Origin of the sequence: Parapedobacter sp. ISTM3, assembly GCF_016533505.1 — a bacterium.
GTDB lineage: Bacteria > Bacteroidota > Bacteroidia > Sphingobacteriales > Sphingobacteriaceae > Parapedobacter > Parapedobacter luteus.
The window spans coordinates 57672-115342 of the sequence record NZ_JAENGN010000008.1; the positions used below are offsets into that span (position 1 = coordinate 57672).

Annotated in this window: 61 protein-coding genes and 1 pseudogene (2 of these 62 cut by a window edge); 45 read left to right on the forward strand and 17 right to left on the reverse strand. The window is 49.9% G+C overall.

Features of this window, described 5'->3' with window-relative positions; genetic code table 11:
• Both lptB and recJ read right to left on the reverse strand, forming a co-directional pair.
• Positions 1-462: the 5' portion of an LPS export ABC transporter ATP-binding protein gene (gene lptB, locus JHJ32_RS12350; RefSeq protein ID WP_079717659.1), read on the reverse strand. 273 nt of this gene lie to the left of the window's left edge; 462 of the gene's 735 nt are visible here — the first part of the coding sequence; it begins with the start codon at positions 460-462; its stop codon lies beyond the left edge, outside the window.
• A 59-nt stretch (positions 463-521) separates the two neighbouring features.
• A complete protein-coding gene (gene recJ, locus JHJ32_RS12355) occupies positions 522-2222 on the reverse strand; it encodes a single-stranded-DNA-specific exonuclease RecJ (protein WP_079717658.1) in 1701 nt (566 codons plus the stop codon).
• 204 nt (positions 2223-2426) lie between these two features.
• On the opposite strand from recJ, the gene JHJ32_RS12360 reads away from it, so the two are divergent.
• The gene (locus JHJ32_RS12360; RefSeq protein ID WP_200121164.1) at positions 2427-3206 is read left to right on the forward strand and encodes an MBL fold metallo-hydrolase; all 780 of its coding nucleotides are present in this window, start codon (positions 2427-2429) and stop codon (positions 3204-3206) included.
• A 16-nt stretch (positions 3207-3222) separates the two neighbouring features.
• Positions 3223-4275, forward strand: coding sequence for a low specificity L-threonine aldolase (locus JHJ32_RS12365; RefSeq protein WP_079717656.1), 1053 nt, complete (start codon positions 3223-3225; stop codon positions 4273-4275).
• On the opposite strand, the gene JHJ32_RS12370 is transcribed toward JHJ32_RS12365, so the two are convergent.
• The 3 genes from JHJ32_RS12370 to JHJ32_RS12380 are packed head-to-tail and all read right to left on the reverse strand — an operon-like array spanning position 4263 to position 8539.
• Positions 4263-5558 (reverse strand): phenylacetate--CoA ligase family protein, encoded by a 1296-nt coding sequence (locus JHJ32_RS12370; protein ID WP_079717655.1) that lies wholly within the window; start codon positions 5556-5558, stop codon positions 4263-4265. The genes JHJ32_RS12365 and JHJ32_RS12370 overlap by 13 nt on opposite strands.
• A complete protein-coding gene (locus JHJ32_RS12375) occupies positions 5559-7259 on the reverse strand; it encodes a C45 family peptidase (RefSeq protein WP_200121165.1) in 1701 nt (566 codons plus the stop codon).
• Positions 7260-7315: 56 nt separating this feature from the next.
• Positions 7316-8539, reverse strand: a complete 1224-nt coding sequence (locus JHJ32_RS12380) for an NAD(P)/FAD-dependent oxidoreductase (protein ID WP_079717654.1) — start codon at positions 8537-8539, stop codon at positions 7316-7318.
• A gap of 413 nt (positions 8540-8952) precedes the next feature.
• Here JHJ32_RS12380 and hutH point away from each other — a divergent pair, with 413 nt between their 5' ends.
• From hutH to JHJ32_RS12440, 12 genes are read left to right on the forward strand one after another with little or no spacing between them, the layout of a single operon-like run.
• A complete protein-coding gene (gene hutH / locus JHJ32_RS12385) occupies positions 8953-10485 on the forward strand; it encodes a histidine ammonia-lyase (RefSeq protein ID WP_079717653.1) in 1533 nt (510 codons plus the stop codon).
• 12 nt (positions 10486-10497) lie between these two features.
• The gene (locus JHJ32_RS12390; RefSeq protein ID WP_200121166.1) at positions 10498-11628 is read left to right on the forward strand and encodes a WG repeat-containing protein; all 1131 of its coding nucleotides are present in this window, start codon (positions 10498-10500) and stop codon (positions 11626-11628) included.
• 5 nt (positions 11629-11633) lie between these two features.
• Positions 11634-12374, forward strand: a complete 741-nt coding sequence (fabG, locus tag JHJ32_RS12395) for a 3-oxoacyl-ACP reductase FabG (protein WP_079717651.1) — start codon at positions 11634-11636, stop codon at positions 12372-12374.
• A 13-nt stretch (positions 12375-12387) separates the two neighbouring features.
• On the forward strand, positions 12388-13605 hold the full coding sequence (locus JHJ32_RS12400; RefSeq protein WP_079717693.1) for a beta-ketoacyl synthase: 1218 nt from the start codon (positions 12388-12390) through the stop codon (positions 13603-13605).
• A 15-nt stretch (positions 13606-13620) separates the two neighbouring features.
• Positions 13621-13872 (forward strand): acyl carrier protein, encoded by a 252-nt coding sequence (locus JHJ32_RS12405; protein ID WP_079717650.1) that lies wholly within the window; start codon positions 13621-13623, stop codon positions 13870-13872.
• A gap of 9 nt (positions 13873-13881) precedes the next feature.
• Positions 13882-14748: a lipid A biosynthesis acyltransferase gene (locus tag JHJ32_RS12410; protein WP_079717649.1), complete on the forward strand. Its 867-nt coding sequence runs from the start codon at positions 13882-13884 to the stop codon at positions 14746-14748.
• Positions 14749-14807: 59 nt separating this feature from the next.
• The gene (locus JHJ32_RS12415) at positions 14808-15743 is read left to right on the forward strand and encodes a hypothetical protein (protein WP_200121167.1); all 936 of its coding nucleotides are present in this window, start codon (positions 14808-14810) and stop codon (positions 15741-15743) included.
• Entirely contained in the window at positions 15743-16879 is a 1137-nt protein-coding gene (locus tag JHJ32_RS12420) for a beta-ketoacyl-ACP synthase III (protein WP_200121168.1), read from the forward strand. Before JHJ32_RS12415 ends, JHJ32_RS12420 begins: the two co-directional genes overlap by 1 nt.
• Before the next feature lie 4 nt (positions 16880-16883).
• Positions 16884-17321, forward strand: a complete 438-nt coding sequence (locus JHJ32_RS12425; protein ID WP_079717646.1) for a hypothetical protein — start codon at positions 16884-16886, stop codon at positions 17319-17321.
• Positions 17314-17778, forward strand: a complete 465-nt coding sequence (locus tag JHJ32_RS12430; RefSeq protein ID WP_079717645.1) for a hypothetical protein — start codon at positions 17314-17316, stop codon at positions 17776-17778. Before JHJ32_RS12425 ends, JHJ32_RS12430 begins: the two co-directional genes overlap by 8 nt.
• 3 nt (positions 17779-17781) lie before the next feature.
• The gene (locus JHJ32_RS12435) at positions 17782-18195 is read left to right on the forward strand and encodes a hypothetical protein (RefSeq protein WP_079717644.1); all 414 of its coding nucleotides are present in this window, start codon (positions 17782-17784) and stop codon (positions 18193-18195) included.
• The gene (locus tag JHJ32_RS12440; RefSeq protein ID WP_200121169.1) at positions 18192-19187 is read left to right on the forward strand and encodes a BtrH N-terminal domain-containing protein; all 996 of its coding nucleotides are present in this window, start codon (positions 18192-18194) and stop codon (positions 19185-19187) included. Before JHJ32_RS12435 ends, JHJ32_RS12440 begins: the two co-directional genes overlap by 4 nt.
• 12 nt (positions 19188-19199) lie before the next feature.
• Here the strand turns inward: JHJ32_RS12440 and JHJ32_RS12445 are convergent, their stop codons facing one another.
• The gene (locus JHJ32_RS12445) at positions 19200-21713 is read right to left on the reverse strand and encodes a family 20 glycosylhydrolase (RefSeq protein WP_233632634.1); all 2514 of its coding nucleotides are present in this window, start codon (positions 21711-21713) and stop codon (positions 19200-19202) included.
• A 220-nt stretch (positions 21714-21933) separates the two neighbouring features.
• On the opposite strand from JHJ32_RS12445, the gene JHJ32_RS12450 reads away from it, so the two are divergent.
• From JHJ32_RS12450 to JHJ32_RS12485, 8 genes are read left to right on the forward strand one after another with little or no spacing between them, the layout of a single operon-like run.
• Entirely contained in the window at positions 21934-22686 is a 753-nt protein-coding gene (locus JHJ32_RS12450) for an ABC transporter ATP-binding protein (protein ID WP_079717641.1), read from the forward strand.
• On the forward strand, positions 22679-23968 hold the full coding sequence (locus JHJ32_RS12455) for an ABC transporter permease (RefSeq protein WP_200121170.1): 1290 nt from the start codon (positions 22679-22681) through the stop codon (positions 23966-23968). The genes JHJ32_RS12450 and JHJ32_RS12455 overlap by 8 nt, the downstream gene beginning before the upstream one ends.
• Entirely contained in the window at positions 23968-24384 is a 417-nt protein-coding gene (locus JHJ32_RS12460; protein ID WP_079717639.1) for a thioesterase family protein, read from the forward strand. Before JHJ32_RS12455 ends, JHJ32_RS12460 begins: the two co-directional genes overlap by 1 nt.
• On the forward strand, positions 24384-25550 hold the full coding sequence (locus JHJ32_RS12465) for a beta-ketoacyl synthase (protein ID WP_200121171.1): 1167 nt from the start codon (positions 24384-24386) through the stop codon (positions 25548-25550). Before JHJ32_RS12460 ends, JHJ32_RS12465 begins: the two co-directional genes overlap by 1 nt.
• 2 nt (positions 25551-25552) lie before the next feature.
• Entirely contained in the window at positions 25553-26179 is a 627-nt protein-coding gene (locus JHJ32_RS12470) for a hypothetical protein (RefSeq protein WP_200121172.1), read from the forward strand.
• A complete protein-coding gene (locus tag JHJ32_RS12475) occupies positions 26176-26430 on the forward strand; it encodes a phosphopantetheine-binding protein (protein ID WP_079717636.1) in 255 nt (84 codons plus the stop codon). The genes JHJ32_RS12470 and JHJ32_RS12475 overlap by 4 nt, the downstream gene beginning before the upstream one ends.
• Positions 26427-27641: a beta-ketoacyl synthase gene (locus JHJ32_RS12480; RefSeq protein ID WP_200121173.1), complete on the forward strand. Its 1215-nt coding sequence runs from the start codon at positions 26427-26429 to the stop codon at positions 27639-27641. The genes JHJ32_RS12475 and JHJ32_RS12480 overlap by 4 nt, the downstream gene beginning before the upstream one ends.
• Positions 27634-28701 (forward strand): beta-ketoacyl synthase N-terminal-like domain-containing protein, encoded by a 1068-nt coding sequence (locus tag JHJ32_RS12485; RefSeq protein ID WP_200121174.1) that lies wholly within the window; start codon positions 27634-27636, stop codon positions 28699-28701. Before JHJ32_RS12480 ends, JHJ32_RS12485 begins: the two co-directional genes overlap by 8 nt.
• Positions 28702-28883: 182 nt before the next feature.
• On the opposite strand, the gene JHJ32_RS22865 is transcribed toward JHJ32_RS12485, so the two are convergent.
• On the reverse strand, positions 28884-29126 hold the full coding sequence (locus JHJ32_RS22865; RefSeq protein ID WP_233632635.1) for a hypothetical protein: 243 nt from the start codon (positions 29124-29126) through the stop codon (positions 28884-28886).
• 619 nt (positions 29127-29745) lie between these two features.
• Here JHJ32_RS22865 and JHJ32_RS12495 point away from each other — a divergent pair.
• Positions 29746-30063, forward strand: a complete 318-nt coding sequence (locus JHJ32_RS12495; protein ID WP_200121175.1) for a hypothetical protein — start codon at positions 29746-29748, stop codon at positions 30061-30063.
• Between the two features lie 115 nt (positions 30064-30178).
• A complete protein-coding gene (locus JHJ32_RS12500; RefSeq protein ID WP_079717632.1) occupies positions 30179-30439 on the forward strand; it encodes a hypothetical protein in 261 nt (86 codons plus the stop codon).
• A gap of 1003 nt (positions 30440-31442) precedes the next feature.
• Here the strand turns inward: JHJ32_RS12500 and JHJ32_RS12505 are convergent.
• From JHJ32_RS12505 to JHJ32_RS12515, 5 genes are all read right to left on the reverse strand, one after another.
• A complete protein-coding gene (locus JHJ32_RS12505; RefSeq protein ID WP_079717628.1) occupies positions 31443-31679 on the reverse strand; it encodes a hypothetical protein in 237 nt (78 codons plus the stop codon).
• A 22-nt stretch (positions 31680-31701) separates the two neighbouring features.
• Positions 31702-31926 carry a hypothetical protein gene (locus JHJ32_RS23195; RefSeq protein WP_370584515.1) on the reverse strand — a complete coding sequence of 75 codons (225 nt, stop codon included), beginning with the start codon at positions 31924-31926 and terminating at the stop codon, positions 31702-31704.
• Between the two features lie 18 nt (positions 31927-31944).
• Positions 31945-32505, reverse strand: coding sequence for a PD-(D/E)XK nuclease family transposase (locus JHJ32_RS23200; RefSeq protein WP_370584516.1), 561 nt, complete (start codon positions 32503-32505; stop codon positions 31945-31947).
• A complete protein-coding gene (locus tag JHJ32_RS23205) occupies positions 32502-32654 on the reverse strand; it encodes a PD-(D/E)XK nuclease family transposase (protein ID WP_317615101.1) in 153 nt (50 codons plus the stop codon). The genes JHJ32_RS23200 and JHJ32_RS23205 overlap by 4 nt, the downstream gene beginning before the upstream one ends.
• A gap of 84 nt (positions 32655-32738) precedes the next feature.
• Positions 32739-33065, reverse strand: a complete 327-nt coding sequence (locus JHJ32_RS12515; RefSeq protein WP_200121176.1) for a hypothetical protein — start codon at positions 33063-33065, stop codon at positions 32739-32741.
• Between the two features lie 154 nt (positions 33066-33219).
• On the opposite strand from JHJ32_RS12515, the gene JHJ32_RS12520 reads away from it, so the two are divergent.
• The 5 genes from JHJ32_RS12520 (at position 33220) to JHJ32_RS12540 (ending at position 36296) form a co-directional block, all read left to right on the forward strand.
• Positions 33220-33711 (forward strand): hypothetical protein, encoded by a 492-nt coding sequence (locus JHJ32_RS12520; protein ID WP_139378710.1) that lies wholly within the window; start codon positions 33220-33222, stop codon positions 33709-33711.
• Positions 33712-33747: 36 nt separating this feature from the next.
• Positions 33748-34023, forward strand: a complete 276-nt coding sequence (locus JHJ32_RS12525; protein WP_200121177.1) for a hypothetical protein — start codon at positions 33748-33750, stop codon at positions 34021-34023.
• Positions 34024-34073: 50 nt separating this feature from the next.
• The gene (locus JHJ32_RS12530; RefSeq protein ID WP_200121178.1) at positions 34074-35048 is read left to right on the forward strand and encodes a hypothetical protein; all 975 of its coding nucleotides are present in this window, start codon (positions 34074-34076) and stop codon (positions 35046-35048) included.
• 33 nt (positions 35049-35081) lie between these two features.
• Positions 35082-35552 carry a TlpA disulfide reductase family protein gene (locus JHJ32_RS12535; protein WP_200121179.1) on the forward strand — a complete coding sequence of 157 codons (471 nt, stop codon included), beginning with the start codon at positions 35082-35084 and terminating at the stop codon, positions 35550-35552.
• 159 nt (positions 35553-35711) lie between these two features.
• Complete coding sequence (locus JHJ32_RS12540; protein WP_200121180.1) at positions 35712-36296, forward strand: prolyl oligopeptidase family serine peptidase; 585 nt, start codon at positions 35712-35714, stop codon at positions 36294-36296.
• Between the two features lie 222 nt (positions 36297-36518).
• Here JHJ32_RS12540 and JHJ32_RS12545 read toward each other — a convergent pair whose 3' ends face one another.
• Entirely contained in the window at positions 36519-37601 is a 1083-nt protein-coding gene (locus tag JHJ32_RS12545; RefSeq protein WP_233632636.1) for an erythromycin esterase family protein, read from the reverse strand.
• Between the two features lie 477 nt (positions 37602-38078).
• Here JHJ32_RS12545 and JHJ32_RS12550 point away from each other — a divergent pair, with 477 nt between their 5' ends.
• The 3 genes from JHJ32_RS12550 (at position 38079) to JHJ32_RS12560 (ending at position 40157) form a co-directional block, all read left to right on the forward strand.
• Positions 38079-38321: a hypothetical protein gene (locus JHJ32_RS12550; RefSeq protein ID WP_200121182.1), complete on the forward strand. Its 243-nt coding sequence runs from the start codon at positions 38079-38081 to the stop codon at positions 38319-38321.
• A gap of 163 nt (positions 38322-38484) precedes the next feature.
• Positions 38485-39366 (forward strand): hypothetical protein, encoded by an 882-nt coding sequence (locus JHJ32_RS12555; protein ID WP_200121183.1) that lies wholly within the window; start codon positions 38485-38487, stop codon positions 39364-39366.
• Between the two features lie 185 nt (positions 39367-39551).
• Positions 39552-40157, forward strand: coding sequence for an ASCH domain-containing protein (locus JHJ32_RS12560; RefSeq protein ID WP_200121184.1), 606 nt, complete (start codon positions 39552-39554; stop codon positions 40155-40157).
• Here JHJ32_RS12560 and JHJ32_RS23210 read toward each other — a convergent pair.
• Positions 40114-40329, reverse strand: a pseudogene (locus JHJ32_RS23210) (immunoglobulin-like domain-containing protein); the annotation flags it as partial. The gene JHJ32_RS12560 and the pseudogene JHJ32_RS23210 sit on opposite strands and share 44 nt — an antisense overlap.
• Positions 40330-41273: 944 nt before the next feature.
• On the opposite strand from JHJ32_RS23210, the gene JHJ32_RS12565 reads away from it, so the two are divergent.
• The 11 genes from JHJ32_RS12565 to JHJ32_RS12615 all read left to right on the forward strand — a co-directional run bounded on the left by JHJ32_RS12565 (position 41274) and on the right by JHJ32_RS12615 (position 52854).
• Positions 41274-42038, forward strand: a complete 765-nt coding sequence (locus JHJ32_RS12565) for a YoaK family protein (protein WP_200121185.1) — start codon at positions 41274-41276, stop codon at positions 42036-42038.
• A gap of 106 nt (positions 42039-42144) precedes the next feature.
• Positions 42145-42333, forward strand: coding sequence for a hypothetical protein (locus JHJ32_RS12570; RefSeq protein WP_200121186.1), 189 nt, complete (start codon positions 42145-42147; stop codon positions 42331-42333).
• Positions 42333-43004, forward strand: coding sequence for a CPBP family intramembrane glutamic endopeptidase (locus tag JHJ32_RS12575; RefSeq protein ID WP_200121187.1), 672 nt, complete (start codon positions 42333-42335; stop codon positions 43002-43004). Before JHJ32_RS12570 ends, JHJ32_RS12575 begins: the two co-directional genes overlap by 1 nt.
• A gap of 268 nt (positions 43005-43272) precedes the next feature.
• Complete coding sequence (locus JHJ32_RS12580; protein WP_233632637.1) at positions 43273-44004, forward strand: polysaccharide deacetylase family protein; 732 nt, start codon at positions 43273-43275, stop codon at positions 44002-44004.
• Complete coding sequence (locus JHJ32_RS12585) at positions 43991-44638, forward strand: outer membrane lipoprotein carrier protein LolA (RefSeq protein WP_200121189.1); 648 nt, start codon at positions 43991-43993, stop codon at positions 44636-44638. The genes JHJ32_RS12580 and JHJ32_RS12585 overlap by 14 nt, the downstream gene beginning before the upstream one ends.
• 47 nt (positions 44639-44685) lie before the next feature.
• Positions 44686-45054, forward strand: coding sequence for a 3-hydroxyacyl-ACP dehydratase (locus JHJ32_RS12590; RefSeq protein WP_079717614.1), 369 nt, complete (start codon positions 44686-44688; stop codon positions 45052-45054).
• A gap of 3 nt (positions 45055-45057) precedes the next feature.
• Complete coding sequence (locus JHJ32_RS12595; protein WP_079717613.1) at positions 45058-45525, forward strand: hypothetical protein; 468 nt, start codon at positions 45058-45060, stop codon at positions 45523-45525.
• A 13-nt stretch (positions 45526-45538) separates the two neighbouring features.
• Positions 45539-46714 carry a DUF2062 domain-containing protein gene (locus JHJ32_RS12600; protein ID WP_200121190.1) on the forward strand — a complete coding sequence of 392 codons (1176 nt, stop codon included), beginning with the start codon at positions 45539-45541 and terminating at the stop codon, positions 46712-46714.
• 48 nt (positions 46715-46762) lie between these two features.
• A complete protein-coding gene (locus JHJ32_RS12605) occupies positions 46763-50452 on the forward strand; it encodes a 1-acyl-sn-glycerol-3-phosphate acyltransferase (protein WP_200121191.1) in 3690 nt (1229 codons plus the stop codon).
• On the forward strand, positions 50436-51995 hold the full coding sequence (locus JHJ32_RS12610) for an NAD(P)/FAD-dependent oxidoreductase (protein ID WP_079717610.1): 1560 nt from the start codon (positions 50436-50438) through the stop codon (positions 51993-51995). The genes JHJ32_RS12605 and JHJ32_RS12610 overlap by 17 nt, the downstream gene beginning before the upstream one ends.
• Entirely contained in the window at positions 51982-52854 is an 873-nt protein-coding gene (locus JHJ32_RS12615) for a cupin-like domain-containing protein (protein ID WP_079717609.1), read from the forward strand. Before JHJ32_RS12610 ends, JHJ32_RS12615 begins: the two co-directional genes overlap by 14 nt.
• Before the next feature lie 178 nt (positions 52855-53032).
• Here the strand turns inward: JHJ32_RS12615 and JHJ32_RS12620 are convergent, their stop codons facing one another.
• The 3 genes from JHJ32_RS12620 to JHJ32_RS12630 form a co-directional block, all read right to left on the reverse strand.
• Complete coding sequence (locus tag JHJ32_RS12620; protein ID WP_079717608.1) at positions 53033-53665, reverse strand: response regulator transcription factor; 633 nt, start codon at positions 53663-53665, stop codon at positions 53033-53035.
• 358 nt (positions 53666-54023) lie between these two features.
• Positions 54024-54536, reverse strand: coding sequence for a peptide-methionine (S)-S-oxide reductase MsrA (gene msrA / locus JHJ32_RS12625; protein WP_200121192.1), 513 nt, complete (start codon positions 54534-54536; stop codon positions 54024-54026).
• A 101-nt stretch (positions 54537-54637) separates the two neighbouring features.
• Positions 54638-55663 carry a N(4)-(beta-N-acetylglucosaminyl)-L-asparaginase gene (locus tag JHJ32_RS12630; protein WP_079717606.1) on the reverse strand — a complete coding sequence of 342 codons (1026 nt, stop codon included), beginning with the start codon at positions 55661-55663 and terminating at the stop codon, positions 54638-54640.
• 148 nt (positions 55664-55811) lie between these two features.
• Between JHJ32_RS12630 and JHJ32_RS12635 the strand changes: the two genes are divergently transcribed.
• Together JHJ32_RS12635 and JHJ32_RS12640 are read left to right on the forward strand one after the other, a co-directional pair.
• Positions 55812-57062 (forward strand): C40 family peptidase, encoded by a 1251-nt coding sequence (locus JHJ32_RS12635; RefSeq protein ID WP_200121193.1) that lies wholly within the window; start codon positions 55812-55814, stop codon positions 57060-57062.
• A protein-coding gene (locus tag JHJ32_RS12640) for a dipeptide epimerase (RefSeq protein ID WP_079717604.1) crosses the window boundary here: on the forward strand, positions 57059-57671 show its 5' portion. It continues 455 nt past the right edge of the window; the window shows 613 of its 1068 coding nt (coding positions 1-613); the start codon lies at positions 57059-57061; its stop codon lies off the right edge, out of view. The genes JHJ32_RS12635 and JHJ32_RS12640 overlap by 4 nt, the downstream gene beginning before the upstream one ends.

Genomic DNA, 57671 nt, shown 5'->3' on the forward strand with positions numbered 1-57671 from the left:
TGGATTGGCAGCCAGCGCCCGGGCGATCTCGGTGCGGCGGCGCTCACCACCGGAAAGCAGGTCGCCGCGGTTTTTACGGACCCTATTGAGGCTGAATTCGGCCAGTAGTTCTTCCAGTCGGTCCTTACGCGCCGCTTTGTCTTTATGGTGGATCTCCAACACCGCCATAATGTTGTCTTCTACGGACAGCTTGCGAAATACCGAAGCTTCCTGCGCCAGGTAGCCGATGCCCTTTTGCGCCCTGCGATACATCGGATCTTCGGTAATCTCTTCGCCATCCAGGTATACATGCCCGTCGTTGGGTTTGATAAGCCCCACAATCATGTAAAACGATGTGGTTTTACCCGCTCCGTTTGGACCGAGCAGGCCCACAATCTCCCCCTGAGCAACCTCAAAAGAGACGTCATTGACTACCGTCCGCTGCCGGTATTTCTTAATGAGGTTTTCTGCTTTTAATATCATAGCTCAAATTGCCCTTCCGGCGATGATTTTAAGTCAACGTAAATCTATAATCGTAATAGCTAAATCCGGATGTCTTTCACATTCAATTGGATACTTCGTTTATCGCGCCATACGTTCTCTTCAACCGCATAGCAGACATCAAACGGCCTGCCCGTGTTGATGGCTTCGGCGTATGCACCCAATCCAAATCCGATACAGTCAAACACTGCCGTATTCTTCTGCCTGATGGACATCTTCAAGTGGCTTCCCCCCACCACCATGGCAGGTCCGCAGGCCTGCACTTTTTTACTCACGAAAAGCGGCGCCTCATTCTGCGGGCCAAATGGCTCGAATTGCCGCAAAATACGGAAAAATTTGGCATCAATATCCGATAGCTCCAGGATTGCATCAATGAGCATCTCCCGCTGGAGCATACCGGGCAGGATGCTCGCTGCCACAACTTCCTCAAAACGCTGTTCGAACTGTGCGATATTTTCTGGTTTCATGGTGAGTCCGGCGGCATACTTGTGCCCGCCGAACTGGTCAAGCAAGTCGCTGCAGGCGTTCAGTGCCTCGTAGAGGTCGAATCCCACCACCGAGCGTGCCGAGCCGGACACGTGGCCATTCGTCTGTGTAAGCACTACGGTAGGCCGGTAGTACTTTTCGGTCAAGCGCGTGGCCACGATGCCGATGACCCCTTTGTGCCAATCGGGCCGAAAAACCACGGTAGATTTCCGTTGTTGCAGCACCTCATCGCCATCGATGATGGCAAGCGCCTCCTCCGTGATGCGCAAATCGAAATCCTTCCGCTGCGAATTTTGCTCATCGATGCTGCTACTGTAAACGGCCGCTTCCTGCAGGGACTTACTGATCAGTAGTTTCACCGCGTCTTTGGCGTGATCTATCCGACCGGCGGCGTTGATGCGCGGCCCGATCTGGAAAATAATGTCGTTGACGGTAAAATGGCCGCTCCGATGGGTAGACAGATCAATCAACGATTGCAGCCCGCAACAGGGATTGCTGTTGAGTTTCTGAAGGCCAAAGTAGGTTAGTATCCGGTTTTCACCGGTAATGGGTACGATGTCTGAAGCGATGCCAACCGCAACCAGATCCAGGTACTGGTAACACTGGTTGATGTCCATGTTGTTTTTCTGGATGAAGGCCTGGATAATTTTGAAGCCGATACCGCATCCGGGCAACTCTTTGTAAGGATACGGGCAATCCGAACGTTTGGGATCAAGCACGGCCACCGCCTCGGGAAGAAGTGGCCCGGGAAGATGGTGGTCTCCGATAATAAAGTCGATACCCTTTTCGCGCGCATAAGCGACCTTATCCAAGGCCTTAATGCCACAATCCAACGCAATGATAAGCGTGAAGCCATTTTCGGCCGCGTAATCGATACCCTGAAATGATATCCCATACCCTTCGGCATAGCGATCAGGCAGATAAAACTCCAACCGCGAATGAAATTGCCGGAAAAAGCTGTACACCACGGCCACGGCCGTGGTGCCATCTACATCGTAGTCGCCATAGATAAGTACCTTCTCCTTATTCCCGATGGCCTGCTCGATGCGGGCGATGGCCTTATCCATATCACGCATCAGAAAGGGATCATGCAACAGGGACAGATCCGGACGGAAAAACCGCCGGGCATCTTCAAAATGCGCGACTCCCCGATTGGCCAGCAAATCAGCCAATACCGCACTGATGCCCAACTCCTCGCGGAGTCTCTGCGATGCTGCCCGGTTGCTGCAAGAAGCAATTGCCCACTTTTTCTGCATATGTTTCCTCTATAAAAGCTGTCTCTCCATGGCAAAGGAGCGATCGGTAATTGCGCAGCATTCATGGGCACCAATGAAGGCAGACCGCGGCGAATAAACTGCGCAGCGCTCATAAATGCCTGATGAAGCATGCACGTATGAATAATTTGCAAACAAGGCAAATTTAGCTAAGTTTGTACACTACGAAGGGGTAAAGATAAAAACATGCAAGCACATTCCTTATTCGAAGGTTCATTTTCCGTAGATTCGTCCAAAAAATTCATTCCATTTGACGCAAGCAAAGACAGTAAGAAAGACCGTCCGGGGTCGCTGTTTATCCATGTACATCCATTTTTAATCGAATCGGCAAACGGATTGCTGCTGCTCGATACTGGCATCGGCCACGTCAATGCCGATGGCGGCCTGCAACTCCATGACAACATCCGAAAGGCCGGCTTTGACCCCGGTGACGTACGGTACGTGCTGCTGTCGCACCTCCATAAAGACCATGCAAGCGGAATGGTCATGGAACAGGATGGAACATTCAGGCTGGCCTTTCCCGATGCCGAGTATGTCATACAGGAAGGTGAATGGGAGGATGCTTACAGCGGCAAATCCGATTCGTACCGGACCGAAATCTTTGATGTGCTGCAACGCAGCGGCAATTTGCTGCTCGTTGCGGGCGACGGTGTGCTGAACAACGAAATCAGTTACGAAGTATCGGGCGGCCATACACCCCATCACCAGGTTTTTCATATCCGTACCGGTGGCGAGCATTACTTTTTCGGAGGCGACGAAGCTCCCGAGCCGGAGCAGTTTTTCCGGCAGTTTGCGGCAAAATACGACTATGACGGCCGCAAATCCATGGGGCTGCGCCAGCAATATTGGGAGCAGGGAAGTAAGGAAGGGTGGATTTTTTTGATGTACCACTCCACCAACATTGCCATCGGCCGGCCTCAGCAAAAAGAAAACGGCGGCTACCGGCTGGTGGAGGCCGCCGATTAGCAAACGACAAACAACAATGAACCCATACCGTTACTATTTCAGGGATGACTACAGCGAGGGATGCCATCCCCAGATCTTAAAGGCACTTCAGGAAACCTCCTTATCGCAACAGATCGGCTATGGCCATGACGACTACTCCATCGAGGCGAAAGACCTGATTAAGCAGCTTATCCCCGACCAGGATGCCGACATCCACTTCGTTTCGGGTGGTACGCAGGCCAACCTCATCGTCATTGCGGCGGCGCTGCGCTCATATGAGTCGGTCATATCGGCACAAACCGGGCACATCAATGGCCACGAAGGGGGCGCTATCGAAGCTTCCGGACATCGGGTGGAGGCCATCAGCACGGCCGACGGCAAATTGGACGTGGCGCACCTCTCGCCACTGCTGGCCCAACTCAATGTCGTGGGCAGTACACAGCCCAGAATGGTCTATATTTCCAATACGACGGAATTGGGCACGGTATATAGTAAGGCAGAATTGACGGCGCTGTCTGCGTTTTGCCGTGAACAGGGTTGGTACCTCTACCTCGATGGCGCCCGCCTCCCTGCGGCACTTACTGCGCCGGGCAACGATTTGACCTTGCAGGATGTGGCTGAACTGACAGACGCTTTTTATATCGGCGGCACAAAAAACGGCGCTTTGCTGGGCGAAGCCATCGTCATCACACATCCTGAACTCAAAACAGGGTTTAAGCACTACCTTAAGCAAAAAGGCGCGATGCTTGCCAAGGGAAGGGTACTGGGCCTGCAATTCCGCGAGTTGTTTCGCGACAATCTCATCTTCGACCTCGCCGCTCATGCCAATGCGTGTGCACTTTCCATGGTGCCGGCCATAGAAAAGCTCGGCTATACGTTTCGGGTAATTCCCGCGTCCAACCAGTTGTTTCCGATACTGCCCGATCTCGTCGTCGATGAGCTGGCAAAAAACTACTTATTCCATCGCTGGGAACAGATAGCGAACGGACACACGGTGATACGCCTGGTCACCTCATGGGCTACGCCAAAAACGGTATGCGACCGATTTATCAGTGACTTGGAGCTGCTGACGTCCAATCACCGGCGATAGTCAATAAAGGTGATGCTCTTCCGCGAATTTTCGGGGAACTTGATGCGATTGATTTCTTCGATGGCGACGAACATAATCTTGGGGCTGACGCGCAGCTTGGCGCGGAATCGGTCTTTGATCCGCAGCATAAGTTCGTCCGAGACGGCGGCGGTACCCACCTTCACGGTGATTTCATCTTCGCCAAATTCATCAGACGAGATTTCAATGACGTAATTTTCTACCTCCTCCACGCCGTTAAGCAGGTCAAATAACGCCGGAGGATAGAGCGTCGTACCTTTGTATTTGACCATCTGGTTTTTACGTCCGATGACCGGCCCGAGCCGCATGGTGGTACGGCCGCAGGCGCATGGCTCATGATGCGGCTGCACAATATCGCCGGTCTTGAAGCGGAGCAGCGGCATCCCTGACACGCCCAGCGTGGTAATCACCAGCTCGCCAGGCTCGCCTTCGGGCACGGGCCGGTTATCATCGTCCAGGAATTCCGTGATGATCAATTCCGGATGGTGGTGCCCACCAACGCCGTATTCGCATTCCGTAAAGGCCGTGGCCATTTCGGTAGACGCATACGTGGAAAACAATTGGATATCCCATTTGCTTCGGATGCGTTCCGCAAGCGGGTTGAACGCAAAATCGGAGGTACGTAACGGCTCACCGATGCAAAGTGCCTTTTTGACGCTGCTCCTGTTGACATCGATGCCGTTGGCTTCCGCATATTCAATCAGCTTAAGAAGGAAAGAAGGCACGCAGACGATCACGTCCGGCTGTACACGCCCAATGGTATCCCATTGCAGCTCGGGCACGCCCGACCCCACCCGCACGATACCTATTCCTGCTTTGCGTGCACCGAGGAAGTATGCCAAGCCCGCCATAAAGCGCCGATCGATGGTGGTGGTAAGCTGAATGGTTTCGCCGCGGGCCATGCCCATGCACTGATAGGACAAGCTTTCGTTGTACGCCAGCCGATCAAGGTCGGCATCGGTAAGCGCCAGCAGAACCGGATCACCGGAAGTGCCCGAAGTGGTCACATAGTCGGCAACCTGCGCAGCGGCCACGCAACGGAACAATGGGTTGTGACGATGCAGGTCGTCCTTGGTGGTGACCGGTACCCGTTCCAAATCTTCCAATGTACGAATAGCATCCCACGCGATACCGTGGTCACTGAACAGCCGCTGATAATAACGGGAATGGCGCCGCAGATAGTCCACCGTTTCCCGTAACCGTTCCTCCTGGAACCGTTTAATGGTTTGCCTGTCGGCCTTTTCTATTGCTAATATGGGTATCATCTATCGTTTTAATTTAGGCTGCTTGATGCCTATCGCACGTTCACTTTTTTTAATCCGCTTTTCAATCAACCGCCTGTCGGGTGCGGTGGTCACTTCCTTACTGGCCGCCAGCCGAAAATAACGCAGTGCCTCGGCATACTGCCTTCTCCCGAAATAATACTCACCGACCAGGAAATTGGCCTTCCAGAACTCTGGGTTGAGCCGTAACAACTCGTCCAGCGCCTTGTCAGGCACCGATGCGCCGGCCGCGACGGCGGCCTCCAATTCACCAGCCTGCACCCGGAAAGCCTGATAATCCCGAAATTCGGCTGAACGCACAAAAGGGTCTTCCGGAATGTTCAGGTGATTGGTCGCCCAGGCGGTGTCCTTGGCTGTCGACGATGCCCGCCGGAACACATCGTCCAACTGGTATGCCACAAACTCGCCCAGCTGATAGGGGTTGGCCGACACCCACATCAAGCGATCGGCCGGCTGGAAGATGACACCATGATGGGCAAGCAGTTGGTTAATGGCTTTTTCATTGCCGTTGCCCAGGGCTATCCCCTCCTTTCCTTCGCGGTTGCGCAGTATCGCAGCTGCCGAGGATGGTGTAAGTGGCGGTGCTGTTGCGGCCAGCTCGCGCATGCGGTCAAAACGATACTTCGAATGGCTTTCGGCCAACTGCCGTAGGTTGTTCTTATCCGATTGATAAGGCTCACTTTGGAAATGGTTGGCACAGACCAGCAGGTCTTCGCCATTTTCCAGCTCAAATACGCCAAACTTCTTTGGCGATACCTCAATGAGTACCGCCATCCCGTCGGCAGCGCTCGCTACAAGAATGGATTCGGACACGAAAACCTGCCGCCTGCTGGCAATGCGGATGGCCTCGTCAATGGTGGCTGCGTACTGCAGGATTTCCCTTGTCAGCAACGAAATGGGCGTCTTGGCTTTCAGGGGCATATCCGATTTTCCGGCATTGATGGTCACCGTAAGCCCTTTTTCGTTCATCCCCGAAACCGCCCCCACCATACCGGCCCAGGTAACCATGGCGTGATTGTACCCACTGTCGGGCCGGATAAACGCGACCATCTTTTCCTTGGCAAACTCGTCGCCCGCATAAAAATCAAAGTTGCGGCCAATCAGCAACTTTCCGTCTGCGGTACGCTGCCCCCATGCAGCAAACGAAGTGCATCCTACCAACGCCAGATCTTGCAAGGCATGCCCGATATCATGGGCGCCGTGGAAATACAGTAAGCGCTGGTAAGGCGGCGCGATGAAGTTGAACGTATCCGATGCTGAGCGCGAAAGGCCGTAAATCTCCACCTGGTATTCCTCGGGCACATGGTCGGCCAGTTGCCGGTTGAAGAAGCCAAGGAAACCGCGCAGCAAGCGTTGGCGAAACCGCGACGGCACCAGTTCCTGCACCTGCGAAACAAATGCTGTTTCCTGCTGGTGGAGGAGTTCCCTGGTGAGTAGGCCATTGGTCAGCCCGCGCTCCAAGGCGTTGCCCGACACATAAAGTTCCCATATGCCCTGGCCGTTTCTGCGAAGCTTGCCCTGCCGCATCACATAAAAATCCGGCGAAGATTCTTCGCGGCACCCGACTTCACTGCGGTACGCCGCAACATCAGGCAACTGCTTGACGCCAGCGCATGAAGCCGCCGCCAACGCCAAGCAACATCCAATAACAATACATCGTTGATATGGAATCGGTTTTGCCATCTGGATACTTCTCTTTTGGGCCTTAGGCTGCACGCTTAGTGCATACAGCTCACCGCTTACGGCAACAAATGGGTCACGGCTTTGACCGCTCGGTCGTGTTTCTTCACAAACGGGTTTTCCTTATCCCACACATAGCCGGCCAACACCGAACATACTTTGCGGCGCACGTCTTCATTGACCTCCTTGTGGAAGAAAAATTTCTGCAAATCTCCCGAGTACCAATCTCGTATATACGAACGGAATACATTGACGCCCCACAGCATGTGTTCTTCATACTCATGCTCCCAATCCACCGTTTCGCCGGCTAATTGGCGCGCGGCCAACTTCGCCGCCAATGCCCCCGATTCGGTGGCAAAACAGACTCCCGAGGAAAAGACCGGATCCAGAAACTCGGCGCTGTTGCCGGTAAGGGCAAAACCATCGCCATATAATTTTTTTACGGCCTTGGCGTACGAGACGATCTGCTTAGGTTCGAAAAGAAAGTCCAAGCCCTCAAATCGCCGGCGGTAATGGTCAGATTGCTGGATGATGTGCTGGAAGGTCGCCCTATTATCGGATTGGCGGATGGTCTCAAGATGTTCCTTAGGGCATACCAGCCCCAGCGATGTCCGGCCATCGGAAAAGGGAATAACCCAAAACCACACCCGCTGCTCCAGCACATCAAAGGTGATACGCGTGCTTTCAATACCTTCCGGCCGGCGGACGTCATTGACATGCACGAACGTGGCCGCCATGGGCGCAAAGGAGGACGGGCTATCCAAGTCCAGCAGGCGCGGCAACACGCGCCCGTAGCCGCTGGCATCGATAAGGTACCGGGCATGGATCGCTTTCCGGTTGCCCTGTTCATCATGCACCGTGGTCAACGAATCGGTGCCATCAAACACCACATTTTCGACGGTTGTACCAAAGGCGATGTCAACGCCGCGCTGTTGCAGGACATCGGTAAGCGTCTTGTCAAATTCGGCACGCGGCAGTTGCCATGTCCAATCCCATCCAGCGGAAAATTTCTGGCTGAAATCAAACCAACAGACATCCTCGCCGCGTAAAAAACGGGCGCCAAATTTCTTTTCAAACCCCTTGGCTTCGACGGCCTCGATAAAACCAGCCTCATCGAAATGATCCATGCAGCGGGGTATCAAGCTTTCGCCGATGACAAAGCGCGGAAAATGCTCCCGTTCGACGACTTTGACTTTAATGCCCTTCTGGTGCAAGATTGAAGCTGCCACGGCCCCCGAAGGACCTGCCCCAATAACTAAAACATCAACGTGTTCTGAAATCATGTAAATAGCGAATGGACGCGCCAAACTTAGCCAAAGTTGCCTATAAAAGCAAAGGTTTATTAGCCGCCTCCACCCTGCTTAGAGGCTGTTCGCACTTTTAACTTTCCTCAATACCTAAACCGAATTCGATATCATTTTACAGTTTATCGTATTTTTATCGTAAGCTCATCGTATTTTCATCGTATTTAATACGATAAAAACGCGATATATTATAGAAAAATGTATGATATATCGTAAATAACTTCTACAGTCTGGTTAAAATTTATATCCGTTTTAGTCAAGAAAGTGTCTCCATCCGGGGTGTCGACGGGGTGCCGGCCTGATGTTGCCTTGCTTATGCTCGGGACTGTTGGATATCAAAACCAATTTATCTAAGTTTGCAACCACTTTAATGTGATGTATTTCCTAATTAAATGACAGAACTGACGAACCCGATAGCATTGGCCGATTTTTATGCGGTGCTCTTCGAAAACCAGAAAATCAATTTGCCCCAAAGCACATCGGACAGGATAAACGAAAGCCACCATTTTCTTAAAAACTTCGCCAAGGATAAGATTATTTACGGCGTCAATACAGGATTTGGTCCGATGGCCCAGTACCGCATAGCCGAGGCTGACCAAATCCAATTGCAATACAACCTTATCCGGAGCCATGCTACGGGCATGGGCGATATACTGGAGCCGCGCTATGCAAAATCCGTCCTGTTGGCGCGCCTGCACACCTTGTCATTAGGCTATTCGGGCGTGCACCTCAACGCAGTCGCATTGATGAAGGAAATGCTGAACCGTGATATCCTGCCCGTCATCTATCAGCACGGCGGTGTAGGCGCCAGTGGCGATCTGGTACAGCTTGCCCACCTCGCGCTGAATATGATTGGCGAGGGAAATGTATACTATCGCGGCAACGAAACACCTGCTGCGCAAGCACTGGCCAGCGAAGGGCTCGAACCGATGCAAATCCACATCCGTGAAGGACTTGCACTGATCAACGGCACCTCGGTAATGACCGGTATTGGCATCGTCAATGCGATCTACGCAAAACGTTTGCTGCACTGGTCGATCATGTGTTCGGCGTGGATAAACGAACTGGTCAGGGCTTATGACGATCACCTCTCGGAAACGCTCAACGGCACCAAGAAACATCCCGGCCAGCGGCAGGTGGCCGCACTCATGCGCGACGTCATCTCCGATAGCAAACTCGTCCGCAAACGCCACGAACACCTGTATAATCGCCGCGTAGAGGAATCGATTTTCAAAGATAAATTGCAGGAATATTACTCCATACGCTGCGTACCGCAAATTCTCGGCCCTATATGGGACGCACTGCAACATTGCACCACCACGCTTATCGAGGAAGTCAATTCGGCAAACGACAATCCCATCGTTGACATCGCATCGGAAAATGTATTCCACGGCGGCAATTTCCACGGCGATTACATTGCTTTCGAAATGGACAAACTGCGGATTGCCATTGCCAAGCTGACGATGCTGATGGAAAGGCAGCTGAATTACTTACTCAACGCCTCGCTGAATGAAATCCTGCCCTCTTTCGTCAATCTCGGTAAGCTGGGACTCAACTTCGGCATGCAGGGGGCACAATTCACGGCGACCTCTACAACGGCGGAAAACCAGACCTTGGCCACGCCGATATACACGCACAGCATCCCCAACAACAAGGACAACCAAGATATCGTCAGTATGGGCACCAATGCGGCATGGCTCACCAAAAAGGTGATTGACAATGCGTATGAGGTACTGGCCATCCAGTTGGTCACACTGGTCCAAGCCGTAGATGCGCTGGAATGCAGGGACAAGCTTTCAACAAAAAGTGGGAAAGTTTATGTAGAAATCCGGTCAATTGTACCTACCTTTAAAGAGGATATCACTTTGTCGCCATACTTAGCAAGGATAAAAGATTACATCAAAGCACATGATGCCATTCACTAAAACGTTTATGTCATGAAATCGCTATTCACCTGCCTGCTGGCATTAGCCGTCTGCCTCTGCCACGCACAAGAGCTGGCACTGATCAAAAAGAACAAAAAAATCGGGTACATCGATACCAACGGCCAACTGGCCATTGCGCCTCAATACGACAAAGCGGAATCATTTTCCGACGGTCTTGCGGCTGTCTTGGTCAACGGGAAATGGGGATACATCAATGCCCGGGGAGAAATGGCCATCGAACCGCAGTTTGACAATGCTAAAGCATTCAACAGTGGTCTGGCCATCGTATCGAAGGACAAGCAATGGCAGTACATTGACAAATCGGGCACCGTCGTCGATATGCCTGCCTCTGACAAGCTTTATGATTTCAGCGAGGGCGTAGCTTTCATCCGGTCGGGCGATTTGGTAGGCCTGATGGACAATAAGGGCAAGGTTGTATTGAAACCTACGTATACGGAAATCAGGCCCTTTAAGCATGGGCTCGCCAAAGTACGGCTGGGCGATAAGTGGGGTGTCATTGACACCAAGGGCTCCCCCGTGGTAGCGGCCCGCTATGATGAAATAGACATCTCGGACAACGGGATCGCCATCGCCCATGATGGCGCTACCCTCGGCCTCATTGGCAAAGATGGGACGTTCATGCCTGTGCTCGGTGCCGACAAGGTATGGGCTTTTCTTGGCGATGAACCGCTGACCTATGCGCGTAAAAACGGCAAGCTGGGCTTTATCAACCAACAAGGCGAATGGGTTATCGAACCGCAGTTCGATAAAGCGCGGGCGTTCCGGAATGGCTTAGCGCCGGTATACGTAGACAAGAAGTGGGGGTATATCAATGCTCAGGGCGATTTGGTGATCCAGCCCCAATATCCCGATGCCGAGATTTTCAGCACCGATGGCCTCGCCCCGGTTAAAGTGGGCAAAGAATGGGGCTTCATCAACACCTCCGGTCAGCTGGTCATCCCTGCCGAATACGGCATTTCGGTGGCGCTGATTGGCTTCTTAACCAGTGGCGACGAGAAAGGATTCATCAACGGCTTAGCCCGCGTAAAACACAAAGGCAAATGGGGCTTTATCGACACCAACGGACAGGTGTTGGGCAATGAATGGTTTGACAATGCGGAACCTTTCGAAAAAGCAAATTAAAATTAATGGCGGTTAAAACATATGCGCTGGTAACCGGAGGATCCCGTGGCATCGGCCGGGCAATCTGCATCGCGTTGGCCAGCGAATTGAAGTATCCGGTGCTGATCAACTACCAGTCTAACCTGGCGGCTGCGGAGGAAACGAGAGACATCATCATCGCTGGCGGGGGCGAAGCCGAATTGCTACGCTTTGATGTCAGCGACCAGGCAGAAACGCACGCGCAGTTGGCCGACTGGAAAGATCGGCACCCCGAAAGCCTCATTGAGGTCATCGTCAACAATGCCGGTATCACGCGCGACGGCCTGTTCCTGTGGATGGAACATGACGATTGGAGCAACGTCATCCATACCAGCCTGAATGGCTTTTACCATGTGACGAAGCCGTTGATGCAGGATCTGCTGCGGCATCGCTATGGCCGAATTATCAACATCGTCTCGGTATCGGGCGTAAAAGGCACGCCGGGGCAGACCAATTATTCGGCTGCCAAAGCAGGTCTTATCGGGGCCACAAAAGCGCTTGCACAGGAAGTGGCCAAGCGCAATGTGACGGTCAATGCCGTGGCGCCCGGCTTCATCGAAACAGATATGACCAACAAGCTGGATGAAAAGGAACTTAAAAAATTAATACCTTTAAACCGGTTTGGAAAGGCCGAAGAAGTGGCCGATCTCGTTTGTTTCCTGGCCTCGAAAAAGGCTGCTTACATAACGGGCGAGGTGATCAATATCAATGGTGGGATCTATTCCTAAAATACGTACAGCCATGCAAAGACGCGTCGTCATCACCGGAATGGGCATCTATTCTTCACTGGGCAAGAACCTGGCTGAAGTGAAGGACTCCCTATACCACGGACGTTCTGGCATTGTCTTTTCGCCGGAGCGCAAGGACTTCGGCTACCGGTCTGCCTTAACGGGCTCGGTGGAAAAGCCCGACCTGACCAAAATCCTTTCGCGCAGGCAACGTATCAGCATGGGCGAGGAAAGCGAATACGCGTTCGTAGCGACACGGGAAGCCCTGCAAAACGCCGGTGTCGGCGAGGGTTTTTTCGACGAACACATCGTAGGGTTGGTCTATGGCAATGACAGCGTATCCCAGGCTGTCATGGAGTCTATCGACATCGTACGCCAAAAGAAAGATACCACGTTAGTCGGGTCAGGCGCCATCTTTAAGTCGATGAACTCATCGGTGACCATGAACCTGGCCACCATTTACCGCATCCGGGGCATCAACATGACCATCAGCGCAGCCTGTGCGAGCGGTTCGCATGCCATCGGGCTGGCCTACCTGTTTATCAAACAAGGATTGCAAGACTGCATCATCTGCGGCGGCGCCCAGGAAACCAACAAATATGCGATGGCCAGCTTTGACGGGCTGGGGGTATTTTCCGACCGGGAAGATGAACCGACAAAGGCTTCCCGCCCGTTTGACAAAGGCCGCAACGGCTTGGTGCCGGGCGGGGGCGCGGCTACCATCATCCTGGAAGAATATGAGTCGGCCGTGCGGCGTGGCGCCCCCATCTTGGCGGAAGTGCTGAGTTATGGTTTTTCTTCCAACGGCGAACACATTTCCACCCCGAATGTGGAAGGCCCCACACGCGCCATGGAAATGGCACTCCGCCAGGCGGGCCTCGCTCCTGCCGACATCGAATACATCAACGCCCATGCCACATCCACGCCCATGGGCGATGCCAATGAAGCGCGGGCGCTGGCGCAGCTATTTGGTGCCGGCCCGTATGTCAGCTCCACGAAATCCATGACCGGCCACGAATGCTGGATGGCGGGGACAAGTGAAGTCGTCTATTCGCTGCTCATGGCACAGCATGGCTTTATTGCACCCAACATCAACCTGGAGGAAGTAGACGAAACAGCCAAAGACCTGAGTTTGGTAAAAAATACCATAAACCAAAAATTTAATGTATTTTTGTCAAATTCTTTTGGATTTGGCGGGACAAACTCCGCATTGATTGTAAAAAAACTGTAATAGCGCAGCATAGTCATGAGTAGGGACGAGATAATCGACATTACGAATAAGTTTTTAGTTGAAGAATTTGAAGTGGACACTGAAGTGGTCCAAGCCGAGGCAAATCTGAAGGATTCGCTCGATTTAGACAGTTTGGATTATGTAGACCTCGTAGTCATCATCGAATCGAATTTCGGCATCAAGCTGGAGAGCAAGGACTTTACTGACGTCAACACGTTTAACGACCTATATGATTTAATTGGCAGTAAGCTGCACGCCATCGCCTAATCATATCCAATGGCTGAATGGGAAGGAAAGTCAAGGGGAACGGTTTCCGGATACAAAGTATTTATTTTCCTCATTAACCATGCAGGGATAAACGTAGCCTATCTTCTGCTGGTATTTGTTTCCTTGTATTACTTCTTATTTTCCCGTCAGCAGACCAGCGCCATTTACCGCTACTTCCGCACCCGTCGCCAGCAAAGCCGGCTGCAAAGCCTCATCAACACCTACCGCAATTATTTTGTCTTCGGCCAAACCATCATCGACAAGGTAGCCATCACTGCCGGTCTGGCCCACAAATATACCTACGAGTTTGACGGAATTGACCACATCCGCCAGTTGGCAAAAAACAACAGCGCTGGTATACTCATCAGCGCCCATGTGGGTAATTTTGAAGTGTCGCAGCATTTCATGGGCGAATTTGACAAGCAAATACACCTGGTCACCACCGATGAGGAACAACGGGCCATCAAATCTTACCTCGCCAGCATCATGGCCAAACCGAAAACGGGATTTATCGTGGTCAAGGACGATCTGTCGCACGTCTTTGAAATCAACCGGGTCATCGGCGAGAAGGGTATCATATGCTTCACCGGCGACCGCTTCGTAGGTGGCACGAAGACGTTGACGGCTGACTTGCTCGGCCAGCCGGCCCGTTTTCCGGCAGGTCCTTTTCTCATCAGCTCACGGCTAAGCACACCGGTGCTTTTCGTTTATGTGATGCGCGAACGTCGCAAGCATTACCACCTTTATGCGCGAAAAGCCGTGTTTGACCACCGCGATGCAAAATCGTTACTCCAAGCCTATACGCAAAGTATCGAACAAATCTTGACAAAATATCCGTTGCAATGGTTTAATTATTATGATTTTTGGAAAGCTTAGCAGGTGATCAGTGACGGGAGTGTAACAGGGTTGTAAACAACGGTCAAAAGCATGACGATATGAAAAAAAAAGTTCTTGTCGTGTATTACACGCAGACGGGCCAGCAGAAGGAGATTCTGGACAATATCCTTAAGCCGTTGGCCGCTGACACCGATGTAGCGCTCACCTTCCATCGGATACAGCCCGTACAGGACTATCCCTTCCCTTGGGATAGCCACCGCTTCTTTGATGCCTTCCCCGAATCGTTCCTACAGATTCCCTGCGCATTGCACCCCGTTGGAAGGCAAATCCTTGAGCAGGATTATGATCTGGTCATCCTTGGCTACCAGGTATGGTACCTCTCGCCGTCGATACCGTTCAATTCATTTCTGAAAAGTGAGGAAGCCAAGATGCTCCTGCGGGGCAGACCCGTGGTGACGGTCATCAATTGCCGCAATATGTGGGTAATGGCTCAGGAAAAGGTGAAGAAGGCACTTCATGCCATCGGCGCCCACCACGTGGGCAACATCGTGCTGGTAGACCGCCATCTCAACCACATCAGCGTCATCACCATCGTCCATTGGATGATGAAAGGCAAGAAAGACTCATACTTGGGACTGTTCCCCAAACCCGGCGTATCAGACCAGGACATTAAAGCATCACGCCGATTTGGCGAACCGGTACTGGCGCACCTGAAAAGCAATTCCTATACAACATTGCAACAGACATTGGTTGAAAACGGGGCGGTGCGCGTAAAGCCTATCCTTGTTTTTACCGATAAAAGGGCTAATTCGATGTTTGCCAAGTGGGCAAAACTTATTCGAAGCAAAGGGCTGCCGGGCGGGACAGCCCGCAAGCCCTGGCTGAAGGCTTTCAACTATTACCTGATTTTTGCAATATGGGTACTAGCACCTATCGTGAGTTTATTATTTTTAATACTACATTTGCCCTTCCGTTCGATCCTCAAAAAGGAGGCACGGTACTTTCAATCTGTTAACATCAAAGAACCCCGGTAATGCCAACGGTATACATCAATTCAATCGCGAAGTTCCTTCCAAACGAGCCGGTTTTCAACGACCGCATGGAGCAGGTATTGGGCGTCATCAACGGTACGCCCTCCCGGGCACGCTCCATCGTGCTGCGCAATAACCGGATTACATCGCGCTATTATGCCATTGATGCCGATGGGCAGCCTACGCACAACAATGCGGAGCTCACCATCGAGGCCATCAACAGGCTGCTCGCACAATCCGGAGCAGACAAGCAGCGGATTGACGTGCTCTCATGCGGCACGTCTACACCTGACCAACTGCTGCCTTCTCATGCCAGCATGGTACATGGGCTATGGCAAAACAGGCCCATGGAAATTAATTCCGCTTCGGGCATTTGCACGTCAGGGATGAACGCACTGAAATATGCGTATATGGCCGTGGCCACGGGAAATGCGAAGCAGGCCGTCTGTACCGGATCGGAGCGGGTCTCATCTTGGCTGCGGGCTGATAAATTCACGAATGAATCGGAGCGGCTTGCCGCGCTTGAGCAGAACCCCCTTATCGCTTTCGAAAAGGATTTCCTCCGCTGGATGCTGTCCGACGGTGCCGGAGCTATGCTGCTCAGCACCCAGCCCAACCATGGCGCGCCCTCACTCGCCATCCATTGGGTAGACGGCATCTCATATGCCCATGAGGTGGAACCTTGTATGTATGCCGGAGCAATCAAAGCTGACGGGCAATTGATTCCCTGGAGCGACACACCACCGGAAGCCTGGCTCGGCCAATCGATATTTGCTATCAAACAGGATATCAAACTGTTGGAAGCTCACATCATCCCCAAAGGGGTGCAAAGCATCCAAGAGGTGCTGCACAGGCATCAGGTGGAGGCAACCGACATCGATCACTTCCTTCCCCACATTTCGTCTTATTTTTTTCGGGACCGACTGGCTGAAGCATTTGAAAACGCAGGCATTGACATTCCCGAAGAAAAATGGTTTATCAACCTTGATAAGGTCGGAAACATGGGGTCGGCCTCAAGCTATATCCAACTGGAGGAACTGTTCAACGCGGGGAAACTCCAACAGGGTGAAAAAATTCTGCTTTCTGTCCCCGAAAGCGGAAGATTTTCTTATGTTTACGCACTGTTGGAAGTAACCTGATGATATGAGCCTTGTTTCATCAAAAGAAGCTATCGGGAAGCTCATTCCCCAGCAGCCGCCTTTCGTGTTGGTTGATAAGCTCATTGAACATGAAACCGACCGCATTGTTGCCAGCTTTGAAATCCCTGTGAAGCACGTGCTGGTCGATAGGCATGGCCACCTCACGGAAGCGGGTGTCATTGAACACTTCGCCCAGACCATTGCCCTATACCAGGGCTACGACTACTTTCTGCGCGACCTTGACCCGCCGATGGGCTATATCGGGTCCATCAAAAATTTTGAAATATATCGTTTGCCTCAAGCGGGGGCCGAACTCCGTACCAGCATAACCATTCTCCAGCAACTGTTTGGGGTGACCATGGTGCGCGGCGAGGTGACATGCGGCGAACAAATCATCGCCATCGGCGAAATGCGAACTGTCATAGCTAAAGAACTTGAATAACCGTACCCCGTTTCCTGATATTGAAGAGCTCATTCCCCACAGGCCCCCCATGGTGATGGTGGACCGTGTTGTAGCGGTGAATGGCCTCAAAACGGAGACATCTTTCCTGGTAAAGCCCGAATGTCTATTTGTGCACCAAGGCATACTTTCGGAGATGGGCATGCTGGAAAATCTTGCCCAGACGAGCTTCATCTTCCTCAACTATTTTTTCATCAAACCTAATGAAGTCCTTTGGGATAAGGATAAAGATAACCTCGGCGTGATCAGCACTATCCTGGACCTGCAGGTAACTATGCTGCCCAAAGTGGGTGACCAGTTGGCTACCCATACCCACACCGAGCTTGTTTTTACGTCGGATTTTTTGAAAATTTGCAATATTCAGGGTCAAGTGACTGTAGCTGGTGTGACAGCGCTTGCAGCAACCATGAAAATGCTACTGCAGACCAACGAACAGTGACGTATGAAGAAGGACGAAGTACCACAGGACAACGGCAGTCTAGCCAAAAAGAATGTACATGAACTTTGTTATGCGGTGGACGAAAACGGCCAATATACCACCGTACGCAGTAGCGGGTGGGAAGCAAAGACACTGGCATTGAACGAATCGCTCCAACTCATCGACGAACGGATAGCCGCTACCAAGCAAGCTGTCTTAGCGGGAGCAGTCAGTCCCATCGCGTATTACATGGAGCTGCACCGCATGGATGTGTCGCTGTTGTCCAGCTACGTGGGCATGCACCGCTGGCTTGTCAAGCGGCATTTCCACCCCAAACGTTTTGCGAAACTAAAAGAAAACATTCTCCGAAAATATGCCAGCGTGTTTGGCATCTCTGTTGAACAGCTGAAATCGCCCTTCCCCCAATCCGATACATGAATATACCTTTTGAGCACCGCCAGTCTGCCCATTGCGAGAATGGGGTGATTTCGAACTTGTTGAACCACCGTGGCGTCCGCATCTCCGAGCCGTTGGCGTTCGGCATCGGCAGCGGTCTGTTTTTTACCTACCTGCCGTTTATTAAGGTCAATTTTGCTCCGGGATTCAGCTATCGCCCCATGCCGGGCCAGATATTCAGGAAATTGGCCAAGCGGCTGGGTATCCGGGTAAAACACCAGCGGTTTTCATCGCCGGAAAAAGCCAGGACTGCGCTGGAAGAAAAGCTCAGCCAAGGCATTCCCGTGGGCTTGCAGGTAGGTGTATACCACCTCACTTACTTTCCCGATGAATACCGCTTCCACTTCAATGCCCATAATCTCGTCGTATACGGAAAGGAAGCAGGCGACTACCTCATCAGCGACCCGGTGATGGACTATACCACGCGGTTGAGCGAACAGGAGCTCGAACAGGTTCGCTTTGCCAAGGGGGCGTTAGCCCCAAAGGGACACCTCTATTACCTGGAACGGCTTCCCGAACATTACGACCTCCAACGCGCTATCAGAAAAGGTATCCGGCAGACCTGCAACGACATGCTTGCGCCCGTGCCGATCGTAGGCGTAAGAGCCATGCGATGGGTGGCGCGCAATATCCGCAAATGGCCAACGACCATCGGCGTCAAAAAAACCAACCATTACCTGGGCCAGCTCGTGCGCATGCAGGAAGAAATCGGCACCGGCGGCGGCGGCTTCCGCTTCATCTATGCCGCCTTCCTACAGGAAGCCGCGACGTTGCTCGATATGCCCATACTCCGGCAGCGATCGGCTGAAATGACGGCCATTGGCGACGCCTGGCGGGATTTTGCATTGGACATCTCCCGCATTTATAAAAACCGCAATCCCGACGCAGACCGGTATGACAAGCTTGCCGAACAGCTGGCCACTATCGCGGAACGGGAAAAACAGTTTTTCACGCAACTCCGGCGGGATATTTAACGCCTGCTTGGATTATTTCCAATAAACCGTACGTCCGCCTCTTCCCGCTGCGTTGAATACGCGGAACGCCACGGTTCCGGCCGCAGGTAGGGGCTCAGTATATACCTGGCTCTGCGCCGTGGGCTCCGTACCGTCGGTCGTGTAGCGAATAGTGAACCCCGGAAACTGGACATTGGCGGCCAACTTACCATCCCGCCGGGTTACACCCGCTGTGGGGATGCGGTATTGAAAGCCGCCGCCGTAGTGATCCAGGCGGGGTAACTCGCGCTTGCCCAAAACATTTAAAAATACCGACCAATCGGCGGCATACTGCGCCTTGGCTTTATCTCCGTCAGGTTCAGCGGCCCACGACGGATCGGCCGCCCATGCCCGCTCGGCAAGGCCAAACAGTTTGGGCAGCAACAGGTATTCCATCCGTTCGGGCGATGTGATGATTTCGCTCCACAATGGGGCCTGCAACCCGACGATATTAGCCCTGCCGGCAGCTGTCAGCTGTTCACCACGTGCATCTTCCTCCAGGCTGCGATAATAGTCGTATGGCACGAAACGGAATGGCTTCTCGACACCCACATAGCCGCCCCAGTATTGCCCTGGCTCGTAAAAGCTTTCATTATAGGCTAAGTCGAAATAAAAATTCGTCACGTTGGTGAGCACCACCTTATAACCCGCATTGGCGAGCCGGTAGGCCAAATCGACGTTTATTCCCTGATTAGCCCATACGTCGGTGTGGAAATTTTCATTGGCAAACCGCGGTTCGACGACCATTTGGCTGCGGCCGTTGACCATGGCCTTCTTCATGCCGATTTCCTCCCAGCCCGAGAGGTACAGCCCGCGCGCTTTGACCAGCTTATTGACGCGGTTGAAAAAATAATACCACAGGTCGTTTATGTGCGGAATGCTGGTCTCGGACGCCAATAAGCGCCGCGCCGCGGGTGATCGCTCCCACACACCGTTGGGCACCTCGTCGCCCCCGAAATGGATGGTCTCCAACGGCGCTCCGGCTTCCTGATACATGGCAATGACTTCATCGACTACTTTTTCCAAAAACGCATAGGTAGACGGTAATGCGACGTTGATAACATTATCGTTCCAGTCTTGCACCGAGCGGTATTCGGATTGATCATCCAAATCGCGCAGCAAGTACTGCCGTGCCGCAGCACTGTCCCCTTGTGCGAGGTAGCGCGCATAGCGGGCGTCCATGGATTTGATGGCGGCACGTGCATGGCCCGGCGTTTCGATCTCGGGAATGACGCGGATATGCCGTGCCGTGGCATATTGCAGTAATTCGATGTAATCTGCCCTGCTATAAAAACCACTGCCGGTAGCGTTGTCTACCTGGGGGCCCGACCCGTACGACGGCATGAGGTGTTGCGCATCGTCAAGCGTATGGCCGCGCCTTGCGCCAACCTCGGTCAGCTCGGGCAATCCGGGTATCTCCAAGCGCCACGCTTCATCTTCGTTGAGGTGAAAATGCAAGACATTGACTTTATACAACGCCAGCAAATCCAAAATCTTCATCACCTGTTCTTTGGTCTGAAAGTTACGGGCGACGTCTAACATCACCGCGCGGTGAGCGAATCGCGGCGCATCCGTTATGGAAACACCGGGGATCTCGATGATTGACTGCTTATCGCCCCATGCGGTGGGCGGCAAAAGATTTTTCAGCGTTTGAATACCATAAAAAACCCCTGCACGCGTGGTCGCTTCGATCAATATGCCACGGGTATCTACAGTGAGTGCATACCCCTCCGCGGGCATACCCTCCCGCTGCCGGAGTACCAAGGCATGGTCCCCCGCTCCTTCGTTGGCCAGCTCGGGCAAACGATCAAGTACCTGGCCCAGCTCATCCCGCAAGTACGTGGCTTCCTGCTCGAACGCCGGATCGGCAACGATCGGCGTAGCCGCGCCCAATGCGAAGGAACCCGTGGTAAGGGTAGCGGCAACGGGTGTCGGTATTACGGGCGGCAGTTGCACCAGCGGCAAGTCTTTGATGGATTCGTTTTGGGCAAATATATGCGCTGCAAGTTCAATTTCGAGGCTGTCGGCCTGCTCAAATGGTTTCACGTCCACCGGCAGTGCGACACCCTCCGGATAGCGGCCATCCACAAGGTAAAATCCTTTGGGCAAATCCGTGATGTTTTTAAGCCGGCGTGTCAGTACACCAAGCTGTACGGTGGTGCCGGGCGCGAGTGGTTGCCATCCCTGCTGCGGAGACAGCGAGAAAAAATCGCCATTGATGAAGTTGATGCCCGCCACGGCGGTATCTGCTCCGGCAATCTCCGCGGCACCGATGTTGTTGAAATAAATGGTCCAGCCCGTAGCGGGCAGCGTATCGGCAGTATGGTTGGTGATCGTCAGCGTCGAGAGCGTCTGATTGGTACCTGAATGAGGTGAAGCCACGATTTCCCATTGGAGTGACAGCGGGGCCTTGTCGGCAACTACCGCCGGCGATGAAGCACAAGCGGCCATGCAGGCCAAGCTCAGCAATTGGAAAAAGCGATTACAATGTACGATGAAAAATTTCATATCCGTTACTTAAGCCATTTTTTTCGCAATATACAACATTTCGCAATTTCTGACGACCTACATCAAGTGTTTCCAGCTGTTGCCTTTTTGGCTGGAACGCTCACTCCGTTCACGCTCCTAGGCCAAAAAGGCAACAGCAGGAAACAAACGGAAATTTGCCGCGGCCGACACGGTGCAAAGAGGCCTGTTACTTTTGGATTTTTTACCTTATTTTCGTCCCATGGAGGAAACCATCCGCATACATCAACTATCCAAACATTATCGGGGTAGCGATCGGTATGCATTGAAAGACTTATCGCTTTCAATCAATCGCAACGAAGTTTTCGGTTTGCTTGGCCCCAACGGTGCCGGGAAAACCACCCTAATTTCCATCCTATGCGGGATGATTGCACCGACATCGGGAGAATGGTGGCTCAATGGCCTCAGCCACCGGAAAAACCGCAGGAAAATCCAACAACAGATAGGGATTGTACCGCAGGAATACGCGCTCTACCCCACCTTGAGTGCCGAGGAAAACCTCTATTATTTCGGCAGCCTATATGGGCTGTCTTCCCTCGATCTGCGGCAGCGTATCAGGGAAGGACTGCATCGTGTTGGCCTGGCGGACTTTGCCCATAAACCGATAAAAACGTTTTCCGGCGGTATGCAACGGCGGGTCAACCTATTGGCTGGCATCCTGCACCGGCCCAACGTATTGTTTCTGGACGAGCCCACCGTCGGCGTGGACGTCCAATCAAAGGAGGTTATCATGGCCTTACTGCACGAACTTAATGCGCAGGGCACGACCATCATCTACAGCTCGCACCACTTGAATGAAGCCCAACACTTCTGCACCAGGATTGCCATCATCGACGATGGGCGCATCGTGGTAGAAGGTAAGCCGCAGCAGCTCATTGCCTCTGTGGCCGGCGCTACCTCATTAGAAAATGTATTCATCCACCTCACGGGAAGCCAACTCAGGGATTATGCGTAAACTATCCGTATCGGCGTACAAGGAAGTGCTGCTCCTACTTCGGGATTGGGGTGGGCTTGCCATCCTGTTTTTCATGCCGTCTGTACTGATCATCACCATTACGCTCATCCAGGAAAGCACATTCAAGGCGGTAGGTGAATCGACCCTACCCATCCTCCTGGTGGATGAAGACCGGGGTGAAATCGGCCGGTTAGTAGCCGACAACCTGGCCGAAGCCCCCAACGTGCAACTGATCACCGAAGCGAACGGGCAACGGCTTTCACAAGCGGATGCCAGCAAATTGGTGAGCGATGGCAAATACCAAATAGCTATCGTGATTCCCGAAGGGATCAGCGAAGAATTGAACGGAAAGGTAGCGCACAATGTAGAGCGCATCTTGGGTGAATTTGAGCTAACAGCGCCTGATAGCGCTGCGCAAAGGCAACGCAGTGAGCAATGGGAAGCGAAGGAGATCATCATTTATTTCGACCCGGCCGCGGGTCAAGCGTTCCGCAACGCAACGAAAAACAACATTGAGAAGATGCTTTCCAAAGTCGAAGTGGAAAAAATATATCACGTATTCATCGATCAGATGGAACTGGAAAATGACCCGGGGCTGCTGGATGGAGAAATCATCACATTTAAGGAAACCATTGCCCAAAAGGGGGGCGACGGCATCATCCCTAACGCTGTGCAGCATAATGTACCGGCTTGGATCTTATTCGGCATCTTCTTCATCGTCGTTCCGTTGGGCATCAACCTCGTCAAGGAAAAAAACCTGGGAACATACATCCGCCTGCAAACCAGTCCGGTTTCGTACTCGGTTGTGCTGGGTGGCAAGATCGTCACCTACACCGTTATCTGCTTTATTCAGTTTGCGCTGATGTTGCTGATTGCGAAATATGTATTCCCGCTTATCGGGCTGATTGCGTTTGAACCGGGCGATCAACTTCCCCTGATGATATTGATAGCCTTTGTAGCGGGCCTGGCGGCCATCGGGTTGGGCATCCTCATTGGTACCGTGGCCGAAACGCAAGAACAATCGGCTCCCTTCGGAGCCATCTTTGTCATCATCCTGGCAGCACTCGGCGGCGTATGGGTGCCGACGTTCATCATGCCGGAAGTCATGCAAAAGGTATCTGCGTTTTCCCCCATGAACTGGGGCATATCGGCATTCTACGACGTCATTCTGCGCAATGGTACGGCTGCCGACATTGCATGGCCGCTGTTGTTCCTGCTGCTGTTTTTCGCGGCCACGCTGCTGGCTGCCATTCTCTATCACAAAAGACACCAAGCGAATTAATGACTCAACAACTCCAACATACGACTCGTTTTCGCGTACGCTTCAATGAAACCGACCCGCTGGGCATCGTATGGCACGGTCACTACGTGACGTACTTTGAAGATGGAAGGGAGGCCTTCGGGGAAGCATTCGGCATTTCCTATCGCTACATCCGGGATGAAGGCTTTCTCGCTCCCGTGGTCAAGTGCGTCTGTGAGTATAAGTCGCCTTTGCGCCACGGCGACTGGGCCGACGTGGAAACCGTATTTGTCGCCAGCCCGGCGGCGAAGATGACCTTCCGTTATACCATTTTCAATGCTGCGCGGCAGGTAGTGGCCACCGGGGAAACGATTCAAGTATTTACCGACATGGACGGCGAGCTGATACTGACCAACCCGCCGTTTTTTGCGGATTGGAAAGCAAAACACGGATTGTGATGAAAGCGGATGTATTTGTTGTCGGCGACCAGCTGGTTACGCCGCTCGGCATCGGGAGCGCCACGAATTTCGTGCAGCTGCTGGATGGACGTACAGCCATCAAGCCGGTTGCGGACACGCAGCTATCGGGCCATCGCATCCATGCCGCGCGGATTGACGAACAGGCCTGGCTTAATAAAATCAGCCGCCCTCAACGCTTCACACGTTTGGAACAGCTTTTTATCCTTTCGTTGCAAGCCATGATTGACGAATACCGGATTCCGTTGGACAGGAGTACACTGGTTTTGCTATCAACGACGAAGGGCAATGTTGCGCTGCTGCACCGTGCCTCCACTGCTTTCCCGCCGGCGCGGGTACATCTCCCGGTAATGGCGGATGAACTGCAAGGTTATTTCGGATTTGAAAACCGGTTCGTCACCATTTCCAACGCCTGTATATCAGGTGCGTTAGCCATTTCCGTAGCACGGCAGTTGCTGCGGCACCACGACGGCTATCAGCAAGCTGTTGTCATCGGCGGCGATGAAATCTCCCGGTTTATTGTCTCGGGTTTTGACGCGTTCCAAGCGTTGGCTGATGAACCCTGCCGGCCGTTTGACCGCGACCGGAAAGGCCTAAACCTGGGTGAAGCGATTGCGGGGGTTTACCTATCGAAAACCCCGGCGCGCGATGCGGTCCGCATCATGGGCGTAGGCTCATACAACGATGCCAACCATATTTCGGGCCCATCCCGCACAGGCGAAGGGCTATACCGCAGTATCGCCGAAGCCATGCGTGAAGCGGGCGCTCCCCCGCTGGATTTTATTTCGGCGCACGGCACGGCGACACGCTATAACGACGAGATGGAATCCATTGCTTTGCAGCGGTGCGGCCTATCGGCCGTCCCTCTACACAGCCTGAAAGGCTATTACGGCCATACCTTGGGAGCGAGCGGGCTGCTGGAAACGGTGCTGGGCATCCATTCGCTCAAAAACAATCGCTTAATCCCCTCTAAAGGCTTCATGCATCAGGGGACCAGCCAAGCGCTGAATATCATTACAGCCGACCACGGCGATACGGTAAAGACCGGTAAACAGCCTGATGCACCCGCACAGCCTTTGCGGACCTTTTTGAAAACGGCGTCTGGATTCGGGGGCTGCAATATTGCTACGGTATTCCAAAAAGCATAGCCATGGACAGACATCCTTATTTTATCCAGTCTTATTGCATCATCCGCAATCATACCATCGCAATAAACGGGCACCCCTACCTGGCCGTGGAGCACACTGCTCCCCTCCATGACTTTCTCCGGGCGGCCTACCGCCAGCTGGGCATTGACTACCCGAAGTTTTACAAAATGGATGGCCTCTGCAAAGCCATATTCATCGCCGTGGAACTGATGGCGCGGGCGTCCGGCCCGTTCGAAAACGACACTGCCCTTGTTTTTTCCAACTACTCGTCGAGCCACCTATCCGACAGCAAGCATGCCCAGGATATCTCCGATGAAGCCAATCCCGTAGCAAGCCCCGCCACTTTTGTCTATACGTTGCCCAATATCGCAATGGGCGAAATCAGTATCCGCCATCAATTGCATAGCGAAAATGTTTTCTTTATTTTTGACAGCTATTTGCCCGAATTCCTCGTGCCCTATGGCCACGCTATGCTGGATGACAGAAAAGCCAGCAGCATCATCAGTGGCTGGACAGAGGTAACGGCTAAACGATGTGACGTATTTTTATACCATGTTGGCCAGGCAGGCCATATACCGTGTACCGTTGAGCACATGAAACGATTATATCAAGGACAAGAAAGAAAATGAGTGAATTGACACAAGAGCTGAAAGCAAAGATCATTACCCAACTAAATTTGGAAGACCTCACTGTGGATGACCTGGACGACAACACGCCGTTGTTTGGGGATGGGCTGGGGTTGGACTCCATCGATGCGCTGGAGCTCATCGTCATGCTTGACAAGGGCTACGGCATTAAACTGGCCGACCCTAAGGAGGGCCGGAAGGTATTCGAAACCATCCAGACCATGGCGGACTTCATTGAGGCAAACCGCAAATGACCCCACCCGAACCGATAGCCATTACCGGAATGGGTGCCATCTCTGCCATCGGCGAAGATGTGGCATCCAATTTCCATTCGCTTGAGCAATCGCGCCATGGCATCGGCCGCATCACCCGGCTGGACACCTTTCATCACGATCGATTAATGGCTGGCGAAATTGACTTGAGCGACAAGGCGCTGTATGAGCGCTTAGCCATCGCTGATCACGAAGCGTACACCCGCAGCACGTTGTTGGCCCTGGTAGCAGCAAAAGAAGCGCTGGATATGGCTGGTTTTGATCGCCATGATGGTTATCGGACAGGGCTCATCTCAGCCACCACGGTGGGTGGCATGGACGCGACGGAGCGATACTATGACGATTACCTGTCTTCTGCCGAACACCGGCATTTTATCCTTACGCATCCCTGCGGATACGGTGCCGAACAAATGGCCCGATACTTTGGGGTGAATGATTTTGTCACGACCATCAGCACGGCATGCTCATCGGCGGCAAATGCCATCATGCTGGGAGGAAGAATGATCAGGGCCGGACTGCTCGACCGTGCTATCGTGGGTGGCGCGGATTGCTTGTCTAAATTTACCATTAACGGCTTCAATTCGCTGATGATCTATTCTGCCACGCATTGCAGGCCGTTTGACGGCAGCCGCGACGGGCTGAACCTCGGCGAGGCGGCTGCCTACCTGGTCCTGGAAACGGCCGGTTTGGCCGCCCGGCGACCCCAAAAGCCGCTGGCTTACCTCAGCGGCTACGGCAATGCCAACGATGCATTCCACCAGACCGCCTCTTCGGACAACGGCGAAGGAGCCTACCTGGCCATGAAATCGGCCCTTCAAGTAGCGGCATTGCACCCTGCAGACATCGATTACATCAATGCCCATGGCACCGCCACGCCCAACAACGATTTGACGGAAGGCCATGCGCTGCTCCGCATCTACGGCTCGAAGGATGCCCTACCCGCCTTCAGCTCGACGAAAGCGTTTACGGGACACACATTGGCAGCGGCCGGCGCCATCGAGGCTGTCTTTTCCATCTTGGCACTGCAACACCAAGTGGTATTCCCCAACCTGAACTTTTCGCAGCCCATTGCCTCACTGGACATCCTGCCACAAACGCAGCTGAAACATCAGCAGATTGACCATGTGCTGTCAAACTCCTTCGGTTTTGGCGGCAACTGCACCGCCTTATTATTTTCGAAAGCACATGACTAAGCCGATATATATCCATGGTAGCGGAAGCATATCCATCCAGCCGACGCACGAGCCCGGATACCGCTTTGAGGCGGTAAAAGCCTATGCGCAAAATCCTGTACCGGCCTGTGATCCCGACTATAAATCGCTCATCCCGGCATTACAGCTGCGGCGTATGAATAAAAGTATGCGGATGGCGATTTTTGCCTCCCGCTTGGCCTTGCAGGAAGCGGGGAAAGAAACCGTAGATGCGGTCATTACCGGTACAGGATTGGGCTGCTTATCGGACTCCGAGCGGTTCGTGGAAACGCTGTTGGCTAATGAGCACGAACTGCTCAATCCGACACCGTTTATCCAGTCGACGCACAACATGGCCGCCGCGGCGATCGCCTTGTCGCTTGGATGCAAGGGCTATAACATGACGTATGTCAATAATGCAAGCGCGTTTGCATCTGCTTTGCTGGACGCCGGCATTTATTTAGCCGAACACCCCGACCATACGGTCCTGTTAGGAGGCGTAGACGAACTCGGCGCGCGGACCCCACGCTTCTGGGAGCTGGCCGGATACCTGAAACACGATAACCCGGTCATTCCGACGCCACTGGCCGCATCTTCGTCTCCAGGAGAAATCGCTGCCGAAGGCGCTTCTTTTTTTGTCGCCTCTCAACAACCGACCAGCCAAACCCTGGGAAAAGTGATTGCTGGGGATACGTGCTATGAAACAGCCGATGCAGTAGCTTTCGTCAACCGCTTCCTGCGACGATACGGATTGGCCGCGGGTGACATCGATGCTGTAGTGCTGGGTTACAACGGCGACATCCGTTACGACGCCGTCTACAGCACGGTAGGCAGCACGCTGTTTGCCGCACTGCCCCACATCGGATTCAAACACATCCTTGGAGAGTACGACACGGTGGCGGGTGCAGCACTTCACCTGGCACTGCGCCTACTGGGCCAGCAGGATATTCCCCAACAGCTTTTGCTTAATGGCATCCGACCTCGCTCCCTGAGGCGCATCCTGATTTACACCCAACGGCGCGGGACAAACCACGGATTGATTTTGGTGGAGAAAGAAGGTTAATCTAATTGGATGAAGCGGCGACGTGTCCCCCCTTCATCAGTCGCCTTATGGATACCAAATGACTAAATAGGATAACAGGCACAATAAACGTCGGAAGCCAGCTAAAGGGAACGTTCAGTATGGCGATATTGGGCTGTTCAAAAGCAAACCGCTGCAAGGGAGAGGGTGCAGAAAGTTCCTGCTCACTTTTTCTTGACCACCCCAAAATAGGCGATAAGCGGCGCGGTAATTCCTGCTATGATATCAAAATTCCTGCCCTCGAAAGTCATCATTTCGGGGACGGCTCCGTTGATGAAAAGCCAGCATAAGACGACTTCCACCGGAATCCTTACCACGTTTATCATCGTTAGTCCGGCAATCGGCAGACTGTCGACAAACTCCTTACCTGTTCTTGTTAAAAATAGCACAGCAGTCCCCAAAATCATGGGCAAAATACCAAATAAAACTATCTTTGGCGGCATGGAATCCGTATCGGTGCTATAAACATATTGGGTCAAAAAGCCCTGAATAACAAGCCAGCTTATCAGAAAACGCAACACGTGTGTTGACTGTTTACGTGTTGTTGCGGCGTTAGACATGCGCAGTCCCCGGTAAAAAAAAACAATGTGGTTAGTGTGGTTAGTCCGAAAACCAATGACACGTATAGCGGCAGGCCAATTATCATATCCGCTAAAGATAAGTAACTTCTGAAAGGAATGCGATAATCAATTTAATGGGCCACCCACTCCAGAAAACTGATGAAAACAACATAGACATTTTTTGTTTTTTGCATAAATGATTGTTTTTCGAGTTGTTCCATGAAGTTGGAATAGCCCCTCTACAACTACTTTCCACAACACCTAGTACGTTTTTTGATAATATTTCTAACTCAACGATTTTGAATACTTCAACGTTCCATACTTTTCATGGCATTAACGAAAAGCAAAATGACGCAGTATTATTACTTATAAATAGCGTTGTGGAGATGAATAAACGAATTATGGATTTACTGGAACGAATTAACAGGGAGAGAGATATTTGAGGAAAATACATTAAATTTGAAACATGGACGGAATAACCGATAAAAGCGAAGAGTATCTTTTCGTGGATAACGAAAAATTTGGACAAGAGCTTTTTGTACGAAGAGAAATTGCTGGAAAGGATTGTCTAGAAATTGCGCAAGAATTTGGCATGGAAGAAACTGAATATCTTGAACTTGAAAATGGTAAGGGGAAAGTCACTACCGAGTTAATACAAAAAGCTGCCAAAATATATAAAACTGACCCTTTGAGACTTATTTCGTCGGTTCCTGGCGCCGTATTTAAGGAAATTGAGAACGCCACGATATTAAATGCATCGAACTTCATACATTTCAGGGAGTGAACGAAAAGCAAAACGACGCTATCCTGAAGCTGATTGAAAATGTGACGGAAATAAACAGCCGCGTGATGGAGTTGCTGGAAAAGAAATAAAAAGACGATTTATAAAAAAGATTCCTATGACATCCTCATTGAAAGAACAGGTTCAAAAAGGTTCGGACGCTGTGCGGGCATTACGGACCAAACGGCTTAACCAAGGTTTGCCATTCATGATTAATGTAAAGGGGATGGACAATGCGACCTGTTATCTTGAATATCCCGATGGCAGTATCCACTTGGTGCGGCAAGCACCGAATGGCACCGATTTCGAAACGATTTATGTGCTTTCGGTAGCTGAATCGAAAAAACTTAAAGAAAAACTGAAATTGGTGGATGCCTAACCTATTTGTCATCACAGGCTCTAACGGCGCGGGAAAATCGGCTTGGATAACCCTTCGCTTTCTGCAAATCGAGTACTTATCCGTGCCAACGAGGGAGGCCATTCCGTGGATTCATTGACCCTTAGAGAGAATTTCTACGGCAATTTAAGGCAGGTAAACGACCGCTTTACTTTATTTGATTCACTAAAAGTAGTCGACACGTCTGAAACGGACCATAAAGACTTGGTTGCGATAGAAAATGGGCACATAATTGATGCTTTACCCATTCATGAGCAACCGGATTGGTTACTGGTACATATGCCAACGATAGCAGCGAAAATAAGAAAGGAATAGAAAAGAGAATTTCCGAGTTGAGAAGGACTATCTCCATTAATTTGGAATACCGCAAAGGCATTGGAGGTTGAGAGATTGAGAAAAATTCTTACCCGGCTAACAAGCGACCCGGATTTTACACTCCCATGTGGTCTGGTCAAAGGGGAAACTTTTTTTGCATAAGCATAACAACCGTCCCCACTATATCATCCAAATCAGTCCGGCCATTGAACGCTTCATTTTGGAAGCTGTACAAATCCAAAAAATTGACCTGACAAACTACGGCCTCCCATCTTCATTTGAGGATTTCAAGAAAGTTTCCAAATCAACGAATAGCAAAGATGACCAACGATTTAAACGCTTATTTAGGGATTTGAAATATATGGGTGGCACCGAATTGGATGTTTTAGCTGGATGGGTTAGTTAGCTTAAAAAGAATCGATATAATATTGATTTATAAGCTATTAAACGCATTTGACTGATTATGGGATTATAAAAAGGGGCTTTGAACCTTCATCCAAAGCCCCTTTAAAAACCCTCCCGTATCCCTGCGCCGGCGTCATTAGCGAAACATTGTGAGCATCCACGAAAAACCTAACACCTGACAGATATTGCAGTACGACTTTTCTATTTGACAAAAAACCATCCGCTGATAGCGAATGGCTTTGATGCTTTATGTTAAATCAGAAAATTAAAGTTTTTCCACTTCCTCGATGGAAAGTCCCAAGCCCCTGGCGATGTCTGCAACCGGCAACCCCATTTTTTTGAACTCGGCAGCAGAACGCAGTTTTTCTTCAAGCTTTTCTTTCTCGGCTTTAGCGCGTTCCTCTTCGCGGGTTTTAGTAGTAGCCTCCTTTACGGCTTCGCTGACCGCGTAATCCAAGATAGCCTTTTTGTCCCACTTTTGTTTTAGACTGGTATCAATCATAAGGCTGGCATATTAAGCGACGCTAAAGTTTTTCCACTTTCTCCACGGGCAACTCAAGTATGTCTGCAATCATGTAGACATCAAAACCACTTTGTTTCATCTTTAAGGCTGATTTCAGTTTCTCTGCCTCTGCCTTAGCGCGTTCTTCTTCGCGGGTTTTAGTAGTAGCCTCCTTTACGGCTTCGCTGACCGCGTAATCCAACACGGCTTTGTTATCCCATTTGCGTTTCAGACTTGCATCATACATGGCGTTTTCAACTGCTTGTTAGTTTTTAACGGTGTTGAAGCTGCCTACGGCGGTTTCCTCCTTTGTTAAATTGGCGTACTCCGCCACGTTAAACAGTTTCTCGAAAATCGGCTTGCGGGTGTAGATCGACACCTTATCCATGCTGCTCATGTTTTTCAATACATAGAGCCACCTTTCGAGGTCTGTCTCCGCTTCATCCTCCGTTTTCACAAAATTAACCAATTCGATGAATATATACCCCAATCCATCGTAGAAAACTTTTCCTGTCTCCCTCTCGCTCAAACAAATATCGTGCAAATAGCGGTCGTCACCCATAGCGTCCAGCGTGAAGTCTTCCAACAAGGCTATGAGGTATACCTCTTTTACGTCATAGGCCCACTCGGAGCGGCGGCCCTTGGGTGCCTGTTCGGTGATAAGACGACTGGTGTAGAATACGGCGCGCTGCTTGAAATTGCCCTGCTTGCCGCGTTGCACCTCTATAATGAAGCACTCGCCATCATCCCCGGTACAGGTGAGGTCGAAGATGGCCGCCCCCTCGTCCTTAGTTTCGCCGTGATGCTCGTTTTTGTTGTAGGTCAAACAACGATGTTCTTGCGCCCGCGGAAAATACTATTGAGCAAGGCAATGAGCAAGTCCTTGTTGGGTTCGGTTCCGAAGAGCTTTTTGAAACCAAAATCTGTAAGAGGGTCAATGTACAAGCCCACTTTCGGTTGTTGTGGATTGGTCATAGGACAAATTTAAGATTTCCAACTTATATTTGCGTGAAACGATCAAGTCTATTAAAATCAATCATTGCTGTCCCTCAATATCTTTTAAGTGGACAGCAATGTTATGACATCATAATATTCGATACCAAGGCCGGTTTTTTCCACAAATTCCTCTTTCGGTAAAGTAAAGGAAAACATGCCGTCTTTGAGTTCCACGTACTTAGCAACCATCAATTGAATCTTCCTTATCGTTTCCTTTTTTTCGGGTGTCCTTAAACTATCTGGCGTACTTGAAAGTGCCATCAGAACGGAATCCATAGGGGGGGGGTTCGTAGCGGTGGAATCCCTGCTTTGGAGTGCCGATGCATTTCCCGTTGGCTGACAACCGTACAATACGACCGATAAAAAGAAAAGGCGAAATATAGTTTTCATGACGCGAATTACTCCCTGTAATTTTTGGCACGGCACCAGGCTCCGATGCAGCGAGTAGCGGTGTAGCGATTTCCGCCATTCATACGTTTAGAATACACACCCACACCGATTAACACCGATTAGTCAAACGCTCATAATAAAAATTGCCTGCATCATGAATAGTTTCAAAACAAAAACGTTATTCAAGGCATTTTGCTCAATCGCCGCTATCGGCATGCTAATGGCTTCCTGTTCCAAAAACGATTCCGATGTGGCCGATGTTGCCTGTTTAGCGCATCTCAATCCCGATACCCTGCGGTTTGTCGTGCTTGGTAAGGAATCGGGGGCAGACCTATTTTTCTCCGATAGCCCGGTCTATGATACCACCGAACTCAAATTGTTCAGGAAAGGGGCGGGCAGCGCACTTGAACCAGCCCATCAGGGCATAGCGGAAAACCGGGGGGACATCCATTTTTTCAGTTACGTCTATCCTGCCGACACCCTTTTCATGCAGATAGCTGACCAACCACTTGACACTATCGCTTTTACGGGGGAAGTCGTTTACAGACCGTGCCCACAGTCCCTTTTAGTTGAGGTGACATTCAATAGCGAAGCGCCCCAAACGGAAGCGCATGGAAGAATTGTGCCCCTTTACAGAAAGGAATAACGAAATGTGCCGCATACAATGGGAGGGTCTGCGGGAATGGTGGAACCGTGTGTCATCTTGCACATCCTGCCGGGCATGGAATACCGGAATGGCGACCGTTTGCTGTATATCGGCATAGCCAGGAACGGAAACGGTTTCCGGGAGCTCAACGAACTTATGACGGAAGCAAATGTCAACGGCCGCACCCTGCCCGAGGTAGCGCCAGCATTTTCAGGCGTGTTCATTTGGCTCTTCCGCTATCGACAAGAAAATTCTTGCTCGACCTCGGCAAAGGATTTGCTTTTATCGGACGACAATATCATTGAGTGGTAGGCGACAATGATTGACAATATTATTAATAAATTTGCCATAAACAGATGATAATGCGTATCACAATTAAACTATCGGTCGATTTTGCATTGTTGGCCCAGCTAATTTTTAAATCCGGACTTCTTTTTGCCCAGGATCCCGAATTGCTTAAAAAACTTGAGCAATATCCGGATAGCCTGGAGCTACATCAAGAATTCATCGAACAGTCTAAAAGCAACATGGATACGCTGATTTCGCAGTACGAAAAACTGCGGGAGAAATTTCCGGCATCCCCCACAATTCCATACACGCTGGGAAAGGCTTTATTTTATCGTAGCCATCCCGAAGCAAGGCGATGGCTCGAATACGCGTTGGAGGCTGATTCCAACCAAGCTGAAGTCTATATGCTGTACGGCATAGACGCGGGGCGCTGGGGGGACTATCAACTTGGCACGGTCTATTTAGCCAAAGCGAGTGAAATGGAGCCGGAGAATCCGGATTATGCATTTTACGAGGCCAACAGCTATGGAATGTATGATCAGGCGACCTACACGGAAAAAATGAACGCGGTAACAAGGGATTTCGCAGGCGATGGAACGGCTGCTAAGGCACTTTATTGGCTTGCGGACAAAGAAACCGACACGCTTAAGAAAATCGCCTATTACCGGGAGCTTTCGGAACGCTATCCGATTGGGGAATTCAGCTTTGCCCGTTCGGGAATGTCCGATTATTTTGATGTGCTGGTCGACAGTGACCTGGAGGCTGCCGAAGCTCTGGCCAAAGGAATCTGGGAGCAACATGCCGATAGCGCCTGGCTACCCCGTCTGCGTGGTGCTCAAAAGTTACTACGGTCGGAAGGGCTATTGAAGTCAGGAAGAACTGATGAAGCAATAGATTCCCTCAGCGTTGCGGTAGCATCCAGCATTTCCGCGATTTCGCGCAGGGCGGTCTTGCTAAAAGCCGATGCCTTTGCATCACAAGGTGAACAACGCCGTTCCATGGACGTGCTCAAAATGTTCTTTCTAGCCAATCCCGACATCGTCGTTTAAGAAAAGACGGAATCTTTGGGGGTGTCTGTCGGCATGGATAGACAGCAAGTCAAGGATTTCATAAAGTCTGCCTTATTGAAAGAGGCTCCTGCAGCTACCGATTTACGCGGCACCGGTTATGCCGACCACCAACCAATTAAACTAAGCGATTTCCGTGGCAAGACTATACTGCTGACATTCTGGTTTCCCACCTGCGGGCCTTGCCATGCCGAGTTCCCCCACTTTGAAGCTGTGTTACAAAAAATGAAGGGGCAGCATGAAATCGCATATATCGGTGTGAATATCGTACATGACCAAGATGACTATGTCATGCCATTCATCAAAAAAGGGAGTACCTCTTTCATTCCGATGAAAGATTCCCCAGATGAACGGGGGAATTTGGTCGCTGAAGCGGCGCCCACGAATTACCTTATTGATAAAGATGGGCGGATCGTGTTCAGGGACTTCCTTATCAACGACAAGAACCGGGGTCTTCTGGAGCTGATGATCTGGCTTGTGGGGTGAAGTGGATATGTTTCAATGCCGGTACAATCGCGGAGTGGTGCCTGAAAACGTTTTTTGTACTTTTGGTAACAAGGATGGCATGCTTATAAAACCACTAACTTCTAAAGAAATAGGGGCGCAATTCCGAAGAATTGAAGCGTGCCGATGAAGCGCGAGGCCGTGAAAGGAAATGCCAATGAGCTTGACCTCGCATTGCTGGAAGACAGGGTGGCGCTACGGCAGGGAAAAAAGCAAATCTATGCCAAGCTGATCAAGCAAGCAAAAAAACAACTTAAGCCGTCGGAGATCATCCTGATGGGTCACTCGCAGGGAGCCAGAATAGTTGCAGAAATGGTTCAAACCCCTGTAATAGACAAATTTGTTTATATGTCGGCCTCCCCATTAGGTAGAATGTTTTATGCGGGTATAGATTCTGCGGCGTATAATAATATTTTGTACCGTAACGATAGTCCGGATAGACTGGAGGTTGAGTTTGAAATGGGGGATTCTTATAAAACCTGGAAGTCCTATTCCTATTCGCCTATGATTTCAATAGCAAGCACGCGAAAGCCATTGTTGATTGTCTATGGGGATAAGGATAAGTCTTGTGTGCAATGTGATATGTTCCATACCCTGAAATGGAAAAATAAAAATATAACAATAAAAAAATACAATGGACTGAATCACAACTTCTTTAACGAAAACAACCAGTCTAATTGGAAAGAAGTCATTGCCGATGTTGACAAGTGGATAAAATCAAATTAAGCGCCATGGCTTTAAATTGAATTCTTATTTAATAGCAAGCTTTTCCTATTATGGGGTTTCCCCCAGCCAAAAAGAAGGAATAGACAGCTTTATGTCTGAATTTTGTGACGTGAACGATTTAGGTGACTTCCTGATAAAAGAAATGGGAATGTACATAGATAGCGACCTACGGAACTCTTATCTGAACGCCTACGTGTTAACGTCAAACTTCAAAAATGCTATCTAGTTTAAGCCTTTTGCCATATTGGTACTGTTATAAAATACTACTCCGTCAAATGCCTTAAGCAATGGTATATAAAAGAACGACTGTTTTAGTTCCGTGGCACCGATTGATCTCATGTAGGGAAATCTAGACAGCTGCTTAGCGAGATTCCTGTCATGTCGAATTTCGTTGAGATCCAAGAAAAAATTTTTTGGCTTGCATCTGGCGAAAACATACTCTATTGCATTTTTCTTTGAAGTGGCCGGGTAATGCACCGACTTTCCGAAAAAACGCACACTGCCTTCGTTAAACGTAAATGCCAACGCATAATATCGGTCATTAAAATGCTGTTTCAGGTAGTATCCCATTCGGTAGGATGCACTCAGTTTTGTGTTTGCGATATGGCCGTTGTGCGGCCATACCACCCCGTTACCTTCCGGAGCGATATTTTCGTGTATCCATATAATATTGCTGGCCATCAACTGGTCTCTTATATCCCTTACCTGCTTCGCATTCTTCACGGCCCTAATTTGAATGCCGCGCTTGAGTAGTATCGTGTACAAAGTTAATTCCTTGTCTTTATGGTTTTCGGATATTGAATCCAGTGTTTTAAAAAGCCTTTCGTTGGCGGCTTCTACAGTTTTTGATACCGGAACAGTATACTCATATGAATGTTCTTTAAAAAGGGAATCGAGCAATTTTAATTGTTGCTTTGTTTCAATATCCACGGAATAGGACGTCAGTATGTTCCGTATTCCGCGGGAAATATGGGGCACATACATGTCTATTCCATAGACAGAAACCCTGTTTACTTCTTTACAGCCCATGTTGTAAGCTTTAATGCCTTCCAGCATGTTATAAACTTCCTTTGTTTTATAGATGCCGAAAAGTCCGGATTGCCTGACGGCCTCTTTCAGATCGTTTCGGTTCGGGTCGCGTAAAAAGTCATTGAGCGCGGTAAGACCTACGTAATCACTTTCAAAATAAACTGTCTTAACGATGCCTTTTTTTATCAGGGTAAGTATAATATCCGCCTTGCCTTCAAAAAACTCCTTGGTGCCGTGAGTTGCTTCCCCCAGACCGATTATACTGTAATTCTCCAACTTGTCCGAAATTTTGGTATGATCGAATCTATCCCCGCCGAACATTATGGGGATGACGTGAGTATTTAAGCGGTCCGCAAGTTGTTCCGTGGCATTTTGGGAGACACATTCCAGACTTAACATGGCAAGAAAAAAAACAGGTAAACAGATGTATGTAGATAAGGGCTTAAACATAGGCAGCAATACTAATTGTAATAAAAAGGATTTGTTATAAAAAGCAAAATAAAAAAAAATAGAATAGTAAGCCTTCCATTTCCTGAAATCCAAGCCTGTTTCACGTTTTCTTCCGGAGGGTTTCTATAACATTCCTAATTCTTTGGGTATCCGATGTCGGGGTAGCATCGGCGTCAATAATTTGCATCAATGTGCAGTCAGCTACTTAAGTTTAAACTGATTAAACAGCGAATTTATGAAGAGACACGGGGATACGTTAAGTAAATCCTGAAAACAGCATCTAATCGGTGGCCTCGTTGTTTCATGGAGAGCGAGTCGAAGCTGGCTGCTATCGAGGATTTCATCGACCAAACACTAAAAAAACCGACCAAAGGGAAGTTGAGCATAAACGACTTCGTGGGCACCCTCTCTAAGCGTGAAGCGGATGAAATGAAAAAGGCCATAGCCGAAACCCGCAAAATCTCATTTTCCATACCGGGAATCATTAGACAAAATACCGAGAAAAAAGAGATCAAATCAGCTTCTATCATCTTATCATCTAATTAAACGGCTAAACCTACCAAACATAATGCTCCGGGATACCATATGCCAAACTTTACGATTCAAAAATAGCAAGCCGGTCCATTTACATGAATCCCGAAAATCAGGGATTTTTTTACATCGTATGCAACCTTAGTTTTGTAAAATGACATTTAAATTTAAACAAGGAATGAGAGAAATTAATGCATACCTGCTGTTATTGGGAAGTATGCTGTTAAATTTTTCTCTTGCGATCGCACAAACAACGATCAATCATGAAAATATTTTCTCCCTTCGGCATACGTGTGTAGGAATACCAGAAGACGATAAACTTCGTATCTATGCCCTTAAAAAACGGAATTGGCAGCTCATGGACAGCATCCCCCTTCCGAAAGATTACAAGGCATTGGACGGCAATATCAGAAGAGTCTACATCTTGATGGAAAACCAGATGGTGTTCCATGGCTTTTATGGCGAGCCTAAGGATACCCTCCTTTTCAGCGATAGCATAAAGATGAATGGAATAACGCATTGGATAAGGACACCCCATTCTACGGAAAAGGACATCTGGATATATGAAAATGAAAGGATAGCTGCCTATGTCAAAGACGGGGAAAAATGGCTGAAAATAGACATGTATGAACATCTTTCACGTATGCTGAACAATGAAGGTGTGAAACCTTTAATAAAAGAAAACGTTACAAGACCTTTTAAAAAACTGTATTCCTTTGAAAATGAAGCCGGCGAGCATACCGTTGCTGTTCATGATGATAAAATGATATTCTACCGTTACGAATTGCCTGCGGTGTATAGGGAAGCACGCAACATTGATTTTGAGGAAAAATATGGTCATTCGCTCCCTTCTCCAAAAGAAATGGAATTTGTACTGCAAGACGGAGCCATCACAGCTTTTGTTTACGACCGGCGGATGGTTGCCGTCGTTTTTCCGGGCTTGATACGGTTTTACCGATACGATTTCGGTCGGAAAAAATGGACGCAAATTCCGGATGTACCTGATTTGGCTTACGGCGCATGCTGCATGTACCCCGGTGGGCAGAGCAAAGCACATTAGTATGGAGGACACCACTTTCAGGGAAGAGCTGATCAGTTATTAAATGCCCATGGAAATAGTGGATTTATTGGTCAGTATGGCAAAAGGAATCAGGTCGGGTGAATTTTCCTATATCGATAATACACTTGAAAAATTGTCGGCAGAAAACCGTTAACTTTGAATGAGTACGTAAAGAGCTTATAATTATGCTGTTCAAAGAGATCCATTTAAGCGGAATAAAATCGGGCAGAATAACCCTCGCTTTCCGCAGGTGGCAAAAGGCTTCAGTAAAAAGCGGAAGTCTTTTGCACACTTCCATCGGCTTGGTTGAAATCCGTAAAATTGGAGCCGTAAGCGAAAACAATATAACCGACAAAGATGCGCGGAATGCAGGTTTCACAAGCAAAGAGCAATTAATGAAATCCCTTACCCGCAGCGGCACTGGAACGATTTTCAAGATATCTGTCGGCTATCATTCCGCAGATCCAAGGATAAAACTACGGGAGCAAACAGATCTGTCAGAACAGCAATTCAGCGATTTAAAGCACAAATTGGAACGGTTGGACAATCGTAGCAGGCAAGGGCATTGGACAACAAAAACCTTGTTGACGATAAAAGATAATCCCAACTTGCATGCCATTGGTCTGGCAAAACTGACAGGCTTTGAAAAAGAGTGGCTAAAATTGAACATCCGGAAACTGAAAAATCTGGGCCTCACCATCAGCCACCCTGTAGGTTACGAGCTTTCGCCACTGGGTAATGCATATATTAAGATGCGTTTATCGAAAAACCATGGTAAAATGGACGGATAGGAGGCAAAAAACAATTATCTATCCGCCGTTTCCCCTTATCCACCGAATACAGCATGCCCGGAAATCCGATGTTTTCTATGAACGGGACCTTTTGCCATTCATTGCTTTCAAATCGCTCGATACGGTATTCGCTTCCCGCACCCAATTCCCCATCCGAATTGTTTGTGAACTTATAGACTGCTTTCTTTTCTTCTAACTATAAAACTCATTGGGGTGAACCTCCATAACGACTTCGCGCCCAGCACGGTCATTTTTCATTTCCACCGTTTCATCGGGGATGGCTGTTTTTTCCGGTTTTGCCGTATCCCGCAATCTTGTTCCATTGGAACACGAATAACAAAGGATTGCGATTGTAATTGAACAATTGGAATTTCCGTAGCATCATCTAAATCGGATAGTACACATAGACAGTTGCAAAATACAAAAAATGAAAACGAACGCCATACATGACGGAATGAAACCCATCCCGGTAAGGGCATTCAACAGAAAATTGAGCCAAGGGATATAATAAAGTCCGGCTTCAGTGATCGGCCGGACTTTTCCTTTATCGTCGATCCTTCCGGATCGCAGGGGCAATCATTGCCCTGTATTTGTGCACATACGTGCATGGTCAAATTATATCGAAATTAAGTGACGGCTATGTCAGTGAAGGTTAACCGTTCCTTTTTTTCATCTGCTTCTCTTCGAGCTTTTTTTTGATCTTTTCTTGTTTAATCGCTTTCGGATCCTTCGTTGATTTTTTCAATTCCCTATTTCTTTTTGCCATTTTTAAGTACATTTTAATTCAACATCAATTTGTACCCCTTACTGATACCTGGATATCAAGCACGAGTAAGTATAGTAAAAGAGGATTTTTTCTTAGAAGAGGAAGGTACACCCGCCGCACCTTCCCAGATACAGGAAAATCAGTTTCACCTTAAATCGTATTTTAGTTATCAGTAAAAAATGAACCCCAACGCAGAGCTTGCAACCGGCTTCATCGCTAAAACCCCTAATATACGATTATAATTTGATATGGCCATGCCATCCGTGACCATGGGGGACAATAATCCAATATCTTTGCCTTATCAGCACATTTTGCCTATATTATCGCACCGTCATCAAGGATTTTTACACATGTTTAGGCATACGGGACAGAAAAGAAATTATAAACATAACCTGAGGCTGGCTACACTGCTCTGCCTTACCGCGGGATTGGTAAATGTTGGCGGCCTGCTGGCGTTTAACGTTTTTACTACCAATGTTACCGGGCACGCCGCCCTGCTGGCTGACGCATTGTCTCTGGGCCAATTGGTTACCGTTTGGCATATTTTGGCCTGGCTTTTTCTTTTCCTCGCCGGGGCATTCTTTTCGGGTATATGCATCCGGCAGGCCGGTGTAGACAGAATCTATTCCTACGTCGTTCCGCTCATCGTCGAAATCACGATCCTCTTGGTGGTTGGCTTTCTGACGCCCGGCGGCAGCGTCGGAATCGAGTACCTGGCCGGAACCCTCCTTTTCGCTATGGGATTGCAGAATGCTCTGGTTTCAGCAATATCCGGCTCCGTTGTCAGGACAACTCATCTTACCGGTATGTTTACCGACCTGGGCATCGACATGGCCGAAATGGCATCCGATCGTTCGAAGGGAAAAGCGTCTTTGAAAAAGCGGATAACGCTTCGGCTGGTTATCATTCTTTCTTTCATCCTGGGTGGCGTAATTGGCGGATTTATCTTCTTAAAAATAGGATCCGGCACTTTCTACATTGCAGCTGCGATCCTCGCTTTTGCGATGTTCTATGATATTTTCCGCGTGCACGCCCGGAGGTTGATCCACCGGATCGTCCTAGCCAACACCTATCCACGAAGGAGGAGAAAACGCCACCGCATCGAAAAAATATGATGAGATGATCACCTGCCGATGATGAGAAATTCAGTGCGGCACGCACGATATCGTGAACCCTGTTTCAAAAGCGGATTATTTTGAGCCAGGCAAAGAATACGTGCACATGATACCCGACAGTCTATGCACGGTGGAACAGCAGGAAGTTCACGAAAAAGCTAAAAAGAAGATTCCCCGCATCTACGTCGAACAAGTGGTGGTTGAGGACAGCCTTCTGGAGTTAATCAAGCCAAAATTTGCTGTAAAGGATACCATAAACCCTCTTTTTGACGAAAAACCATATATTTGGTATTAATGCTTACAATGATCTCGCCAATCAAGCGTACTTATAGGGATTTTCGCCTTTTCTTAAGGAATCCAGTTAACCTGCCTGCTGAAGACCAGACTGTAAAGCACAAAATCAGTAGGCTTTTTTCGGTTTTAGCGATGGAAATTCCGATTGTAGCCGCTATAGGAGCGATGATTTATGGTATAGGAGAAATCGGATTGCTCGATACAGACACGCATAAAATAGGCGTATTATTTCAAAAAATGCCATTGTGGAAATTTATACTTTTCGGAGTAGTTGTAAACCCTTTCATTGAGGAATTGATTTTTCGACTTTATTTGAGATTTAATCCCAAAGGACTGTCAGGTTATTCTTTGTTATCGGCGTCGGCTATCGGCAAACGAATGATGAAAAAAATTGAGGCATACTTGACCCATCTTTGGCTAAACAAATTTCATCTGGTTTTCTTTTCTTCGGCACTATTATTTGCCATTTTTCATTTATCAAACTACCAATTTTCGATAACAGTTTTACTATTGTCACCATTGCTCGTTGCCCCTCAATTCATCACAGGTCTTTTTTTAGGTTATTTGCGGATTAAGTATAGCTGGATGTTGGGATATTTTATGCACGCAATTCATAATGCCTTTTTTATATCATCATCACTTATCATTATAAATTCTTTTGATATTCAATAAAAACGGTAGGGAGGACAACGAGTAAATATCTCCAGGGAAGACAGGGTGAACTACCAGCAAATATCGGATCAACGCACAGCTTACGTACGAAGCCAAGGTGTGCGGGAGTATCCACTTCCCGGTGCCGTCTTTTAAATACATCTTGACAGGCAAGTCGGCAACGCACTTGCCGATGTGCCCAAAGAAACCCTGTTCTATGATGGAAAGCAGAATGTTTGCTATTTGTTTTGACTTTAGCTAAGTTTGCGTTTTATACGTACTTCTGCTCTTGCTGGTCATCATCTTATTAAGCTTATTCTTAAACGTTTTTTGGGTAGCCGCGCTGCTTATCATGGCGATTGGCTTAATCGGTATCGCCCTCGGTGCGTTCAACATCCAATGGAATTTCTTCGTCAAGGCGATACATAACGGCCAGACCCATTCACGGCAAATCGCCCTCACGTTCGACGATGGCCCGCATCCCGTTTACACACCACGGGTGCTCGACCTGTTGGATAAATACGCTGTCAAAGCTACCTTTTTCTGCATCGGCAGGCAAGTGACACAGCACCCGGAAGTGGCCTTGGAACTCCATAAACGGGGACATCTTATCGGCAACCATTCCTATACCCACGCCCCTACCATCGATTTCCACACAAAGGTAAAATGGCTGGGGGAAATCCATCGGACGGATGCTGCCATTGCGGCTTGTATCGGCCACAAACCATGCTTTTTCCGCCCCCCTTACGGGGTAACCACGCCGCACCTGGCAGGAGCCATCCGCGTGAGCGGCCACTCCGTAATCGGCTGGCGTGTACGCCCTTATGATACCGCAAGACGCACCCCCGACCGCATCGTGCGTACTATTCTGAACAAGACCAAACCAGGTGATATTATCTTGCTCCACGACACCCATGACCGCATCGTACCGGTTTTGGAACAGTTGTTGCCAGCACTTAAAAGACGGAATTTCACCATGGTCACCGTGGAGACATTAACCCAACGACATGCGTATGCGTAAATATCGGTTATTGACAATTGTGCTGCTGGCTGCTTGCACGGCAGGATTTGCCCAGCGGAAGGCACTGACCCCTGCGGAGACGGCTGCATTCAAGGAAAAGGTAATCGCCAATACCCGGAACCTGAAATCGTTAGAAAGCAACTTCACACAGTCGAAGCAACTGAGCTACATGGAGCATGCCGTCAAAGCCTCCGGCAAGCTCTATTTCAGGGCTCCGCAGGACATCCGGTGGGAATATCGCCAACCAACGAGCTATGTAATTGTCTTTGACCACCAAACCATGTTTATCGATGAAGGCGGCAGCAAACCGAAGCAAATCGATTTGGCTGCCAATAGGCGACTGAAAGGGCTGAGCGGCCTTTTGGTAGGCACCGTGCAGGGTGGAAACGTCGTAGACGAAAGCCGTTTTGTCGTCGATTATTATCGGGCAGGCTCGGGATATGCTGCTATCCTGAGGCCGAAGGACAAAGCGCTGCAACGGTACATCAAAGAGGTGGAACTGACATTCGATGGCAGCACGTTTTTGATAAACCGGATTAAGATCATTGACCCAACGCAAGATTTCACGTTGATTGACTTCGAAAACCAACGCAAAAATGTGGCGATGCCTGAAGAGCTATTTGCCATCAAATAGCCTGGTTTCGTAGCCTATATGCGGCGGATTTTTTACTTTTGCCTGCTATGTCGCTTTTACCCAACTTTTATTCATTGACAGCGTTTACGACGCATGGCCAAAAGGTGTCGGCCTCCATTGCCATAAACAAGGCACATCCGGTATTTCAGGGCCATTTCCCCAACCACCCTGTGACGCCGGGCGTATGCATGATGCAAATCATCAAAGAACTGGCTGAAAAATGGGCCGACTGCTCGCTTGTGCTGCGAACTGCAAGGAATGTAAAATTCATGGCCATCATCAATCCCGAAAACCATCCAAACATTCATGTAGAACTGGATGTTGAAGAAGAAGATGGGCTGCTTGCCATCAAAAGCACTACCTCATTTGAAAATACGGTAGCGCTCAAGTTTAGTGGCGTCTTTCAAAAAATTTAGGTCATGAAGAAGGTGATTTTTCTCTTTGCTATAGTATCGTGGACGGTGCTGGCACAAGCGCAGGAACTCAATAACCTCCGGCTATTGTACAAAGATGCGACCAAATCTGAAGAACAGGCACGTGCATTTTTTGAACCGCTGAAGAACGTCTCAATGTCAGATAAGCCGGTTTTTGTGGCCTACAAGGGCTCAGGGATGATGCTACTCGCCCGGTATGAAAAGTTATCGGAACGAAAAGCCAAAGTCAAGGAAGCGGCGGAATGGATTGAACAGGCGGTGGCAAAGGACCCTGACAATGCTGAAATCAGGCTGATCCGCCTCAGTGTGCAGGAACATCTCCCCAAATTTCTCCGGTACAATCAGGATATTGAGGATGACCGTGAATTTGTACAACAAGCACTCCCCTCGCTGAAAGATGAGGGATTAAAGGCCATGATTAATGGCTACTTTGATGAATTTTCAAAAGAATGAGCCACCAACCTAAATGACTTCCAACGAGGTATTAGCCGCTATCAACGCTTGCGTCATCATCCCCACCTATAATAATGGCAAAACACTTAAGCAAGTGCTGGATGGAGTGCGCCGGTATACGTCCGATATCATCGTTGTAAACGACGGCTCAACCGATGAGACCGCGCGCCTATTGGCCCCATATACAGATTTGACGATTATCCACCTGCCTCGAAACAGCGGAAAGGGCTTTGCCCTTCGCACAGGTTTCCTCGAGGCCGACGCCAAGGGATTTGACTACGCCATCTCCATTGATTCGGATGGTCAGCATTTTCCTGATGACATTCCGAAATTTGCAGACGAAATCCAGCGCAACGGGCCGGCATTGCTCATCGGGGATCGCAACATGAACCAAGCAGGCATTCCCGGCAAGAGTAGCTTCGGCAACCGGTTTTCAAACTTTTGGTTTCGGTTTGAAACGGGCATCACGCTTGCCGATACGCAATCCGGTTTTCGGCTTTATCCCCTTAAACAAATCCGGAATATCCGCTTTTATACCACCAAATTCGAATTCGAGGTGGAAGTAATCGTCAAAGCAGCCTGGCGCGGTATTCCCGTTCGCAATATCCCGGTCAAGGTGTTGTATAATCCTGCGGAACGCGTGTCTCATTTCCGGCCGTTTCGCGATTTTACGCGCATCAGCATCCTCAATACCTGGCTTGTTGTGGTCACCTTACTTTATATCCGCCCCAGAGCGTATCTCCGTACATTCAGGGAAAAAGGGTTCAAACGGTTTTTCCTTGAAGATTTACTGCACAGCGACGATTCGACGTCAAAAAAAGCTTCATCCGTGGCTCTCGGCGTACTCGTGGGACTTTCCCCGCTTTGGGGATTCCAGACGATTACGGTTTTTTTTCTGGCGTTTGTACTCCGGCTCAACAAGCTCATTGCTTTTGCTTTTTCGAATATCAGCCTTCCGCCACTTATACCGTTAATCATTTACGCGGGATTACAAGTTGGCGCCTTCGTCTTGGGGGAGCCTACGGGAACGTCGTTCCAATGGACCAATATCGGGACATACCGGGCTTTTATCCAACAGCACTTAACGGAATACATCATAGGCAGCCTGGTGCTGTCCATCGTCACGGCTGCGGTATTTGGGGTTGGCACTTATTTACTGTTGAATATAAAGGAAAGACGAAAGGTATAGGAGCAATTTATAATTCTATTAACTTTGCCTACCTAACAGCTTGGTGAATTGGCCTCCGTTTTTTATACCATATTCCGCTACTTTCAGAAGCACAGAACCGCTTTCTTCCTCGCTGTCATATTGGGCTTCGCGCTGATAGGCTATTGGAGCAGCCGAATCCGCTTTGAAGAGGATATCATGAAGCTCATCCCCGCGGGTGAGGATGCTGAACGGGTGGCCAATGTCATGCAATCCGTTAAGTTTGCGGATAAAATTGTCATCAACGTGGCTACGCCGGAGGCGGATAACATTGCCGCGTTGCAGGAATATGCCGACGCTTTTGCCGAGGCTATCGAACGGGATGCGGCGCCTTATATCCAGCGCCTGCAGGTACAATTGGCAGACGACCAGCTCCTGGAGCTGATGGAGGTGGTCAGGCACAACCTGCCGCTCTTTCTCACGGCAGACGACTACCGGCGTATCGACTCGCTGCTGGCACCTGACTCCGTTGCAACAAAGATACAGGAGGCCTATCAGACGATAGCTGCTCCCCAGGGCCTGATCACGGCATCGCTGGCAAGGCAGGATCCCCTGGGAATGACCTACATGGGGTTGCGTAAATTTCAGCACCTGCAATCCGGTGGGCAGTTTACTTTGGAAGACGGCTATCTGATAGCCCGCAGCCGAAAAAACCTGCTGGCGTTCATCACGACAGCCATGAGCAGCAGTGAGACCGCCCAAAACACCCAATTTATTAAAATCCTTGACGGCACCATCAGGGATTTAAACGCGCAGTTCGAAGGGCGGGCGACCGCATCGTATTTCGGTGCGGCAGCCATGGCTGTAGCCAATGCCCAGCAGATCAAGCGGGATATTCAAGTGACATTATCCATAGCGCTGATAGCCTTGGTCGCGCTCTTTATTTATTTTTACCGGCGGGCGTACATTCCCTTGATTATTATTGTCCCTGCTGCGTTTGGAAGCCTGATGGGCATGGCGGTGCTTTATTGGCTCAAAGGCACGATATCTGCCATATCCATCGGCATCGGTTCGGTGTTGCTGGGCCTCACGCTGGATTACTCGCTGCACATTTTAAGCCATTACCGTGGTACCGGCGACATAAAAAAGTTGTTCGACAGCACGACAAAGCCGTTACTAATGTGTGCCATATTCACAGCGGTAGATTTCCTTTGCTTATTGTTCTTACGCTCCGATGTACTGAAAGACCTGGGGATTTTCGCGGCTGTCAGCGTATTGAGCGCCGCGTTATTCTCCTTAATCTTCATTCCGCAGGTATACGCACCGCACCGTGCTATCCGGGCACGACAAAACACCTTTATCGATGCGATCGCGCGTTATGACTTCAGCCGTAATAAATGGGTACTGGGGGTAGGCGTCGTCCTGGTCACCGTGAGCCTGTTCACCTTCCAGCGAGTTGGCTTTAATGACGATTTAGCGGCGTTGAACTACCAACCTCCTCACTTAAAACAGGCCGAAGAAGCGTTGGACTCACTCAACGATTATGCTGCGAAATCCATTTACCTCGTTGCATATGGCGATACCTATGACGAAGCCCTGGATAAGAACAGCGTTCTGCACCGCCAACTGGAACAGTATGAAGCCCAAGGTGTCATCCACAGTTTCCAGTCGGTGGGAAACATCGTGTTTTCAAAAGCGCAGCAGCAGGAAAAGATCGATCGATGGCGCCACTTTTGGTCGGGCGGCAAAAAGGAGCGGCTGATGCGGCAGCTTATTGCCGATGGCCGGAACGTCGGCTTCAGGGAAAACGCATTCGAGCCTTTCTTCGAGATGCTATCACGGGACTACGTGTTGCTGGACAACGATGACCTAGCCTTGCTGAACAGTCTTTTCCTGGATGAATTTGTTGCATCGCGCGAACGCCTGACCACCATCACCACCCCGGTGAAACTCGATGATGAACGCGCTGCCCAACTTATCCAGTCATTGACAGACCATGATGCGGGGGTACTGGCCATTGACCGGAAACATTTGCAGGAAACGCTATTGAACAATTTAGAAACCGATTTCAACAACCTGTTTTTCATTGCGTCCATAGCGGTATTTGTCGTCATTTTCTTATTTTTCGGCAGTCTGGAGCTTACGTTGGTAACCAACATCCCTATCTTCCTGGGTTGGCTGGTGACACTGGGCCTGATGGGTGCGCTTGACATCCATTTTAATGCTTTCAATATCATCATTACCACACTGATCTTCGGATTAGGAGTGGATTATTCCATCTTTGTGACGAAGGGATTGCTGGAACACTACACCTACGGCCGCCAAGATATGCCGGCATACAAGTCGGGGGTTGTTATGTCTGCTTTGGCGACCATCGGCTGCTTCGGCATCCTGGTGTTTGCCAAACATCCGGCCATACGGTCCATTTCCATCATCCCACTTATCGGGCTGTTGGTGGTAGTCCTGATGTCGTTTTCCATACAGCCTTGGCTATTCCGCACCTTTATCAGCGCCCCCCAGCAACGAGGCAATACGCCGTGGCGTATTGGCAATTTTATACTCACCGGCTTCACGTTCGGCTATTTCTTTCTGGGCGGCCTGTTGGTAAGCCTATTGGCGCAGGTATTGATTCCTTTCCTCCCCCTTGCGAAGCAGAAAAAGTTCTGGCTGCTCCATCGCGCCATGCAACTGTTTTTTCATAACCTGATGTTTCGCACGCCGGGCGTACGGATGACCATCCTCGGCGATAGGCAGGCAGCTTACGAACGACCAGCCATCGTGATTGCCAACCATACTTCCATCCTGGACACCCCGACGATGGGCCTCTTACACCCGCTGCAGATTTTTATGATGAATGACAGGCAGCTCCGCTCGCCGTTTTTCGGGCGGCTGATGCGTATGGTCGGTGCTCATCCGGCATCAGAAAATAACCAGGAAAGCCTGGAAAAACTACGGAAAAAAGTAGAGCAGGGCTATTCCATCATCGTATTTCCGGAAGGCACCCGTTCGATGACGACCGCGATACAACGCTTCCACAAAGGTGCCTTTTTCCTCGCCGCCCAATTAAAGGTTGATATACTGCCCGTACTGATTCATGGTAATGCCCATGCCTTGCCGAAAAACGACAACATGCTTAAGACCGGGCCTATTACCATGAAGCTACTTCCCCGAATCAGACATGACGATCCGGCATTCGGCACGACCTATCGTGAGCGCACGAGGCGGATAGCTGCGTATTTCAAACAGGAGTTCAGGACGTTGCGCAACGAGCGGGAAGGTGCGGACTACTTCCGGTCCAAGCTCTACTTCAACTACTACTATAAACCTAAGGCCATCCAACGCGAAGTGAAGGCCGTCTTCAACGCTCAACGGGCCAATTATCACCGGATTCTACGGATACTTCCGCCAGATGGCCGTTTTTTCCATCTGGGGTGCGGCTATGGTGTACTGGACTTTCTGCTGGTGTATGACAGTGCAACACGGCAAGTAACCGCATGGGATCCAAACCCTGAAAAAGTCCTCGCCGCACAACATACTTTTACCGTGAACCGGTATCCGCTCCGGTTCTTGGCGGAACCACAGCCTGCAAACGACTTCCAAGTGCTGATTGTATCCGGCAGGATGGCACTGGATTGGATGCCGTATGTACAAACGGCGGAATGGTTGGTATTGGAAAACGTAGAAACAGGAGAAATGAGTATCTTAGCCGAGCTGGGGTTTGAATCGATTTTTGACCATGAAGGAATAACGATTTTACGGAAGCATGCACGGATCATATGATGTCATTGTCATTGGTAGTGGCTTGGGCGGGCTGGTGTGTGCCACTACCCTGGCCAAAGAAGGCCTTAAGGTGCTGGTGCTGGAGAAAAACAAACAGTACGGCGGCAATTTGCAGACATTTGTGCGCAACCGGTGTATTTTTGATACCGGCGTGCACTATATCGGCGGGCTGGATCGGGGACAAAATCTTTACCAATACTTCCAATACCTGGGCATTGCGGACAAACTTCGGCTGAAGCGCATGGATCAGGATGCCTTTGATGTGGTGACCTTTGATAATGATCCCAACGAGTACCCCTACGCCCAAGGCGGGGCCAACTTCGTAGAACAGCTTAGCCGTCATTTCCCGGAAGAACGTGCTGGCATTGAACGATTTTACATGCAAATGAAAGCCATCTGCCAGCGTTTTCCACTCTATCGTCTTGATATGGACGAACAGTACCAATGGAATGCGGAGACGCTCGGCCTTAAAGTAAGCGATGTCATCGACAGTTGCACGGCGAATCCCAAACTGCGGGCCGTACTCGCAGGCACAAACCTGCTTTACGCCGGGATAAAAGATAAAACACCGTTTTACGTGCATGCCCTATCCATCAACTCCTACATCGAGAGTGCTTGGCGATGTATCAATGGCGGCGGCCAGATAGCTAAATTGCTCATCAGGGAGCTCCATCAGCATGGTGGGAAAGCGCTCAAACACCAGGAAGTGACACAGTTTCATATTGAAAACGGTTTATTGCAGTCAGTAACCACGGCAGCTGGCAACAACTACCGGGCGGAAACCTTCATCTCCAATATGGACCCTAAAAAGACCCTCCAGCTAATCGGCGACTATCCGATACGCAAATCCTACGCCAGCCGCATACGCCGGGCCGAAAACACGATTTCATCATTTAGCCTATACCTTGTACTGAAACCACGAAGCTTGCCTTACCTTAACCGGAACTATTATCACTTCAAAGACGAAGCGAGTGTGTGGAGCAATGCCCACTACCGGACAGCCGACTGGCCAAACGGCTACATGGTATCGATGAACGCGAAGCATGACAACGACAGCTGGGCCGACACGATGACCGTATTTACCTACATGCGCTTCGACGAGGTAAACGAATGGGCAAACACATACAATACCGTCGCACAGACCGGCCATCGCGGTGACGGCTATGAGCAATTTAAACGCTTGAAAACCGAAATCATGCTCGACGAACTGGAAAAGAAGTTTCCTGACCTCCGCAGGTATATAGATGCTATCTATGTGTCCACGCCATTGACCTACCGTGACTATATTGGCAATGAAACGGGGGGCATGTATGGGTTTGTGAAGGATGCCAATCAACCCTTGAATAATTCGCTGCCCCCCCGCACCAAAATCAAGAATTTGCTGCTTACAGGGCAGGGCGTCAGCATGCACGGCATCTTGGGCGTAACCATAAACGCCATACTCACCTGTACGGAACTGTTGGGTAAGGAATATCTTCTTGAAAAGATTACCGCTGCGAATCAAACACAACCCCTAATCGAAGATTCTTATGGCAACGCTTAACTTACAACCGCTCGAACGCATATCCGCCATCGACAAGGAAACCTTTATCAGCCGCTACTACCGCCCCCAGCGGCCTGTGCTCATTGAAAACCTTACCGACGCATGGAACAGCAAGTGGACATTTGAGCATATAAAATCGTTGGCTGGCGACCAAACCGTGCCATTGTATGACAATAAACCAGCGAAAGGGAAACAAAGCGTATATGAGCCGGTGACGCAAATGCGGTTTGGCGACTACATTGATTTGCTGCAGACAACCCCCACTGATCTGCGCATTTTTTTCTATACACTGAAAGACCACTGCCCGAAACTGCTGGAAGACTTCGATTATCCAGCGATTGGCCTGAAGTTTTTCAAACGGTTGCCGGCGTTGTTCTTCGGAGGTGGCCAATCCAAAGTTTTCGCCCATTACGATATCGATCTGCCCGATAACCTGCACATTCACTTTGCAGGCAATAAGCGGGTAATGCTCTTTGGCCCGGACCAAAGCAAGTACCTGTATAAGGTGCCGTTTTCAATACACAATATTGATAAAATCGACATGGACAACCCCGACTTTGAACGCTATCCGGCATTAAAGCATGTGCGTGGGTTCGAGGTTTACATGAAACATGGGGACGCACTTTATATGCCGAGCGGTTGGTGGCATTACATCACCTACCTGGATGGCGGATTCTCCATGACCCTGCGGGCCCTGCCGCGCACACCTACGCGCTTAGCAAGCATGTTGTACAACGTCTTTATCATGCGGTTGGTCGATAATACGATGCGGAAAATAAATGGCCAGAAGTGGCTGGACTTTAAGGAACGGTGGGCATACCGGCGAACACAGCGCCGACTTGCCAGGATCGGCAGCTGAATAGCCTTAAAAAAAAGGCAGCGACCTGCTCATTCCCCAAAACAGGGAATCCGCGAGCCGCTGCCGCATGCATTCGAACAGCTATTCAGCAATTGTGTTTTACCGTCGTTTAAAGAAAAAGGACTGAATCTGCCGACATGCATGGATATAGGTTCAGGTCGTATGGTGTACTTTTTCCTCAATACTTATTAATCAGTTCAGAACGCGAATTGATTTGCAGCTTACTATAAATATTCCGGATATGAAATTTTACCGTATCAACACTGATAAACAACTTCTTAGCTACTGTCTTATACGATGCTCCGTGCTGCAGCATGGAGACAATCTCAATCTCCCGTTGGGTAAGCCGATCGGCTTCCTTCGCCCCCTTCTTATCCAACAAGGGATGGAAAAAGCCTATCACCATGCGTGCCACCTGCGGACTCATGACCGACCCGCCATCCATCACTTCCAGCAGCTGTTCTTCGATCTTCCTTAAGGGCGTGTCTTTGAGCAAATAACCCGAAGCGCCGACGCACAACGCCTGAAAGATCGTATCTTTGTCTTCAAATACCGTAAACATGACCACCTGCGTGGAAGAAGACTTACGCTTCACATACCACGTCGTTTCTATTCCTGATTTACCAGGAAGGCCGATATCGCAAAGCAATACGTCTATCCGCTGTTCTTTCCAAACGCTCATAAACTCCTCGGCTGAAGTGGCACAGAACAAAAGCTCAAATTGGGAAGAAGCCTCGAAATACCCCTCCAATGCTTTTTGTATAACTAGGTTATCTTCAATGATAACCAATTTAAACATATCATTTTTCATAGGCAGTGAAAAAATAACCCCACCGCGTAGGAATAGCTGTTTTTCAAAGATTGGGTGTAAAGGTAGCCTATTTTATTTACGGTTGGCCCACCCTTTTGGGGTAGTTTTCGAAAAATAGCTAAATCTTCAGTCTGTTGAACAGGATATTACGCACCCTTGACTTGAAATGCCGCAATGAGTAGATAATTCGAAAACAAATTTAAGAAAAATACGGCTTATGTGGTACACTTGCTTCAATCACTACCAACAAGATGCCGGTCGCTGTCGGTCTTCCGAAGCGGCTGGGCATAGGGGCCAAAGCGCCGTCGGGTCGATAAACGGCCGACGCTTGTGGCCACTGGCATTGCGCCGGTGCAGGCTATTGCAGGCCCTTCAAAAACTTCTGTAATTTGGGGGCAATGACTGCCGCACAATAAGGATTTTGCGGGTTGTTGTTGAAATAATCGTGGTGATAGTTCTCAGCAACATAAAAGGGCTGTGCCGGCGCTATCGCCGTCACAATGGGATCGTCGTACACCTCGTGGGTGGTCAGCTGCCTGATAAATTCTTCGGCCTCGATGCGCTGCTGCTCATCGTGATAAAAAATAACCGACCGGTACTGGGTCCCTACATCATTGCCCTGCCTGTTTAATGTTGTTGGATCATGCGTTTTGAAAAACACTTCCAGCAACTTCCTATACGGCAACACGGTTTCATCATAATCGATTTGCACAACTTCTGCATGCCCCGTAGCTCCCGTGCAGACTTGCTCATAGGTCGGATTTTCGCGTTGGCCGCCCATATATCCTGGCAGCACACTCTTCACCCCTTGCAGTTGTTTAAATATGACCTCGGTGCACCAAAAGCACCCGCCTCCATATGTCGCTATCATTCTTTTGTTTTTTGCGGTAAGCCGTAGGCATTCAGCCAAAAGCTTATGCTTGTCGCCCCCTGCCTATTCAAACTTTAAAGATAAGTATTTATATCCAAAAATCAATACACACTCGCTCCCGGTAATAACAGGTCTTGCTTTTGCTCATCACATACCGCATAAGAAAACCCTTTTTGCAATGAAAAGGCCCCGTATTCGCCATTTTTGTTCAGCGCGAGGAAGCCGACTTGTATGTTCTTGGCAGTATCAGGTTTCTTTTTAATAAGACGTTCTACCGCTTCGCGGCAGGCTTCCTGTGGCGAGCGGCCCTGCCGCATTAATTCGACCACGAGGAAACTACCCACCGTGCGTATCACTTCCTCGCCTACACCGGTGGCTGTGGCCCCTCCAACCTCGTTATCGACATACAGCCCAGCCCCGATGATAGGGCTATCCCCTACCCTCCCGCGCATCTTAAACGCCATACCGCTGGTCGTACAGGCGCCTGAAAGGTTGCCCGCTATGTCCAGCGCTAATATGCCGATGGTATCATGGTTATATTGATTGCCCGGCAATTTTTCTGCGGTAAACGACTTGTTTTCTATATTGATTACGGGCTCATATTTCTTTTCTTTGAGCCAGTCTTTCCATGCTTTTTCCCCTTCGGGAGTGAGCAGCGTTTCCTGTTTAAATCCGTTTTCGATAGCAAATTGCAATGCGCCTTCACCCACCAGCATCACATGGGGTGTTTTCTCCATGACCATGCGGGCTACCGAGATGGGATGTGCAATGTTTTCGAGCGCGGCAACGGAGCCGCAGTTGCCTTTGTCGTCCATTATGCACGCATCCAACGTGACGTGCCCGTCTCGGTCGGGATACCCGCCCTTGCCTACCGTCATGTTTGCCAAATCGGCCTCAGGTACCCGCGCACCTGCTTCTACAGCATCTAAAGCGCTGCCACCCGCTTTCAAGATGTCCCATGCTGCTTTGTTGGCGGCAACGCCGAAATCCCATGTGGAGACAACGATGGGTTTGGTTACACCCTTGTTTGCCGCTGCTTGCGGAGTGCAGGCCGCCAATATATTGGCCGACGAGATAAGGGAAGCCCCCATGGCTCCTGTCTTAATAAATTTTCTTCTATTAATCATTAAGCGTTATTGTCTGATATCAAAATGCGCATTTCAAAACGCGATTATACGAATTATCACAAAAAAGTTGACATAAACGACGGATAAGTGGCTCTTTAAAATTGCACAGCAGTGAATTATCGCGTACCTTAGGCAGAAAGTTTGCACAATGAAAGCCTTCAAAAATATCATATTAACATTATGTTGCTGCGTTGCAGGCTTAGACAGTGCCGCACAGGCGCTATCGGCCGACACGGCTTACCAAAAAATCCTGGAGCTAACCCGGCAGACCGCACAGCGTTATGCGCCGGACAAACGGACAGCAATTTTTGAACTGCACTACACCGACACCATCTCCCACCGTTACCGGATAGTGACGACGGAACCGAAAGCTGGTGAATATTTCAATCAATTACTGGTTAAAAACCGTATTCCCGACGCAAAGGTAACGATAAATCCATTGCCGGATAGCAGTGTGGCAGGGAATATTGCAGGCATCGTGAACCTTTCGGTAGCCAATCTTCGTGTTGAGCCCAGCAACCAGGCCGAGCTCGCATCACAGGTGCTACTGGGCACTCCGGTGGACTTGCTCCAAGAACAAGACGGCTACTATCGCGTGCGCACACCCGAGGGGTACATCGCATGGTTAAGTACTTCTTCGGTCTCGCCCCGGTCTGAACCGGAGCTAACCCGATGGCTCTCGGCAAAAAAAGTGATAGTCACCGGCGATTTCGGACATGCCTATACGATGCCGGACGAGCAATCCTTGCGCGTATCGGATCTGGTCATGGGCAATATCCTCATTTCGGGCACGCAAGCCGACGGTTTTGTGCATGTTCAGTATCCGGATGGACGAAATGCATACATCAAGCAGGAATTGGTTCGGCCTTTCGACGAATGGCTTGGCGCGGTAAACCCAACGGCGGAAAACATATTGAAAACGGCAAAAACGATGATGGGGCTGCCCTATCTTTGGGGCGGCACCTCGGTAAAGGGGGTTGATTGCAGCGGTTTCACCAAAATGGCCTATTTCATGAATGGAATCATCATTCCCCGGGATGCTTCACAGCAAGTGCTTGCCGGACACGTCGTGGACATCTTATCGGCAGACACATTGGCTATCGAAAAAGCACTTCAGAATCTTCGGCCTGCCGACTTGCTGTTTTTTGCGTCGGGCAAGGGCCGGGGCCCGGATGCACGCGTTACGCATGTAGCGCTTTACCTTGGCAATGGGGAGTTCATCCACTCGGCGGGGACGGTCCGCATCAACAGCATGCTGCCGGATGCCGTCAACTACGACGACTTTCAAACACGTACGCTCATCGCAGCGCGCCGCTATATCGGGCAACCGGACTATGCGCTCCAACCCATCGCAAGACACCGCGCATATACCCTGCCCACTGATAAATCAACGGAATGACAACGCCAACGACGATCCGAAAATCCGGAAAATTTACGCTACGCTACCGCCCCTATACGTTAGCGCTTAAGCATGTGTTTACGATTGCTTCCGGCTCACGTAGCACCACGCCAATCGTACTGACCGAGCTGGAATATGACGGTGTCGTAGGGTACGGCGAAGCCTCCATGCCACCTTATTTGGGCGAATCGCAGGCGAGCGTGTTGGCTTTTCTGGATCAGGTGGACCTTTCCGGTTTCAGCGATCCATTCCTCACTGCCGACATCCTGGCATACGTAGACGGCATCGCGCCGAAAAACACCGCCGCCAAGGCAGCCGTGGATATCGCCCTGCACGATTTGCTTGGCAAACTGATGAACCAGCCCTGGCACCGGATATGGGGCTACTCAGCAACCAAAACACCAAATACATCCTTTACCATCGGCATGGACGCCCCTGAAGTAGTACGGCAAAAGGTACGGGAGGCCGCCCCTTATAAGCTGCTCAAAGTCAAGCTTGGGCTGGATACCGACAAGATGATGATAGCTACCATCCGCGAAGTGACAAATAAGCCGCTTTGTGTGGATGTAAATCAAGGATGGAAAAACCGCAACCAAGCTCTTGAAATGG

Coding starts and splice junctions, on each gene's coding strand:
- recJ (WP_079717658.1), bottom strand. CDS start 2,222: ATGCAGAAAAAGTGGGCAATTGCTTCTTGCAGCAACCGGGCAGCATCG.
- JHJ32_RS12360 (WP_200121164.1), top strand. CDS start 2,427: ATGCAAGCACATTCCTTATTCGAAGGTTCATTTTCCGTAGATTCGTCC.
- JHJ32_RS12365 (WP_079717656.1), top strand. CDS start 3,223: ATGAACCCATACCGTTACTATTTCAGGGATGACTACAGCGAGGGATGC.
- JHJ32_RS12370 (WP_079717655.1), bottom strand. CDS start 5,558: ATGATACCCATATTAGCAATAGAAAAGGCCGACAGGCAAACCATTAAA.
- JHJ32_RS12375 (WP_200121165.1), bottom strand. CDS start 7,259: ATGGCAAAACCGATTCCATATCAACGATGTATTGTTATTGGATGTTGC.
- JHJ32_RS12380 (WP_079717654.1), bottom strand. CDS start 8,539: ATGATTTCAGAACACGTTGATGTTTTAGTTATTGGGGCAGGTCCTTCG.
- hutH (WP_079717653.1), top strand. CDS start 8,953: ATGACAGAACTGACGAACCCGATAGCATTGGCCGATTTTTATGCGGTG.
- JHJ32_RS12390 (WP_200121166.1), top strand. CDS start 10,498: ATGAAATCGCTATTCACCTGCCTGCTGGCATTAGCCGTCTGCCTCTGC.
- fabG (WP_079717651.1), top strand. CDS start 11,634: ATGGCGGTTAAAACATATGCGCTGGTAACCGGAGGATCCCGTGGCATC.
- JHJ32_RS12400 (WP_079717693.1), top strand. CDS start 12,388: ATGCAAAGACGCGTCGTCATCACCGGAATGGGCATCTATTCTTCACTG.
- JHJ32_RS12405 (WP_079717650.1), top strand. CDS start 13,621: ATGAGTAGGGACGAGATAATCGACATTACGAATAAGTTTTTAGTTGAA.
- JHJ32_RS12410 (WP_079717649.1), top strand. CDS start 13,882: ATGGCTGAATGGGAAGGAAAGTCAAGGGGAACGGTTTCCGGATACAAA.
- JHJ32_RS12415 (WP_200121167.1), top strand. CDS start 14,808: ATGAAAAAAAAAGTTCTTGTCGTGTATTACACGCAGACGGGCCAGCAG.
- JHJ32_RS12420 (WP_200121168.1), top strand. CDS start 15,743: ATGCCAACGGTATACATCAATTCAATCGCGAAGTTCCTTCCAAACGAG.
- JHJ32_RS12425 (WP_079717646.1), top strand. CDS start 16,884: ATGAGCCTTGTTTCATCAAAAGAAGCTATCGGGAAGCTCATTCCCCAG.
- JHJ32_RS12435 (WP_079717644.1), top strand. CDS start 17,782: ATGAAGAAGGACGAAGTACCACAGGACAACGGCAGTCTAGCCAAAAAG.
- JHJ32_RS12440 (WP_200121169.1), top strand. CDS start 18,192: ATGAATATACCTTTTGAGCACCGCCAGTCTGCCCATTGCGAGAATGGG.
- JHJ32_RS12445 (WP_233632634.1), bottom strand. CDS start 21,713: ATGAAATTTTTCATCGTACATTGTAATCGCTTTTTCCAATTGCTGAGC.
- JHJ32_RS12450 (WP_079717641.1), top strand. CDS start 21,934: ATGGAGGAAACCATCCGCATACATCAACTATCCAAACATTATCGGGGT.
- JHJ32_RS12455 (WP_200121170.1), top strand. CDS start 22,679: ATGCGTAAACTATCCGTATCGGCGTACAAGGAAGTGCTGCTCCTACTT.
- JHJ32_RS12460 (WP_079717639.1), top strand. CDS start 23,968: ATGACTCAACAACTCCAACATACGACTCGTTTTCGCGTACGCTTCAAT.
- JHJ32_RS12465 (WP_200121171.1), top strand. CDS start 24,384: ATGAAAGCGGATGTATTTGTTGTCGGCGACCAGCTGGTTACGCCGCTC.
- JHJ32_RS12470 (WP_200121172.1), top strand. CDS start 25,553: ATGGACAGACATCCTTATTTTATCCAGTCTTATTGCATCATCCGCAAT.
- JHJ32_RS12475 (WP_079717636.1), top strand. CDS start 26,176: ATGAGTGAATTGACACAAGAGCTGAAAGCAAAGATCATTACCCAACTA.
- JHJ32_RS12480 (WP_200121173.1), top strand. CDS start 26,427: ATGACCCCACCCGAACCGATAGCCATTACCGGAATGGGTGCCATCTCT.
- JHJ32_RS12485 (WP_200121174.1), top strand. CDS start 27,634: ATGACTAAGCCGATATATATCCATGGTAGCGGAAGCATATCCATCCAG.
- JHJ32_RS22865 (WP_233632635.1), bottom strand. CDS start 29,126: ATGATTTTGGGGACTGCTGTGCTATTTTTAACAAGAACAGGTAAGGAG.
- JHJ32_RS12495 (WP_200121175.1), top strand. CDS start 29,746: ATGGACGGAATAACCGATAAAAGCGAAGAGTATCTTTTCGTGGATAAC.
- JHJ32_RS12500 (WP_079717632.1), top strand. CDS start 30,179: ATGACATCCTCATTGAAAGAACAGGTTCAAAAAGGTTCGGACGCTGTG.
- JHJ32_RS12505 (WP_079717628.1), bottom strand. CDS start 31,679: ATGATTGATACCAGTCTAAAACAAAAGTGGGACAAAAAGGCTATCTTG.
- JHJ32_RS23195 (WP_370584515.1), bottom strand. CDS start 31,926: ATGTATGATGCAAGTCTGAAACGCAAATGGGATAACAAAGCCGTGTTG.
- JHJ32_RS23205 (WP_317615101.1), bottom strand. CDS start 32,654: ATGACCAATCCACAACAACCGAAAGTGGGCTTGTACATTGACCCTCTT.
- JHJ32_RS12515 (WP_200121176.1), bottom strand. CDS start 33,065: ATGAAAACTATATTTCGCCTTTTCTTTTTATCGGTCGTATTGTACGGT.
- JHJ32_RS12520 (WP_139378710.1), top strand. CDS start 33,220: ATGAATAGTTTCAAAACAAAAACGTTATTCAAGGCATTTTGCTCAATC.
- JHJ32_RS12525 (WP_200121177.1), top strand. CDS start 33,748: ATGGTGGAACCGTGTGTCATCTTGCACATCCTGCCGGGCATGGAATAC.
- JHJ32_RS12530 (WP_200121178.1), top strand. CDS start 34,074: ATGCGTATCACAATTAAACTATCGGTCGATTTTGCATTGTTGGCCCAG.
- JHJ32_RS12535 (WP_200121179.1), top strand. CDS start 35,082: ATGGATAGACAGCAAGTCAAGGATTTCATAAAGTCTGCCTTATTGAAA.
- JHJ32_RS12550 (WP_200121182.1), top strand. CDS start 38,079: ATGGAGAGCGAGTCGAAGCTGGCTGCTATCGAGGATTTCATCGACCAA.
- JHJ32_RS12555 (WP_200121183.1), top strand. CDS start 38,485: ATGAGAGAAATTAATGCATACCTGCTGTTATTGGGAAGTATGCTGTTA.
- JHJ32_RS12560 (WP_200121184.1), top strand. CDS start 39,552: ATGCTGTTCAAAGAGATCCATTTAAGCGGAATAAAATCGGGCAGAATA.
- JHJ32_RS12565 (WP_200121185.1), top strand. CDS start 41,274: ATGTTTAGGCATACGGGACAGAAAAGAAATTATAAACATAACCTGAGG.
- JHJ32_RS12570 (WP_200121186.1), top strand. CDS start 42,145: ATGATACCCGACAGTCTATGCACGGTGGAACAGCAGGAAGTTCACGAA.
- JHJ32_RS12575 (WP_200121187.1), top strand. CDS start 42,333: ATGCTTACAATGATCTCGCCAATCAAGCGTACTTATAGGGATTTTCGC.
- JHJ32_RS12585 (WP_200121189.1), top strand. CDS start 43,991: ATGCGTATGCGTAAATATCGGTTATTGACAATTGTGCTGCTGGCTGCT.
- JHJ32_RS12590 (WP_079717614.1), top strand. CDS start 44,686: ATGTCGCTTTTACCCAACTTTTATTCATTGACAGCGTTTACGACGCAT.
- JHJ32_RS12595 (WP_079717613.1), top strand. CDS start 45,058: ATGAAGAAGGTGATTTTTCTCTTTGCTATAGTATCGTGGACGGTGCTG.
- JHJ32_RS12600 (WP_200121190.1), top strand. CDS start 45,539: ATGACTTCCAACGAGGTATTAGCCGCTATCAACGCTTGCGTCATCATC.
- JHJ32_RS12610 (WP_079717610.1), top strand. CDS start 50,436: ATGCACGGATCATATGATGTCATTGTCATTGGTAGTGGCTTGGGCGGG.
- JHJ32_RS12615 (WP_079717609.1), top strand. CDS start 51,982: ATGGCAACGCTTAACTTACAACCGCTCGAACGCATATCCGCCATCGAC.
- JHJ32_RS12620 (WP_079717608.1), bottom strand. CDS start 53,665: ATGAAAAATGATATGTTTAAATTGGTTATCATTGAAGATAACCTAGTT.
- msrA (WP_200121192.1), bottom strand. CDS start 54,536: ATGATAGCGACATATGGAGGCGGGTGCTTTTGGTGCACCGAGGTCATA.
- JHJ32_RS12630 (WP_079717606.1), bottom strand. CDS start 55,663: ATGATTAATAGAAGAAAATTTATTAAGACAGGAGCCATGGGGGCTTCC.
- JHJ32_RS12635 (WP_200121193.1), top strand. CDS start 55,812: ATGAAAGCCTTCAAAAATATCATATTAACATTATGTTGCTGCGTTGCA.